52 protein-coding genes (2 of these 52 cut by a window edge) are annotated in these 57,671 nt (G+C 33.4%); 25 read left to right on the top strand and 27 right to left on the bottom strand.

Annotated features, from left to right (window positions below):
- The 14 genes from N4A45_12775 to N4A45_12710 all read right to left on the bottom strand — a co-directional run.
- Positions 1-564, bottom strand: partial view of a hypothetical protein gene (locus tag N4A45_12775; protein MCT4666095.1) — the 5' portion only. 24 nt of this gene lie to the left of the window's left edge; 564 of the gene's 588 nt are visible here — the first part of the coding sequence; the start codon lies at positions 562-564; its stop codon lies off the left edge, out of view.
- A 108-nt stretch (positions 565-672) separates the two neighbouring features.
- Positions 673-1,260 carry a hypothetical protein gene (locus N4A45_12770; GenBank protein MCT4666094.1) on the bottom strand — a complete coding sequence of 196 codons (588 nt, stop codon included), beginning with the start codon at positions 1,258-1,260 and terminating at the stop codon, positions 673-675.
- Between the two features lie 1,219 nt (positions 1,261-2,479).
- Entirely contained in the window at positions 2,480-2,683 is a 204-nt protein-coding gene (locus N4A45_12765) for a hypothetical protein (GenBank protein MCT4666093.1), read from the bottom strand.
- Between the two features lie 25 nt (positions 2,684-2,708).
- Entirely contained in the window at positions 2,709-3,272 is a 564-nt protein-coding gene (locus N4A45_12760; GenBank protein MCT4666092.1) for a hypothetical protein, read from the bottom strand.
- Between the two features lie 866 nt (positions 3,273-4,138).
- Positions 4,139-4,309, bottom strand: coding sequence for a hypothetical protein (locus N4A45_12755; GenBank protein MCT4666091.1), 171 nt, complete (start codon positions 4,307-4,309; stop codon positions 4,139-4,141).
- Positions 4,310-4,616: 307 nt separating this feature from the next.
- Positions 4,617-6,221, bottom strand: a complete 1,605-nt coding sequence (locus N4A45_12750; protein ID MCT4666090.1) for a hypothetical protein — start codon at positions 6,219-6,221, stop codon at positions 4,617-4,619.
- Positions 6,222-6,854: 633 nt separating this feature from the next.
- On the bottom strand, positions 6,855-7,385 hold the full coding sequence (locus N4A45_12745) for a hypothetical protein (protein MCT4666089.1): 531 nt from the start codon (positions 7,383-7,385) through the stop codon (positions 6,855-6,857).
- The gene (locus tag N4A45_12740) at positions 7,363-8,301 is read right to left on the bottom strand and encodes a hypothetical protein (protein MCT4666088.1); all 939 of its coding nucleotides are present in this window, start codon (positions 8,299-8,301) and stop codon (positions 7,363-7,365) included. The genes N4A45_12745 and N4A45_12740 overlap by 23 nt, the downstream gene beginning before the upstream one ends.
- A 200-nt stretch (positions 8,302-8,501) precedes the next feature.
- Positions 8,502-9,797, bottom strand: a complete 1,296-nt coding sequence (nqrF, locus tag N4A45_12735; GenBank protein ID MCT4666087.1) for an NADH:ubiquinone reductase (Na(+)-transporting) subunit F — start codon at positions 9,795-9,797, stop codon at positions 8,502-8,504.
- A gap of 19 nt (positions 9,798-9,816) precedes the next feature.
- Positions 9,817-10,437 carry an NADH:ubiquinone reductase (Na(+)-transporting) subunit E gene (gene nqrE / locus N4A45_12730; protein ID MCT4666086.1) on the bottom strand — a complete coding sequence of 207 codons (621 nt, stop codon included), beginning with the start codon at positions 10,435-10,437 and terminating at the stop codon, positions 9,817-9,819.
- A 5-nt stretch (positions 10,438-10,442) separates the two neighbouring features.
- Positions 10,443-11,075 carry an NADH:ubiquinone reductase (Na(+)-transporting) subunit D gene (locus N4A45_12725; protein MCT4666085.1) on the bottom strand — a complete coding sequence of 211 codons (633 nt, stop codon included), beginning with the start codon at positions 11,073-11,075 and terminating at the stop codon, positions 10,443-10,445.
- 10 nt (positions 11,076-11,085) lie between these two features.
- Positions 11,086-11,775: an NADH:ubiquinone reductase (Na(+)-transporting) subunit C gene (nqrC, locus tag N4A45_12720; GenBank protein ID MCT4666084.1), complete on the bottom strand. Its 690-nt coding sequence runs from the start codon at positions 11,773-11,775 to the stop codon at positions 11,086-11,088.
- A gap of 3 nt (positions 11,776-11,778) precedes the next feature.
- Entirely contained in the window at positions 11,779-12,942 is a 1,164-nt protein-coding gene (locus tag N4A45_12715; GenBank protein MCT4666083.1) for an NADH:ubiquinone reductase (Na(+)-transporting) subunit B, read from the bottom strand.
- A gap of 1 nt (position 12,943) precedes the next feature.
- On the bottom strand, positions 12,944-14,296 hold the full coding sequence (locus N4A45_12710; protein MCT4666082.1) for a Na(+)-translocating NADH-quinone reductase subunit A: 1,353 nt from the start codon (positions 14,294-14,296) through the stop codon (positions 12,944-12,946).
- A 190-nt stretch (positions 14,297-14,486) separates the two neighbouring features.
- Between N4A45_12710 and N4A45_12705 the strand changes: the two genes are divergently transcribed.
- Complete coding sequence (locus N4A45_12705; GenBank protein MCT4666081.1) at positions 14,487-15,869, top strand: T9SS type A sorting domain-containing protein; 1,383 nt, start codon at positions 14,487-14,489, stop codon at positions 15,867-15,869.
- Positions 15,870-15,946: 77 nt separating this feature from the next.
- On the opposite strand, the gene N4A45_12700 is transcribed toward N4A45_12705, so the two are convergent.
- On the bottom strand, positions 15,947-16,519 hold the full coding sequence (locus N4A45_12700; GenBank protein MCT4666080.1) for a hypothetical protein: 573 nt from the start codon (positions 16,517-16,519) through the stop codon (positions 15,947-15,949).
- A gap of 144 nt (positions 16,520-16,663) precedes the next feature.
- Positions 16,664-18,433: a helix-turn-helix domain-containing protein gene (locus N4A45_12695; GenBank protein ID MCT4666079.1), complete on the bottom strand. Its 1,770-nt coding sequence runs from the start codon at positions 18,431-18,433 to the stop codon at positions 16,664-16,666.
- Between the two features lie 193 nt (positions 18,434-18,626).
- On the opposite strand from N4A45_12695, the gene N4A45_12690 reads away from it, so the two are divergent.
- A complete protein-coding gene (locus tag N4A45_12690; protein ID MCT4666078.1) occupies positions 18,627-19,061 on the top strand; it encodes a hypothetical protein in 435 nt (144 codons plus the stop codon).
- A gap of 77 nt (positions 19,062-19,138) precedes the next feature.
- On the opposite strand, the gene N4A45_12685 is transcribed toward N4A45_12690, so the two are convergent.
- The 3 genes from N4A45_12685 to N4A45_12675 are packed head-to-tail and all read right to left on the bottom strand — an operon-like array spanning position 19,139 to position 21,377.
- A complete protein-coding gene (locus N4A45_12685; GenBank protein MCT4666077.1) occupies positions 19,139-19,837 on the bottom strand; it encodes a class I SAM-dependent methyltransferase in 699 nt (232 codons plus the stop codon).
- Positions 19,838-19,877: 40 nt separating this feature from the next.
- Positions 19,878-20,633: an ATP-binding cassette domain-containing protein gene (locus tag N4A45_12680; protein MCT4666076.1), complete on the bottom strand. Its 756-nt coding sequence runs from the start codon at positions 20,631-20,633 to the stop codon at positions 19,878-19,880.
- A 3-nt stretch (positions 20,634-20,636) separates the two neighbouring features.
- A complete protein-coding gene (locus N4A45_12675) occupies positions 20,637-21,377 on the bottom strand; it encodes an ABC transporter permease (GenBank protein ID MCT4666075.1) in 741 nt (246 codons plus the stop codon).
- A 199-nt stretch (positions 21,378-21,576) separates the two neighbouring features.
- Here N4A45_12675 and N4A45_12670 point away from each other — a divergent pair, with 199 nt between their 5' ends.
- Together N4A45_12670 and N4A45_12665 are read left to right on the top strand one after the other, a co-directional pair.
- Entirely contained in the window at positions 21,577-22,641 is a 1,065-nt protein-coding gene (locus N4A45_12670) for a mannose-1-phosphate guanylyltransferase (GenBank protein MCT4666074.1), read from the top strand.
- Positions 22,642-22,688: 47 nt separating this feature from the next.
- Positions 22,689-24,158 carry a DUF389 domain-containing protein gene (locus N4A45_12665; GenBank protein MCT4666073.1) on the top strand — a complete coding sequence of 490 codons (1,470 nt, stop codon included), beginning with the start codon at positions 22,689-22,691 and terminating at the stop codon, positions 24,156-24,158.
- Positions 24,159-24,234: 76 nt separating this feature from the next.
- Here the strand turns inward: N4A45_12665 and N4A45_12660 are convergent, their stop codons facing one another.
- The 7 genes from N4A45_12660 to N4A45_12630 all read right to left on the bottom strand — a co-directional run bounded on the left by N4A45_12660 (position 24,235) and on the right by N4A45_12630 (position 30,944).
- Positions 24,235-24,936, bottom strand: a complete 702-nt coding sequence (locus N4A45_12660; protein MCT4666072.1) for a hypothetical protein — start codon at positions 24,934-24,936, stop codon at positions 24,235-24,237.
- Positions 24,937-24,964: 28 nt separating this feature from the next.
- A complete protein-coding gene (locus tag N4A45_12655) occupies positions 24,965-26,335 on the bottom strand; it encodes a hypothetical protein (protein ID MCT4666071.1) in 1,371 nt (456 codons plus the stop codon).
- A gap of 212 nt (positions 26,336-26,547) precedes the next feature.
- A complete protein-coding gene (locus N4A45_12650) occupies positions 26,548-28,692 on the bottom strand; it encodes a S46 family peptidase (GenBank protein MCT4666070.1) in 2,145 nt (714 codons plus the stop codon).
- A 42-nt stretch (positions 28,693-28,734) separates the two neighbouring features.
- Positions 28,735-29,499: a DUF3050 domain-containing protein gene (locus tag N4A45_12645; protein MCT4666069.1), complete on the bottom strand. Its 765-nt coding sequence runs from the start codon at positions 29,497-29,499 to the stop codon at positions 28,735-28,737.
- 209 nt (positions 29,500-29,708) lie between these two features.
- Positions 29,709-30,188 (bottom strand): DUF2480 family protein, encoded by a 480-nt coding sequence (locus N4A45_12640; GenBank protein ID MCT4666068.1) that lies wholly within the window; start codon positions 30,186-30,188, stop codon positions 29,709-29,711.
- Between the two features lie 6 nt (positions 30,189-30,194).
- Positions 30,195-30,515 carry an SUF system Fe-S cluster assembly protein gene (locus tag N4A45_12635; protein ID MCT4666067.1) on the bottom strand — a complete coding sequence of 107 codons (321 nt, stop codon included), beginning with the start codon at positions 30,513-30,515 and terminating at the stop codon, positions 30,195-30,197.
- 18 nt (positions 30,516-30,533) lie between these two features.
- Positions 30,534-30,944 carry a SufE family protein gene (locus N4A45_12630; protein ID MCT4666066.1) on the bottom strand — a complete coding sequence of 137 codons (411 nt, stop codon included), beginning with the start codon at positions 30,942-30,944 and terminating at the stop codon, positions 30,534-30,536.
- A 148-nt stretch (positions 30,945-31,092) separates the two neighbouring features.
- Between N4A45_12630 and N4A45_12625 the strand changes: the two genes are divergently transcribed.
- From N4A45_12625 to N4A45_12525, 21 genes are all read left to right on the top strand, one after another.
- Positions 31,093-31,989: a DMT family transporter gene (locus N4A45_12625; protein MCT4666065.1), complete on the top strand. Its 897-nt coding sequence runs from the start codon at positions 31,093-31,095 to the stop codon at positions 31,987-31,989.
- 34 nt (positions 31,990-32,023) lie between these two features.
- Positions 32,024-32,662 carry a DUF4230 domain-containing protein gene (locus N4A45_12620; GenBank protein MCT4666064.1) on the top strand — a complete coding sequence of 213 codons (639 nt, stop codon included), beginning with the start codon at positions 32,024-32,026 and terminating at the stop codon, positions 32,660-32,662.
- Positions 32,652-33,179: a hypothetical protein gene (locus N4A45_12615; protein MCT4666063.1), complete on the top strand. Its 528-nt coding sequence runs from the start codon at positions 32,652-32,654 to the stop codon at positions 33,177-33,179. Before N4A45_12620 ends, N4A45_12615 begins: the two co-directional genes overlap by 11 nt.
- Positions 33,180-33,399: 220 nt before the next feature.
- Positions 33,400-35,871 carry a DUF5686 and carboxypeptidase regulatory-like domain-containing protein gene (locus N4A45_12610; GenBank protein ID MCT4666062.1) on the top strand — a complete coding sequence of 824 codons (2,472 nt, stop codon included), beginning with the start codon at positions 33,400-33,402 and terminating at the stop codon, positions 35,869-35,871.
- A gap of 12 nt (positions 35,872-35,883) precedes the next feature.
- Positions 35,884-37,689, top strand: a complete 1,806-nt coding sequence (locus tag N4A45_12605; protein MCT4666061.1) for an LTA synthase family protein — start codon at positions 35,884-35,886, stop codon at positions 37,687-37,689.
- Between the two features lie 2 nt (positions 37,690-37,691).
- On the top strand, positions 37,692-38,906 hold the full coding sequence (locus tag N4A45_12600) for an aminotransferase class I/II-fold pyridoxal phosphate-dependent enzyme (protein ID MCT4666060.1): 1,215 nt from the start codon (positions 37,692-37,694) through the stop codon (positions 38,904-38,906).
- 35 nt (positions 38,907-38,941) lie between these two features.
- Entirely contained in the window at positions 38,942-40,048 is a 1,107-nt protein-coding gene (locus N4A45_12595; protein ID MCT4666059.1) for a GNAT family N-acetyltransferase, read from the top strand.
- 4 nt (positions 40,049-40,052) lie between these two features.
- A complete protein-coding gene (locus N4A45_12590) occupies positions 40,053-41,024 on the top strand; it encodes an NAD-dependent epimerase/dehydratase family protein (GenBank protein MCT4666058.1) in 972 nt (323 codons plus the stop codon).
- Complete coding sequence (locus N4A45_12585; GenBank protein ID MCT4666057.1) at positions 40,963-42,066, top strand: histidine kinase; 1,104 nt, start codon at positions 40,963-40,965, stop codon at positions 42,064-42,066. The genes N4A45_12590 and N4A45_12585 overlap by 62 nt, the downstream gene beginning before the upstream one ends.
- 12 nt (positions 42,067-42,078) lie before the next feature.
- Complete coding sequence (locus N4A45_12580; GenBank protein MCT4666056.1) at positions 42,079-42,792, top strand: LytTR family DNA-binding domain-containing protein; 714 nt, start codon at positions 42,079-42,081, stop codon at positions 42,790-42,792.
- A 65-nt stretch (positions 42,793-42,857) separates the two neighbouring features.
- The gene (locus N4A45_12575; GenBank protein MCT4666055.1) at positions 42,858-43,685 is read left to right on the top strand and encodes a carbonic anhydrase family protein; all 828 of its coding nucleotides are present in this window, start codon (positions 42,858-42,860) and stop codon (positions 43,683-43,685) included.
- A 293-nt stretch (positions 43,686-43,978) separates the two neighbouring features.
- Complete coding sequence (locus tag N4A45_12570; GenBank protein ID MCT4666054.1) at positions 43,979-44,395, top strand: thioredoxin family protein; 417 nt, start codon at positions 43,979-43,981, stop codon at positions 44,393-44,395.
- A gap of 235 nt (positions 44,396-44,630) precedes the next feature.
- Complete coding sequence (locus N4A45_12565; protein MCT4666053.1) at positions 44,631-46,196, top strand: hypothetical protein; 1,566 nt, start codon at positions 44,631-44,633, stop codon at positions 46,194-46,196.
- A gap of 169 nt (positions 46,197-46,365) precedes the next feature.
- Positions 46,366-46,926, top strand: coding sequence for a type 1 periplasmic binding fold superfamily protein (locus N4A45_12560; GenBank protein ID MCT4666052.1), 561 nt, complete (start codon positions 46,366-46,368; stop codon positions 46,924-46,926).
- 16 nt (positions 46,927-46,942) lie between these two features.
- Positions 46,943-49,222, top strand: coding sequence for a TonB-dependent receptor (locus N4A45_12555; GenBank protein ID MCT4666051.1), 2,280 nt, complete (start codon positions 46,943-46,945; stop codon positions 49,220-49,222).
- Positions 49,223-49,352: 130 nt separating this feature from the next.
- Positions 49,353-50,558 carry an NAD(P)-dependent oxidoreductase gene (locus N4A45_12550; GenBank protein MCT4666050.1) on the top strand — a complete coding sequence of 402 codons (1,206 nt, stop codon included), beginning with the start codon at positions 49,353-49,355 and terminating at the stop codon, positions 50,556-50,558.
- Between the two features lie 11 nt (positions 50,559-50,569).
- Complete coding sequence (menD, locus tag N4A45_12545) at positions 50,570-52,234, top strand: 2-succinyl-5-enolpyruvyl-6-hydroxy-3-cyclohexene-1-carboxylic-acid synthase (GenBank protein MCT4666049.1); 1,665 nt, start codon at positions 50,570-50,572, stop codon at positions 52,232-52,234.
- A 2-nt stretch (positions 52,235-52,236) separates the two neighbouring features.
- Positions 52,237-53,076, top strand: a complete 840-nt coding sequence (locus tag N4A45_12540) for a 1,4-dihydroxy-2-naphthoyl-CoA synthase (protein ID MCT4666048.1) — start codon at positions 52,237-52,239, stop codon at positions 53,074-53,076.
- A 111-nt stretch (positions 53,077-53,187) separates the two neighbouring features.
- A complete protein-coding gene (locus N4A45_12535) occupies positions 53,188-53,649 on the top strand; it encodes a hypothetical protein (GenBank protein MCT4666047.1) in 462 nt (153 codons plus the stop codon).
- 283 nt (positions 53,650-53,932) lie between these two features.
- Complete coding sequence (locus tag N4A45_12530) at positions 53,933-55,870, top strand: hypothetical protein (GenBank protein ID MCT4666046.1); 1,938 nt, start codon at positions 53,933-53,935, stop codon at positions 55,868-55,870.
- A gap of 4 nt (positions 55,871-55,874) precedes the next feature.
- A complete protein-coding gene (locus N4A45_12525) occupies positions 55,875-56,492 on the top strand; it encodes a hypothetical protein (protein ID MCT4666045.1) in 618 nt (205 codons plus the stop codon).
- A 91-nt stretch (positions 56,493-56,583) separates the two neighbouring features.
- Here the strand turns inward: N4A45_12525 and N4A45_12520 are convergent, their stop codons facing one another.
- Positions 56,584-57,671: the final stretch of a TonB-dependent receptor gene (locus N4A45_12520; protein ID MCT4666044.1), read on the bottom strand. 1,318 nt of this gene lie beyond the right edge of the window; only the last 1,088 of its 2,406 coding nucleotides appear in the window; the start codon falls outside the window, past its right edge; it ends in the stop codon at positions 56,584-56,586.

Here is a 57,671-nt window from a genome sequence, read left to right as displayed (position 1 = left end):
TTTCGCTTCCTTTCGAATATCAGAAGATATACTTTGAAGCCTCTTGTTGGCATTGGCGCTTAAGTTAGTCTCTAATTTTAAATATCCACCTGCATCATTAAGCCTATTAATAGCTTCTGTTACTGCTTCTGGATTAGAATTGTATAAATTAAGATAAGCTTTTCTATCGATTACTAATATACCGTTATCTCTACCTAAATTCTTCATATTTCCAACTACTTGATCCACTCCTTTATTGAGTTTGTCTAGATATGAAGAACTAAACTTATCGATATTTTTAGGATCCCAAGACTTCACTTCAATTGTAAAAGAAGTACTCTCAAAAAAGAACTTTTGATTGTATGAACCATCTGCATCATGAAAAGCAAAAGCATGAAACAAAGGGAGTTCCCCCTTATCTTTTCCTGTTCTAAAATCATACCAAGCATCTAGATTAACAAACATCGCAATATCTTCAGTTCTAGTTAATCCATAATACAAATATGAATTATCATTATCTGCTTCTATTCCCCCGCTACCGCCAATTTCTAATTTCCCGCTACTCGGGACAAGGCGTGGACACACCGATAATCAAACCAAATTTACATGAATTATCGAAAATCCATATTTCTCTTTTTTGTCATTCATGCTAGCTACCAAGTACAACTTGACAGTAGCAACTTTTACTTTATTTTACTTAGCGGCAGCTGGGGCATGATAGTTTGCACCATTACCCTTAATTCTATAATAATTTGTTAGCTTACGTTTTTTAAACTCCTTATCTTTACGTAGTTGATTTGTTAATTCTACCAATTTTTTTAAACCGATATTGGTGTGTTTGAAATCTTTGATGCGAATTGCTCTATTTTTATTAAAATCGCTAATGGTAAAAATAGTCAATGGTGGGCTTGATGGTAATATCCCGTCTTTATCTATAATTATGGTATCTAAATTCATAAAATAATTATTTTCATTCAACAATTTCTGAATTTTATAAATCACACGATTATCTAATTTATTGTATTCAGTCATCATAAACTTTGGATTTTTGTCACTTGGTAAATAAGATGTTATGGATAGTCCATGAGAATTAAAAATCAAATGCTGAAAGCATAAATCTTGCTCAATCTGATATGAAAAAAGTATATCACTCGAAATAATAAATTCATCTGGCTTCATATCTATGTTATAAGTTTTAACATGACAAGAAGATAAGAATAAAAAGTAAAATAATGTAAAATATTTCATAGACTTATCTTTTAATACCCCCGCTACCGCCAATTTCTAATTTCCCGATACTCGGGACAAGGTGTGGACACACCGATAATCAAACCAAATTTACATGAATTATCGAAAAGTCATCTAACATATCATTTCGAGCACTAGAGTATTTCCAATGATAGGATTTTTCGACAAGTAATGATACTGATAGATTCTACTCATCGTTTTTCCAAATTAATCTTTTTCACTGAAAACTAGAAACTCACATTAGTTTTTTTTATTGATTGCCCGATGGTTTAGTGTTTTTAAATACATACCGGTGCTCATGATAGCTTGCACCACGAACCCCAAAACTAGTGAGTATAACTTAATTTGCTTATCCGCTTGTTTCCCCTAAAAGATTTCTTGCCCAAGTTTCGACGCTGTCGCTAGGACTTTCATTTCTTTTGCTTGCCCAAAAGAAACGAAAAGAGCAATGATTGATTATCATTGTGATTCGAAAAGGGCACTTTTTGGAAGGTATTTTTTGATTAAAAATCAAAAACCATATTTGATTTTCTAAATTTCCTCCAAGGCTTCGGAAATTCTTAACGAAAATCAAATATTATACTGACCAAAAAGACATCTGCTCATTTCGGAACTGTTTGGGGGAAACATACGGATAAGCAATTAACTTAATATATTCTTCAATAGAATAAATAAAAAAGGAAAAGCTATACATATATATGTTAAGTATCTTAAGTACAAATTAATTTTCATACGTTTTTGATACTTAACTGGAATATTTCCATTTTTCAAATCCATTTTAATTCTTTTAATAGGAATACCCATAGGAGTATTTATATTTTCATAAGGAAATATAATCATGTACAATTTTGTTGTATTCTCTGTCACTCTAAAAATACAAGCCAAAAGAAAAACTATAGGCAAGTATTTGATTAAAAAATCCATCTTAATAGCTATTTTTTACTGTAGAAATTGTATTTAATATTTCAGCTTTATCAAATGACACTCCACTTTCAGAATGAACTTTATTAATTAAATAATTTACTGCTTTTTCAACCCCCCGCAACCGCCAATTTCTAATTTCCCGATACTCGGGACAAGGCGTGGACACACTGATAATCAAACCAAATTTACATGAATTATCGAAAAGTCATCTAACGTATAGTTCTGAATGTTTTGTTGGTATTTTCACTTAATTCACAATCAAATTAAAACAAAAAAAGCAATGATTATCAAAACCATTGCTAATATTTACAGAAGCTAAACTATTGTTCTAAGAGTTTAGCTTAGCTAACATATCTTGAAAGTCTTTCACATTTCGAGGGTTAGAAAAGTATTCATTTATAGGACGAACCTTTTCTTTAGCAAATTTAACCCCAGCCTCTAAATCCTCTTTAGTAAGCCTAGGTTTACCTGCTAAGTCTTTAGTTGATTGAGCTATATGCTGTTTTACTATTTCTTTATAAATGTTACTCATAACAATACAAATTTACGAATATTTTCTAAACTGAGGTAATTAAAACAAATTGATAATCTTTACTTCTTTTGGAGTTAAAGAACTCTACATCTTTAACTACGCTTTCATCAAACACTCTATTGTCAATATCTTTCTCTTGTATATGTCTATCATTTGAATCGACTGTTTCAATTAATTCAATTTGTTTTTTTAATGTTCCTCCATATATCTTAAACAATTTTTGAAGCTCGTCAATATTTGCTGATATTTTTCTTAGATAGAGAATATGTTTATGCTTAGTATTTCCGAAAAACAAAACATGAGCGTTGTTATTAATACTCAAGAAGTTTATCAAGCACTTAAAAACCGTTGCAAGAACCTTGCTAAAGTCATTATTATTTACATCTGATTTATCATTAGTTCTCCTTGTTCCATCTATTTCAGTTTCAATATTTCCAAAGCCTAAATTATAGGTTTGGAGATTGTCAATTGGAGAAAAAGCTACTTGCTTAATAATCTCATGCTCTCCAGTACTGATAAACGAATAAAAATATATATCATCAACAATTCCATCAAAGGAGTATGTATAAGCGTCTTCTAAAAATTCCATATAAGCAAATATAACTCAAAGGGATCATATTTCTCTGCATTGTCACAACGAACAACACCCTATCTTCGGCATAAACTTCTCCCCTGCCAAAGCCAAGCTTTTTATATCATGAACCTTGTAATTACCTGCACTTTAAATGCATCTACACCCTGCTCTGTATTGGGCATTCTCAGGTTTTCTGTTTGTATCTATCTTGTAATTCGTGAAGCTCTGATTTGATTAAATCCCGTGAATTTTGGATTCTGTTTTTTTGAGTTGTTTACTGAGTTTGACAAATCACTACGTCGACAGTTGTCGCCCCAATTTATTTGCTCTCTTGCTAAGAAAATTTCCTAGAACCTTTTTTTACTCGAATAGGTTACCTGAGAAAAAACCTATTTTACTACATTTTATCTGTCAATGATTTACGAATTCAACACCTGTTTTTTTTGTCAATTTGACACATGATAGCTGGCATCAATAACTATATAGAATCCAAAAAGAAATTATAAAAAGTGTGATTAAATTTAACACAAGAAATCTATAATTATCCTTCAAACTATTTCGCTTTAGATAAATCATGAGAAGAATCCCTAAAACTATAATCATAAGATTAACTGGTGCCAATATATAAACATAATTTATCAATATTCCAGAGCGGATCCAGTTTATCATTTTAATAGTTTCTGGAATAATTACTAATACAATCATAAATATATTTACAATAGATAATATTTGGTTATACTTCCTCATTTCTGTTCATTATTTTGTATGTTCAATGGAAATTGAAACCTATTTACCCACCTAATGAAAGAGTACCACTACTTCATTCCTTATTTAAACACTAGATATTTACTGTTAATTTATTCCGATTTATTTTTATTCTTTTAGTAAATACTTTTAGCTTGATCTGTTTCCATTATTCTCTGAAAAACTTGGTTATCATCGACTGGTGCGCTATGTGCTTCTAATCCATTTTGTTCCCAATTCTGATAATCAGAGTTTGCATTTCTACTCCAAATACAGTACTTCCATCTATGGCCATTGGCTGCACCCATCTGCTATTGTCATTTACATATACTGACTTGTAGTTGCTTTCCCTCCTTATTTGCCTGTATCTAGAAATTTTTCCTAGCATCTTTGTATTCAAATAGGCGACCTGAGAAAAAAATTATTTAATTAAAAATCAACAATCTACATGTAAATTATTTGTTTTATCGTCAATTGGACTTATGAAAGTTTACAGCTAAAGTTCTGCAATAAAATTTACAGTTTTTTTTTACCCAATACTGAACCAATAAAAAAAGAGGCTGTCCTTAATGTCGGGACAGCCTCTTGTTAGGTTTTATTACTTACTGTTCTTTTTTAATTTTTAATGCATCTTACTGGAACTACTGAAAAATTAGGTGCAGAATTAACATTAGTATAAGTAGAGGAAACCAAACCGGCTGCCCCTGGTTTTCCTCGAAAAACTGCATTAGTATGAAAAGTTGGTGATGGGGTGATACCTACATTCGCAGTAACATGCAAATATAGAGCACCGAAATCTTCACTTCCAGCTGCAGGGAATGAAGGTAAAGTTCCTGAAGTTGTAGCCACATTTCCTGTTACGAATGGTATCTTTAAGAAAAATCTATTGGCATTACCTGGTATTGTATTATCCCATGCCCCTACATAATGCGCATTAACACTGTTGACCCCGACAACATCTATCGCAAGTTCAAATGCTCTAAGTTCATCATGCCATTCATCACGTGTTGGGATTCTATATCCTGTAGGGCAAGGATCCCCCCCCGAAGTATGAGAATTGTAAGACTGACCAGCAGCTAATGTTGCATGTGTTGTACTCCAAGTAATAGCAGGAGCTGAGTTTGCACCGTATCTAAATAAACAACCATAAGCCATATTGTCTGTACCTGATATCGCAGCTCTAGATGCACCAAGGTTTCTATCCATCCATACTTTTCCTGTGTATGGAGAGGTAACATCAACTATCGTTGTTGCTGAAGTACTTAGGCAGGATGCTACATTTGTAACAGGAGGCGAGACAACTCGAGTAAGAGTACAAGTTTGCCCTCCTAAAGTGATACTAAAGCTCGCAGTTCCAGAAGTAGCTGATGTACCTACTATTGAAGCTGTTACTGATCCATTTCCATTTGCAAGTGTGTTTGCTGCTATTGTTAACACTAAGCCTGTTACTCCTGTGGAGTTCGATGTAATGGTATTAAATGCTTGTCCATTTCCTCCAGTATAGCTTATTGACGAAGAAACATTTGCAGCTGCACCTTGTGTTATGCTACCTGAATGTGATGCAGTATTACAGCCTAAAGTTGTTACTGTAGCTGGTGGTGTTACATTTCTCTGTAAGGTACAAGTTTGCCCTCCTAGGGTGATATTAAAATTCGCAGTCCCTGAGGTTGCTGGAGTTCCTGATATTGTAGCAGTTACTGATCCATTTCCATTTGCAAGTGTGTTTGTTCCTATTGTTAACACTAAACCTGTTACTCCCGTTGAGTTAGCCGTGATTGCTGTGAAATTACCCCCATTTCCTCCAGTATAATTTATTGATGAGGAAACATTTGCGGCTGAACCTTGTGTCATATTACCAGAATGTGATGCTCCTGCACAATCTAAACTTGTAATAGATGGTCCTCCTAATTTACCTAAGCATGTCCAAATTGGAGCTTGGGGAGTCCCTGTATTTATTTGCAGACAATTCTCTGTAGTATTATACAACATTAGTCCTGAGGCAGGTGTAATAATTGTATTCCTCTGTGCTGTAGTCATTCTAGGAGGTAAAAAACCTCTGGTTGTTGATTCTAAATGTAATGCTGCTGAAGGATGCGTATTAGTTGTACCAATCCCTACTTGTGCGGTTGTACCTATTGTAAACAATAAAAATATCCAAGTAAATGTACAACAAAATACAGATAGCTTAAATGTTTGATTTTGAGCAATGTGTGTTTTCATAATTAATTTTTTTAAATACTAAAATGTATTTATTTTAAGAATATTAATAAAACCAAACGCAAATATAAGAATATTTTTTATATTATACCATTTACGGCTTGAATTTTTAAAACAACACCCCATTTTTCCTTCTTCAAATTGATAAGCATGCTTTAGTGTACTACTCCCCAAAAGACAGACCATTGTCTTATTTGATAAAAGTACGTAAATTAGGAGATATGAGTACAAGAAGACAAAGACGTAAATTCGATTCCAGTTTCAAAGCCAAGCTTTATACATCATGAACCTTGTAATTCTCTGTACTTGAAATATATTTATGCCCTGCTCTGTATTGAGCTATTCTCCGGTTTTCTGTTTGTATCCATCTTGTAATTCGTGAAGCTCTGATTTGATTAAATCCCGTGAATTTTGGATTCTGTTTTTTTTGAGTTGTTTACTGAGTTTGACAAATCACTACGTCGACAGTTGTCGCCCCCGTTTATTTGCTCTCTTGCTAAGAAAATTTCCTAGAATCTTTTTTTATTCGAATAGGTTACCTGAGAAAAAACCTATTTTATTACATCTTACTCTTCAGTAACTTACGGATTAAGTCGCCTGTTTTCTTGTCAATTGGGCTCATGATAGTTTGCACGATTACCTATTTTCGACACACTCACTCTCAAAGACAACCCGATCAAAATCTAAAATACCTACAATGTCATAAATCTTCACCTTACGTTTTTTGAATTTTCTTATTTTGCCATCTTTATTGAATATTGGAAAATAATGTTTTTCATAAGGATTATCATCTCGATATATAAAACGAATCTTAATTGGATAGTATGCAAGCCAACAGTCTTTACAATTACCTTCAAAATTTATTGAAATTTCGGATCCACCATCATAATTTCTGAGAAACGAATAACCTGACTCGGTAAATTTAATGAGTTCCTCATGAACACCATAATCCATTACTTTTGCAAGTTTAAACACACTACTAAATTTTGGATTTAAGATACCTTGACAACTGCGATCAGGTTTATAAATAAATTGATGTATTTGACCTTCTACTAAATTATACTCAGTAAAAAATAAACCTTCTATTGTATCTAACTGTAAATATTGCCTAAATATGTTATGACAAAAAAATAAAAAAAATAATCTAATTACTTTGTACATGTCCATCTAATGTATTTATTCTAATAATATCTTTTGTGTTTGAAGATGTTGCTTTTACCTTACCTGGTCGATTACTTTCTAAAGTTGTACCAGATGGGTAAACAGCATTACCGTTTTCATCTTTTTCATGTTCATGTCCTGCCATATTATGAGAGCCTACTTCATGAGTTATTATTTCAGTAAAATTTAGTGTGCGATCTGATATGATATTTTCCACATTAGGGTTTATTATCACACCTTTTCTTCCACCACCAAATTCACCTTCTGCTCCAGTTGTAGAATTGCTCCCATATCTACTACTAGGTGCAACAGTAGCTCTAGAATTTTCTCCGCTAAAGTATTTATCAAATCCTTCTTTAGAATTATCAAACTCGTCAACTACTTCTGCAGTAACATCATACGTAACATTGACTGCATACCCCTTACCTTCATTATATTGACTTTCAGAAATAAATTCAGGTTCTACACCATTTTGTAATGGTTCTTTAATATATATAATTCCATTACCTGTAGTAAAATTATCACTAAATTGTTGTGTGTCAAAATTTACATTTAAACTTCCATCTTTAGTTTGAAGGAATAACTCAACATGTTTTACAATAGATAGATCCATAGTCCTATTACTATGATCAAGATTATGAACAACTAGTTTTTCAAGCCCTTCTAATTCTATTGCATGAATAACCATATTTTCAGAAAACGCATATGGCGAATTGTGAGGATATTTAGGAGCTAAAGGATCAACAGCAAAGAACCTACCTAATCTAGGATCATGCATTCTATATTTAAAGCTAATTGAATTACCTTCTCCTTTAATTTCATCATCAACTTCCTGTCCCTGAAATCCGAATCTATAACCCTCTGGTTGTGTTTCATACCTCCCTGGCATTTGTTCACTTTTGTTTATTTTATTGGTGTTCACCTGTTCGCTATCGCTCGGGTGCATTCCAAAGGGGTAGTAATCTGACAATATAGGTAAATATGAATCCACACACTAAAGATAAAGAAAAATCCTAATAATCGCCATCCAAAAATAGAAAGCTCCAAAAATTGTTACAAAGAAAAAACCACTTCCAAAAAAAGATTTGAAAGTGGTTTATGATATTCTTGTTAAAACTTGGTTTATCCTCCAAAGTCGTCAAAACGAACATTTTCTGGTGGTACTCCGAAGTCGTCACACATTTTTACTACGGCATTGTTCATCATTGGTGGTCCACAGAAGTAGAATTCTATATCTTCTGGGGCATCATGATGGTTTAGGTAGTTGTCTATTAAGGCTTGGTGAACAAATCCTACGAATCCGTCTCCTTCGTCGTTGATGTCTTTTTTCACTTGCCAATTATCTTCTTCCAATGGTTCAGATAGTACTAGGTGAAGTTTGAAATTCGGGAATTTTGCCATCAAATCTTCGAAATAGTGAATATAGAAAAGTTCACGCTTAGAACGTCCTCCATACCAGTAAGAAACTTTACGTCCTGTTTTCATGGTGTGGAACAGTTCATAAAGGTGAGAACGCATTGGTGCCATACCTGCTCCTCCTCCTACATAGATCATTTCGGCATCCGAGTCTTCATTGATAAAGAATTCTCCGTAAGGCCCAGAGATCGTTACCTTATCTCCTACTTTTCTTGAGAACACATAAGATGATGCAACCCCTGGGTTTACATCCATCCAAGCGTTTTTATCACGATCCCATGGTGGTGTAGCGATACGAACGTTTAGCATAATCTCACGTCCTTCTGCAGGGTAAGAAGCCATTGAGTAGGCTCTTTCTACTGTTTCAGGGTTTTTCATAACCAATGGCCAAAGTCCGAATTTATCCCATTCTGTTTGGAATTTATTAGGCTCTCCTGGGTGATCCGTTGGATGTGCTTCTATATCCATATCCGAGAATTTTATTTCACATTCTGGAATTTCTATTTGGATATATCCACCTGCTTTATAGTTCATATCTTCAGGAATTTCTACAACAAATTCCTTGATAAATGAGGCAACATTGTAGTTTCTTACTACGGTAGCTTCCCATTTTTTTACTCCAAATACCTCTTCAGGTACTTCGATAACCATGTCGTTCTTTACTTTTACCTGACAACCCAAACGCCAGTGGTCTGCGGCTTCTTTACGTGAAAAGTGTGGTTTTTCTGTAGGAAGAAGTTCTCCTCCTCCTTCTATTACCTGACATTTACACTGGATACAAGTACCTCCACCTCCACAAGCTGATGGTAGGAAGATTCCGTTGTCTCCTAGTGTTCCTAGTAGTGTTGCTCCAGACTGAACTTCGATTTCTTTTTCTCCGTTAATTTTTAGTTTAACAGGTCCAGAAGGAGATAATTTTGATTTCGCAAAAAGTAGTATTCCAACTAAAGCCAAAACGACTATTAAGAATACGATTACGGTTGTAATTACTGTAGCTCCCATTTTGTTTTTCTGACTTTAATTATAGTTTAATACCCATAAACGCCATAAATGCAATACCCATCAATCCTGTGATGATAAAGGTAATTCCTAATCCACGAAGTGGTGCAGGTACATTTGAATAACGAATTTTTTCTCTAATAGCCGCAATAGATACAATGGCTAAGAACCATCCGATTCCTGAACCTAATGCAAATGTTGTTGCCTCTCCGATATTGGCATATTGTCTTGATTGCATAAAAAGTGCTGCTCCAAGAATCGCACAGTTTACGGCGATAAGTGGAAGGAAAATCCCCAACGAAGCATAAAGCGATGGAGAAACTTTTTCTACAATCATTTCAACGAGCTGTACGATAGAAGCAATTACGGCAATAAACATAATGAATGAAAGGAAAGATAGATCGATCGTTTCCATTCCTTCAATTCCTGTCCAAGCCAAAGCGCCTTCTTTCAATACATAGTTTTCTAGCAAATAGTTTACTGGAACGGTTACCAACAATACGAAGATAACGGCGGCTCCAAGTCCTACGGCTGTTTTTACAGATTTCGATACTGCCAGGTATGAACACATACCAAAGAAGTAGGCGAATATCATGTTGTCGATAAATATCGACCTAACGAAAATACTTAATAATTCTTCCATGGTTCTTAGTCTTCAATAAGGTTTTTGTTTCTCGAACGTTGGAACCAAATAATCAATCCTACCGTTACCAAAGCCATTGGAGGAAGAATCATCAGGTTGTTGTTCATATATCCCATAGCGTATAATCCTGTTTGCTCAGTAGCTGAACCGAAAATTTCCATTCCGTAGATTTTTCCTGAACCCAAAAGTTCACGGAAGAAAGCTACAATTACAAGGATAATTCCGTATCCCAAAGCATTTCCTACTGCATCTACTGCAGAAGATTTTACATCGTTACCCAATGCAAAGGCTTCAAGACGTCCCATGATAATACAGTTGGTAATAATCAGACCAACAAATACCGAAAGTTTTTCTGATACATCTGGTAAAAATGCTTTCAAAACTTCGTTTACAATAATTACCAATCCTGCTACTACTACTAGCTGAACGATAATTCTTATTCTCGATGGAATAATGTTTCTGAGTCCCGAGATAATCATGTTGGCAGCAATCAATACGAAAAGTACCGACATAGACATTACCACGGCTTGCTCCACTTGTACCGTAATGGCAAGTGCAGAACAGATTCCCAAAACTTGAACCGTAATCGGGTTATTATCGTTTAGGGGGTCTATAATTAGTTTTTTATAATCACTCATAATCTGCTTACTAGTTTAGTGATTGAAAATATTGATAGTATTTCTCAGCCGTTCTATTGAACATCTCTTCAACTCCTTTAGAAGTAATAGTACCACCTGTGATGGCATCTACTTCGTAGGCGTTTTGAGCTCCCAATCCTGTTTTTACAACAATCACTGGTTTGTCAATTTTCTCACCGATATACTGCTTAGTAAAGAGTGGAGTTTTGATCTCGGCTCCTAGTCCTGGAGTTTCTCCTTGGTGATCAAAACGTACTCCGAAGATGGTCTTTTTATCAGATTTGATAGACATATAACCCCAAACTGGACCCCAAAGTCCTTTTCCGATCATGGGAATTACATAAAATTTCTCACCTTCTTTTTCACAGATATACAAAGGCAAGTTTCTATCCGCCTCTTTGATATCTTTATCTCTATATTCTTTTCGAATATTTACTTTAAAAGCTTCTACTGTAGCTTTGTCTTTTCCAGAAATTACAAGAGCTTCTTTTACATGTTCTTTGTAAAGAGTTTCGGCATTTTCACGACTTGCTTCTACACCGATGGCTCCAAGGATATCCATACGTTTTTTATCGTCTTGGTTTTTCTTTTGCATATCTTTTAGTCCCATAGATAGCGATGCCAAAATGGCTCCTACTACTACTACAAGAACAAAAGCAAAAACGAAGGTAAACGTACTACTGTTTTTATCTACTGCCATAACTTATGCTTTTACTCGTTTTAGACGTTTTGTCACATTAGATTGTACCACATAATGATCAATCAATGGTGCCATGATATTCATAAATAAAATAGCCATCATCATTCCTTCTGGATAGGCTGGATTAAGCACACGGATAAGCATTGCAAGAAGTCCTACAAGGAATCCATATATCCATTTTCCAGTTTCTGTTTGTGAAGCTGTTACAGGATCTGTTGCCATAAATACAATTCCGAATAAGAATCCTCCAATTAACAAGTGTTCAAGTACTCCTGTCATCATCAAGGCATTATCTTCATTTCCTACGGCATTCATAAGAGCAATCATCAATGTTCCACCAATAAGGCTAGAAAGCATGATTTTCCATGAACCAATTCCTGTGTATATAAGTAGCATTGCTCCAAGGATAATTGCCAAAGCTGAAGTTTCTCCTACTGATCCTGGTATAAACCCAAAGAACATATCTGCAATAGATGTACTTTCGATGCTTCCATTGTTTGCCAATGTTCCTAATAATGTTTCTCCTGAAATAGCATCTACTCCATAAGCTGCTGGATTATCTCCTCCTGCTACCCAAATTTTGTCTCCAGACATTTTTGTTGGATAAGCAAAAAACAAGAAAGCACGAGCGGTAAGTGCTGGGTTTACAATATTCATTCCTGTACCACCAAATACTTCTTTACCGATCACTACGGCAAATACTACGGCTACCGCTAACATCCAAAGTGGAACATCAACAGGTACAATCAACGGAATAAGCATTCCCGATACTAAATATCCTTCATTTACAGAGTGTCCTCTTTGAATCGCAAAAGCAAATTCAATAAAAAGTCCTACTCCATAAGATACAATCAACAATGGAAGTACTTTCCAAAGTCCAAACATGAAGTTCTCCATTAAAGAAGCTTCTGTTCCCAAGGCTGCATGATGCTGTAATCCTACATTGTACATTCCAAACAAAAGTGCTGGAATCATAGCGAAGATTACGGTTACCATCGTACGTTTTAGATCAATACCATCACGGATATGCGACCCTTTGTGGGTTACATGATCTGGTACATAAAGTAGCGTTTCTATACCTTCAAAGGCGGGCATGAATTTTTCCCATTTTCCACCTTTTTCAAAATTAGGTTTTACGCTGTCGAGTTGTTTTCTAATAAATTTCATCCTAGCTTAACTCTTTTTTAACCAAATCTAATGCTTGACGAATAATTTCTTGCACTTCTATTTTTGAGGTACAAGCAAACTCGGCTAAGGCAAAATCTTCAGGGGTTACTTCATAGATTCCCAATCCTTCCATTACTTCGATATCTCTGGCAAGGGCAGCTTTTATCAATTGTACTGGATATACATCTATTGGGAAATATTTTTCGTATTCACCAGAGACCACAAAGGCTCTTTCTTCTCCTTGTAGATTCGTATGGAATGAGAATTTCTTTCCTGGCATTAACCAAGATAAATACGTTCTCGATAAACTATACTTTTTAGGATTTGGTGTCGTCCATCCCATGAATTCATGGTGATTTCCTTCTGGAATTACGGTGAGTTCATGACCATAGAAATTGATGGCGCTTTCTCCCTCAAGTTTTAGTCCTGTAAGAACGTCTCCAGAGATCAAACGAACGTTGTCTCCTTTTACTTGATTCCCCAAAATATCTTTTACCTGTGCTCCTTGAATAGCTCGGTAATACTTTGGTTCTTTTATTTCTTCACCACAAAGTGCCAAGATTTTAGTAGCATCGTATTTTCCATTCATCATGGTTTTCCCAATCGCTACAACACCTTGAGGATTCGTGTACCAAACAGTTTCTCCTTTGTTGATAGGATCAAGCTTATTGATTTGAACTCCATTATTCCCTGCAGGGTGCGGTCCACTAAAAGTGTTTTTTACCACTCCTTGAGCATTGGTAAACACTGTAGAATTGTTTCCTTTACCTTTTAGGTTTAAATGAACTTTTCCTGAAGTCAATTTCGCCAATACATTCAATCCCATTTGGAAAGCTTCGCTTTCACCTTCCACCATAAAGCTTTCGTCTGCTGCCAAAGGAGCCGAGTTGAATGCTGAAATATTGATGTTTTTAGGAACAAAAGCTGGGTCGGCAATTACAGCATAAGGTAGCTGTTTTATCATTGGCCAAACTCCAGATTTTAGAAGGTAGTTTAGAATGTCTTCGCGCGAGCTTGTTTCAATGTTGATAGTACCTAGATCTTCAAATTGATCCTCTGCGTCTGCTTTTATAACAATTTCCATGATCTTCCTTTTGGCACCACGTACAATTTCTTGGATTTCTCCCGAAACTGGTGATACAAAATTCACATCCGGTACATTTTTGTCATAAAAGATGGGTGTTCCGACATTCACTTTAGCACCTGCCTTTAAATGAAGTTTTGGTGTAACTCCATGAAAATCGTCAGGTCTGATAGAATAAACCGAAGAACGTGGAGCTTCCTCCATTTTCAGTTCAGCTTTTCCTATCATAGGAATATCAACACCTTTCTTAATACGAATCTCTCTGGACATAATCCTTGCGTTGATTTTATGTTTTTGTTTTAAATTGCAAATGTAAGGTTTCGTAAGTTCTTGTAAAAGGGATTTTGTTATTTAGATTCATTCTATATTACACCATCATTTACGCACCAAAACACTCTAAGCCACTTCTTTCCCGAAAAAAATAGCTAATTTTATATGCAACAGACAAATATCTATAATTATGCAATATCTTTTTATCCTACTTTCAATGCTTTTTCTGGCAGGGCCTCCAATGCAGCTATTAGCTCAAAACTGGGAACCTTTTCCACATGAGAGGACTATGTTTGAAATTCAGAATTCTGCAAAACATTTTTATTTACCTCTAAACAAAAATGGTTTAGATAGTTTTAAATCCATTTCTTATTCAAACTTTTACAATCATTTAAAGGATGATGTTATAAACAATTTTATTGATTCAGACCCTTTAACCGCAGAATGTGTTTCAAACGGTGAGTGGCAGAACTTTTTTTGGCTAGAAACTTATCATTGGCAGAACAAAAAACTAAACCTTACTTCAGGAAATAAGAGTATAATTATAGATTTTTACCAAAACTCTTCGTTTAATATATCAGGCACAAACTACTACTCATCATTAGATAGTCTTTATTCAAATGGAAATGACTCTTTAGCACTTTTTAGGATTTATCATTCGGCTTCCAACAATGTTATAATTAACTCTGAGGTAATCTTATCAAAATTAAAAGGCATCATAGAAATGCCTATTACTAAAGCATTTCCCATTATTTTAAAAGCACAGTGGAAGGGAAAATTGGAGGATATATATCCCTACAAATATGGTTTTCAATACTTAAACAATTTACATCATGCTGGTGATGAAATACATTATTATTATAAAGATAACGACGTAGAAGACGATTATTTCAGTACAAGCTATGTCAAAGTAATATACGATAACATAATTGTTGACACGATCAATCACAAGATAACAACCCAATATCAAGAATGGTCTTCACAACATCAATCATTTATCTATAATAATCAAAATTATGATACGGTTATTTATAATACTTTTCCAAATCCGAGCTATAAAATTACTCAATTAAGCCAAAATAAAGATTTTTTAGGAAAATATTATTTTTTGGATAGTAATTCTAGCTTTCACTTTTATTCAAGTTATAACACAACTCTTCAATCGGGAAAAGATATATACTTCTGGTATCAACCACATATTGGGTTTCAACAATATTTCACCAATGATTTTATGACAGATTCCGTTGATGCCGAAAAAAGGGTTGTTTATTCCAAAATAAATGGTGTTGAGAGCGGTATTCCTCTTCCTGACAGTATATTTATGGAATTATCTACCCAAGAACAATCCACACAACCCGAAATACGCATTATAAACAATCAAATTACCTTATTAAATCCAGAAAAATACCTCCGTGGAATTGTTTTGGACATTCAAGGAAAATATGTTGAAAATTTAGAGAAAAATGACCTAAATAAACCCATTGATTTTTCGGATAAAAGTAAAGGAGTTTACCTATTAAAACTAGAGGATATTGAGGGAAATATTGGGATCAAAAAGTTTATTATTCGTTAATCAAAATAATGTTTGATAAAAAAATTGAAGCCTCCATTTTTTCAACAAAAATGGAGGCTTTTTTTTAAGTTTCACAATTAAAACCAACTAAATCCAAAGCCAAAACCGAAAGTTATGGCATCTAGATGCGCTTCATTGGGCAAAAAAGCTCTTCCTAATAAAATTCTAGACTGCATACTTAAAGCAAAATTCTTTGTTTTGAAAAATTCACGCCCAGTACTTAAAGATACGGCACATCCGTAATGCCACTCATCACCCTTTTTGATATCATACAAGGCTGAACCATCTATTGACATTCCTATTCCCGCATGAATCCACCAAGAATCCATTAACCAATATTGAACTCCTGGCAAAAGCGCTCCAAAGTGCCGATCTCTTCCATTTTCATCGTAAATAACTCCTAATTTTGAGAGTGTTAATGCCGTATTTTCGTTTAGAAAATAACCCAATTTTAAGTCTGGAAAAGTGAATGAACCTTGAGATTTGTCAAAGCCTGTAGTTTTCTTACTATCAAAAAATCGGATATTTCCATATCCCAAAGAAAATTCCACAAGCATTCCTTTTCTTGTAGCTACTTTTACGGCAGTTTCTTGAGCTTGAGATTTAATTATGAACAAAGAAAACAATAAACCTATTAATACTTTTTTCATCTTTTTTTTCGTGTTTAATAATGATACGAGGCAAAGATGAAAATATCAAAAGAGTGAATCGTTCTGAATTATATTTTCGAACTTCTTTGATTTTTCGGGGAATCGTTTTTCTTTATAGGCATTATCGCCAAGCCATATTTTACTCTATTTATGAGACTTCACCCATTGGCTAGGTGACATATTTTCTTTTTTCTTAAAAAAAGTATTAAAAACACTTTTGGAATTATAACCGCTTTCAAAAGCTAAACCCAATAAGGTAATATGAGAATTTTCTGGTAAAATGGCTATCTTCTTAAAATATTCATGTCGGTAACCGTTTATAAATTCATTGAAATTCACCCCCAAAACTTCATTAATTAAATAGGATAACTTATTGGTGGTTGTTTCTAATGTTTCTGCAACCGTTGTCAAGTTTAAATCTGCATTTAGATAAGGTTCTTCTTTTTCAAAAAATGAAACCAAAGCTTGCTCTAATCGACCTTCTTCATGGGTATCAATAATCTTTTTAGTATACTTATCTTCCTTTCTAAACACCTTCACGCTTTCTTTTTGTAAAGAAGAGCTGTGAAGACTCTCGAAATCCTTGATTTTTTTCAATTTTTCGAACATTGGGTTTACTCGATAATTGATTACCTGTCCTCTCCTTTTCTCAATATATTTTTTTAGTAAAACAAAAGCTTCTTGATGATAATCACTATTGGCAAGAATGTATAAATGAAATGGTGTTATTTCAGAAATATTTTCATCTGCTTGCATCCATTCTGATAATTCATCTTGAGACAACTCAATACTTTCAATATGAATGCATTGATAAAGTTGTTGATATAAATCCCACTCTGGTGATTCTTGATAAGATTTCTTTAAAGTATCAAAGTCATTCATCAAAATAAGACAAAGAACCCTCAAATGATGTGCAATGGGAAAATGAGGATCTAGAACTAATGCTTCATTCAGAAAATGAATAGATTTTGAGTATTTTTTTTGATTATAAAAGGTATGGGCATGTGTATATAAGTTATTTTTTGAAATAGGATCAAGCTCCAAAAGACGCTTAGTATAGCTTTCTGTCTCCTCAAAATAACCATGTAAAAGATACAGTTCTGCCATTGCCTCAAGCCCATCAATATGATTAGGATTCACTTCCAATACTTTCAAGATATATTGATGAGCCAACTCATAGTTCCATTCTCCCCAAAAAAACCTCCCTACGATAGACAAAGGATATTCTGGAAGCGTAACATCAAGTGCTTGACCTTTTAGAAAATTTTCACCTGCTTTTTCCAATCCTTCTTGAACAGGAATATATCCCCACATTGCCAGCAAACCATAACATTGGAGATTTGCATAATAAGCTTTTGCGTATTGATCATCTAGCGAAATGGCACGATCATAATATTCAATAGCTTTTTTGAGTGATTCTGGCGACCATTTCAGTTGTTCAAATCTTCCTTTTAGGAAAAAATCATAGGCATCGATACTTTTTGTGGGCTCGGTTACCAAATTGTTTTGGATCTCAAAATATCCAAAATTATTCCTCACCTCCTCTGCAATCAGTAAACTCACCTCATCTTGAAGCTGAAAAACATCGAGAAGTTCTCTATCAAAATTTTTCGACCAATAATGTGTTCCATCTGAGACATCTATTAACTGAGCCGTAATTCTCACACGATTATTGGCTTTCCTTACACTTCCTTCAAGGATGGTTCCTACTTGCAATTCCTGTCCTATTTTACGGATATCGATATTTTTACCTTTATAATTAAAAGAAGAAGTTCGTGCAATTACTTTCATCCCTTCTATATAGGTAAGCGCATTGATAATCTCCTCGGTAATTCCGTCACTGAAATACTCATTTTCAGGATCTTTACTGAAATTCACAAAAGGTAAAACCGCAATTGAAATGTTTTCTCTCATAGCTTCACAAAAATAATGAGAAAGATGAGATTTTTTGTATCCAAATCATAAAAATTGACCTAATTAACTCTTTAAAATCAAAAAACATTTGAGATTCAAATCAAAATCGCTTTAAAGAAGTACTAAATTATAAATTCGATCGACTAAAAAAGCGCAACTACCTATGTTTGCATCAACAAAAAAAAGTAAAAAAATGATTAAAAATTTTCTTTCATATCCCACAGCTGTTTGTGTTATAAAAATGATGCTCTTGGTGTTAATTACGCTTCATTCCCTCAGCTTAGTTGCACTCCTATTTTTAAACCAAAATCCTTTTGATTTTCTTTGGGGTGGTTATATTGCTGATAAAAGTACTTTTATCAAACTAGAGTTTTTTGCATTGTTCTTTAGTGGAGCGATGTTCTCTATATTTCAATATTATATAAACACAAAAAAAGAGCAATGGAAGAGGGTTCTTTGGTGGTTCGTTCTTTTATTTGCTATTTATTTCTCTTTTAATATAATGGGAAATCTATTGGCTCGCACTTGGGTGGAAAAAATAATGGCAATACCCACTTTTGTACTCGCTGTGGCATTCTGGCGAATAGTAATCGAAAAGGAAACTTCAAAACAAAGGATTCAATTATAATTGTGTCAAACCATTTCCTGTTCTTAAACAGATAAGAAGTGTTTTACAGTTACAGTATTACATAATCTTAAAAATCATTAATGGGTGATCTTTGCTAAGTATTGCCCATTTTTTTGTTGGAATATTTTCTCGATCTTCAAATTTTCTTTCACAACTTCTTTTTCCAAATCTTCAAACGAAAGATATAACCAATAGAAATACAATCCTTCTATGTTTTTGTATTTCATCTGGTAAAGGATTTCTCCTGAATGACTTTGAGCTTCTTCGGGATTATCAAAAAGATAAGATAAAGAACATGATTCTATCAATATCTGCCCATTTTGAGATAACAAGCTCTTGAGTTTTTGCAAAAACTCAGGGAGTTTCTCTCTCTTTTCTGCAATTCCTAAACCATTCATCAACAAAAGAATGGTATCAAATGATTCCTGAGGTTGGTAATCAAAAATAGAAACAAGTTCTGCGGAAATATTCTGAGATAATAAATATTCTACGGAGTAAGGTGAAATGTCAATTGCACGAATTTCTTTCCCTTGATTTTTCAGAAATCTTGAATGAATTCCTGCTCCCGCCCCTATATCCAATATTTTTCCTTTGGCGATATTTAACGCATTTTTTTCATTGGGAGGAAAATCTGCATACGTTCTAAAAAGATAAGTTAGCGGAATTTCGTCTTCATCAAATTCTGGTGACAACACCCGTACTTGCGTAGGCACATCACTTTGAGCGTATTCCAAAATTGCTAAACCCATTGGGTCATTTGCTTTGTCTAAAATCATGTAATACCATTTACGGTGTTAAATTTACTGATAGGTATAACTATCGGCTTACGTCTCTTATTTTTTTGAAAAGATCAGAAGAAAACACAAAGTCTTCTAAGTCCTCGTTCATATCCTTTATGAGGTTATCTTTTGAGCCTTCCCAAGATTTTTTCCCTTGATTAATAAAGACAATTTGATCTCCAATTTGCATCACCGAGTTCATATCGTGTGTGTTTACAATGGTGGTCATATTATACTCTTGGGTAATTTCCATCAAAAGGTCATCTATCAAGATAGCTGTTTTAGGGTCTAATCCAGAATTCGGTTCATCACAAAAAAGGTATTTTGGATTTAAGGCAATGGCTCGGGCGATAGCAACTCTTTTCTGCATTCCTCCCGAAATTTCAGAAGGCATTTTTTTATTCACACCTTCGAGATTCACACGCTGCAGGCAAAAGTTCACTCGATCTATCTGTTCTTTTGGCGATTTTTTGGAAAACATCTTTAATGGAAACATAATATTATCTTCTACATTCATAGAATCAAACAAAGCTCCACCCTGAAAAACCATTCCTATTTCTTTTCGGATTTCTTTTTTTTCTATTTGATTGAGCTCTACAAAATCTCTATTATCAAAAAGAATTTGCCCAGATGTAGGTTCAAAAATCCCCAACATGGTTTTCAAGAAAACAGTTTTTCCAGCACCAGACTGACCAATAATAAGATTACATTTTCCAGGATGAAAAACGGTGGAAATTCCTTTGAGGACTTCTTTATCGTCAAAGGCTTTTTTTAAGTTTTTTACTTCTATCATAGTTTATCCCAAGAAAATATTAGTGATAATCAAATTAAACAAAATAATGACGATACTGGTATTGACTACTGCTTTAGTACTCGATTTTCCTATTCCTAAAGCACCACCAGAAGTATAGTATCCATAATAGGCAGGAATTGTAGCAATTAAGAAAGCAAAGAACACTGTTTTTATGAATGAATAATACACTTTCACCTCTTCGAACTGAAATGTAATCCCTTCTAAAAATGCAGCTTCAGGAACAATTCCTGTGGTAATTACTGCCAACCAGCCTCCTACCATCCCAAAGGTAATACTGAGGATGATAATAAAAGGATTAATCACAACCAATGCAATTATTTTAGGAAAAATAAGATATCCCGCAGAGTTGATCCCCATAATTTCTAGTGCATCTATCTGCTCGCTTATTCTCATAGTTCCTATTCCCGAAGCAATATTGGAGCCTATTTTCCCTGCAAGTAATAAACTAATTATCGTAGGTGAAAACTCCAAAATCATCGATTCTCTTGTTGCGAAACCTACCAAATACTTTGGTATCAAAGGATTATCGATATTCGATGCAGTTTGAAGCGCTAGTACAGCACCCACAAACAAAGAAATAAACAAAACAAATGGTAAGGAACGAATTCCAAGCTCATACATTTCATAAATAATCTGCTGATAATACACACGTTTTTTCTCGGCTGGTGCAAAAGCCCTTCTGATCAAGATACTATATCTTCCTATTTCCCCTAACAATTTCATAAAGCTAACTTTCGTATTCCTATGGTTGTTTTTGTTATATTTGTTTGCTAAATTTCAAAGTTATGAACAAAAAATCAATCGTAAGGTTTTTTTCGATATTCACACTAATGATTCTTCTAATGGCATCATGCAAAGTAAGTGATTGTGGGTGCCCTGGAACAGCAACTGAAGTAGAAAAAAATAATACGGAGAAAAATATATGCTAAAAAACAATTTGTACGGTTTAATCTTGGCAGGAGGAGTAGGATCTCGTCTGTGGCCAATAAGCACCAAAAATTGCCCAAAACAATTTGTAGATGTTTTAGGTGACAAGGAATCTTTGATTCAAAAAACCTACAACAGACTCGATAAATTTGTGGAAGCGGATCAGATCTGTTTTCTGACAAACGAAAATTATACTTCGCAAATTATCTCAAGCTTAAACCTCAACAATAAAAAGACCATTTTTGAGGAACCCACTATGCGAAATACTGCACCTGCTTTGGCCTTGGCATCTTATAAGATTTTCAAAAAAGATCCAAATGCTATTTTGCTCATTTGCCCTTCTGACCAGCTTATACTGAATGAAAAGGCGTTTGAAAATGCGGTAAATCTTGCAGTAAATCATCTTCAAAACAACGAGGATTTAGTTACTTTGGGGATTCAACCAGATCATCCAAATACGGGATATGGCTATATCAATTATAGCTCGGAAACCTTTGGGATTGCTGATGTAATAAAATTTACAGAAAAACCTAATGAGCAAAAAGCACAAGAATTTCTAGAATCTGGAAATTATCTTTGGAATGCGGGAATTTTCCTTTGGAAAGCCTCCTATTTTGTTTCTTTGGTGGAAGCTTATTTACCAGAAATAGCTCAATCTTTTCAAGAGAATATGGACAAGCTTAATACTGATGCCGAAAAAGACTATTTAGCAGAAGCTTATCCAAAATTTGAAAATATTTCTGTGGATTATGCCATTTTGGAAAAATGTGATAATGTGAAAGTCATTCCTGTTGATATGAATTGGGATGATTTAGGAACTTTTCGAGCGATTGAAGCACATGTAGCATCAAAAGACGGAAACAATACGGTAATTAACACCAAAAGATTCCAGAGCGAAAAAGCCGAAAATAATTTTGTATTTTTAGATCATCAAGAAGATGTTCTTTTAGTAGATGTAAAAGATTTGGCCATTTTAAAGGGGAACGGAAAACTCGTTATTACTTCCAAAGAAAAACTGGCTGATCTAAAAAATATCGCTAAAAAATACGATATGAATTAAACCTTCGTCTTTAATAAAAGATGAAAGATTAAAATAATAATACAAAGATGGAAAACCTTCCTGAAGAAGAAAAAAAATTAGAAAAAATATCAGACGAAAAACAAAAAGAATCTGCGGAAGCGGCAAAACAATCCTACCGCAGTTTTCTTACCAATATCGTGGAATATTTTCGAGAATTATTAAATCTTAATCTTGGAGCGGATAAAGTAGCCACTATTGAGCGGATTAAAAGTGATATTGATTTTAAAGGTGCCACAGTTTGGATTCTAATAACGTCTATCTTTGTTGCTTCTATTGGATTAAACTTAAATTCCACAGCAGTAGTTATTGGAGCCATGCTTATTTCTCCATTAATGGGGCCTATTTTGGGAATCGGACTCTCTGTAGGAATCAATGACTGGGGAACTTTAAAAAGATCGTTAAGAAACTTTGGTATTGCCACATTAGTTTCTATTATTACCGCTACGGTGTTTTTTACCATCACTCCTTTTAAGGAAGGAAGTTCTGAACTCTTAGGGAGAACCTCTCCTCATTTTTATGATGCTCTGATTGCCTTCTTTGGTGGTATTGCAGGGATTATTGGCGTAAGCCGAAAAGAAAAAACTAATGTGATACCTGGAGTAGCCATTGCTACCGCTTTAATGCCTCCTTTGTGTACCGCAGGTTTTGGTTTGGCTACTGGTGAATGGAGATACTTTCTAGGGGCATTTTATCTGTATTTTTTAAATGCTTTCTTTATTGCTCTTGCCACTTTTCTGATTGTAAGACTCTTACGAATCCCAATCACTACTTTTATTGATCCAAAAAAGGAAAAGCAATTTAAGCGTTATATTGCTATCTCTACTCTTTTGATTGTGCTACCAAGTAGTTACCTTTTTTATCAAGTAATGCAAGAATCCTTAATGGAATCTGCGGCAAATCAGTTTGTAGTTGAAGAAATAGAATATGAAGGTGCAGGAATTGCTAGTACGACCTTTAATTACGAAAGAGAAGGACAATCTGTTCTAGATGTTGTTTTGTTCGGAAATCCAGTACCTAGAGGAGTTATAAAAAAGTGGAAAAAAGATCTTGCAAAAGAATATTCTGAAGCTGAATTAAGACTCAATATCATTCAATCGAAAGATATTTCAGCAGATATCAAAGAGTTTAAAGGAAAGTTAGAGTCTGTAAAAGCAGATTTATATAAGGACCTACAAGAAGAAACTCTTGCGAAACTGAAAGCCAGAGAAAAAGAGATTGAAACCTTAAAGGAAAAACTTGCTAAATATGAAAGCGAAGAAGTACCTTTTAGTAATATCTCAAAAGAACTACAAGTAATAGAACCTCAAGTAATCTCTATTGCTTATGGTAAAATGATAAACGATTCTGATTTTGAAACAAAAATCCTCACGTTTGTTGTGAATACTTCTATTGAGGAGGTAGAAACGATTCCTAGTATAAAAGAGAAAATTGAGAAATGGTTGAAAGCTCGAGTTGGCTCAGATCATATTCAAGTTATTTTGCATAATAGTATTTAATTATCAATAAAGTCTCGTGTATTCAAAAACACGAGACTTTATTTTTATATCTACTCGATAGTCGTTTTTGTAATACCTAGTCTTCTTTTAAATAGAGTTCTAATTTTTTCATAATTATTAGAAATTCTCTATCAAAAAATTGAGCCGCATTTACTTTTTTACTCCCATACTTTGTGGTTATAGTATATTCGTATTCATTCGTTGAATCCCAAAGAATCCTAGGTGAATATGCTTTTATTTTCATCTCAAAAATCATCAATCTTTTAAGATCCATTTCACTTAGTGCTTTTTTCTTAACAAATTTATTATTCTTCAAAAACGACCCTATGATTCGGTCTTCTTTATAACTAATATTTAGTTGGTAATTCGTACTACCAAAACAGCCTATTTCATCGTATTCAAACTGAACATTTTCTTTGGCGTCTATACTTTCTTTCACCCATGAAGAATCTAAAGAATAAACAAAATCTGGACTCGAAAAAAACTTCATTATCGATCGCTCATTCATTTTATATGACAGCTTCTCACTTTGCTTAAAACTATTCCATATTCTAAAAGAAATAACAGAATCTGTTGTTGAAAATAAATAAATTGGATCTTCAAATCCATAAGGATGACGTATAACTTGCATTTCTCCATTATACACGGTATCTATATGAAAACTATGACCATCTAGCAAATAAGAACCTCTTCTGTCATATCTCATAGCTAAAACATCTTGAGCAATTAAGGGAAAAATCCCTGACAATGATAAAAGAAGAATAAAATACTTTTTCATATTCTAAAGAATTGTAGATCTACAAATTTTAAGCAAAAATCCATGAGTCGTTAATATAGGAGTTCAATAGAAAACTTGTCCATAACACATTTGCAAAAAGCAAAAGCAATAAGCTGAATTTGTACCAATTTTCATTTTTACGTTCTTGAAATATCCAAAACGCAAGAATAGCAACAATTTGAAAACCACCAAAATATGAATAATTCCATTCCTGAGCGTAGGGTAAATGATCCAATAAATATATTGAATAACCGACTAAAAAACCGAAAATCGATAACTGTATGAACTTAGGGATCTTTTTCCAATATCCAAAACCGATAAATAACCAAATAAAAGTAAAAGGAGAATTGAGTATAAATCGGTACAAACCTTGAAGCCCTCCACCTCTAAACAACATTACAAACAAAACGGTCCCAATGCTATAAACTATGGAAAGGAGTAATAGATAATCTTTTTTGCAATGATAGTTCAGGATTTTTATTTGCCCTTTCGAAAACTGATTCCATAACCAGAATATTACACTAGCAAAAAACGGAACAAATAACACAAATAATATTACAATATCCATAGCAAAACCTTCGTGAGACCAATCACTAATTTCTTCAGGAATTCTAAATTCATTTTTCCAATATGCCTGTACCTCTACAAATGAAAACCACTTGGGACTATCATACAAACGCTGAATAAGCATCACTAAAAAAGTTCCAAAAAACAATGGAATAATCTTCAGAAAAGTATTTTTGAAAAAGGTTTTAAGCTTTAGATGACTAATATAGAAGAAAAACTCTACGCAAATAAGTGCCAATACCAAAAATGTAAATGAAGGTCTTGCCATCGCAACACCTGTCATACCAAAAAAATACAACCAGTATTTATCTCTATACAAACCTATTATACCAATAGTTCCCATAAGCAGAAAGGTCGATTCTGTATAAGGAATTAAGAAATTAATCATACTTGGCAGCAGTACCGATAATACTAGATAAAACCAATGATCTTTTTCCGGCACTAATAAACGTATTAATAGGAAAATTGATATTGCAAATAAAAAGTAGTTTAGAAACACTACTCCAATACCTGTAAGACCCGAAGCTTTCCAAATAAGAGGGAATAAAGGGAAAAATGCGAAAATATAATCATCTTTATCACTGCGATCAAACGAATATTGATATCCATTTTCTTTTATTCTTTGATAATGAACGGCATCCCATTGAATAATATTCCTTTTCGTAATAGAAGAAAAGGGCTTATGAACTAATTTCCTATTCCCCTCTATGTTTTCATAGTTATCACTAATTTTTCCAAAGCTATTAGTATATATCTTTTCGTTTTGAAGGATTTTGAATACTCCAAAAAGAACTACGATAAACAACACAAAAAACAACACATACTTTTTCATTCAGTACAATTTTAGAATTAGTAAATATAATGCAATAGACTTCAATATTCAAATCTTAAATTCTAAACACCTGATAAACCTAAAATATTTCAAATAATAAACTAATCAAAACGAATAACGGCTGAATATCTGAACTTGAAAATTTACCAAAATAAAAATACCTCTTTAGCAAATTGCCGAAGAGGTATTTCAAAAAGTTATTCTAATCTGACTTATTTTACTAATGTCATTTCATCTACGATATGTCCTGCACCCGAGAATTTGTCGATTACCCAAAGTACATAACGAATATCTACTGATATCGTTCTTTGAAGGTTTGTTTCAAAAGCGATATCTCCACTCATGGCTTCCCAGTTTCCATCAAAAGCACAACCGATAAGCTCTCCGTTTCCGTTGATTACTGGTGACCCCGAGTTTCCTCCTGTTATATCGTTATTGGAAGTAAAACAGATATGTAGTTTACCATCAGCATCGGCATACTGTCCATAGTCTTTTGCTTTGTGTAAATCTACCATTTTCTGTGGCACCACAAACTCAGGATTGCTGTTATCCATTTTCTCAATCAATCCTTCCATAGTCGTAAAGTAGTTATAGTGAACTGCATCTTGTGGGTAATAGTCTTGAACAGTTCCATAAGTACATCTCATGGTAAAATTAGCATTAGGATAATAGTTCTTCTTTGCATCCATTTTTCTTAATCCGTCTACAAAAAGACGTGTGGCTCTTTCACTTTTTTCTAGTGCTTTTGCTTCTTTTTCACTCAAGTTTTGGTACACAGTAAAAACAGAATTTTGAATTTTATAGAAAGGATCTTTTTTAAGTTTTTTCAAACTTGGATCTTTTACAAAGTCTTTCAACTTGGCAGCATCTGCAAACATGGTTTTTTTATAGGCTTTTTTAGCATATTTTTCAAAACCTCCACATTTTACTTTCTGGAAAAAGTCTGGTTTCATAGCTGAATCTGCAATGTCATTGTCATACTTTTTCATCAAGGTAATAAATAATTCCTTGTCTGTTGCTGGGTCATAATCTTTGAAGAAATCGTCAATTTGCTTATCCATTGAAGCCAACACCATCGGTTTAGCTTTTTCGTTTCCTTCTTTTAGAGCATATTCTAGAGTTTTACTCATTCTTAAAGCAAACAATACCATGTCTGAACCTGTAAGTGCTGCCTCACGTGCATATACGCTAGGTTTTACAAATGGCTCGTTGTTTTCGTAAGCATTTTTAATATCATGCAAAATGGCATTATAGCGAGATCTTTCATGCTGTTTTGCCATTCTCCATTCTCTAAAATTATTCTCGATTTCTTGTTTTTTCTCAAAAACGTTTAGTCTTTTCAGTCCCTTTGTTTGCCCAATAAAGTATTTCCAGTAATTGGCAACATTGGCATATTTAGAGGAATACTGAATTCTTACTTTATCTGAAGCTGCCATATGCTTGTCTAGCACATCAAGTTTTGTTCTTCTAATATCTACAATAGTAGGATTATGAACTTCTATAGCTTGTTTTACTCCATAAGATGTTAAGTAACGATCTGTAGATCCTGGATATCCCCATATCATAGAAAAATCACCTTTCTTTACTCCTTTCATAGAAATAGGAAGATGATGTTTAGGTTCTAATGGAATATTTTCCGTTGAATAATGTGCTGGCGAACCATCTGGTGCTGCATATACACGAAACAATGAGAAATCTCCTGTTTGTCTTGGCCACATCCAGTTGTCTGTATCTCCTCCATACTTTCCGATAGATTGTGGAGGGGTTCCTACAAGTCTTACATCATTATATCTTTGGTAAGTAAACATATAGTATTCATTTCCATCAAAAAATGATTTGATTTTTACGATATATTTTCCTCCTTCACTTTTTGCTTGTTGTTTAGATTGGATTCTCTCAGAAATTTTCTTCGCTCTTTCTTCTTCGCTGGTATTGTCATTGATTCCTGATAGGATATCTTTAGTGACATCATCCATTCTTACTAAGAAATCTACAAAAAGTCCTTCATTTGGCTTTTCTTCTCCGTGATTTTGAGCCCAAAAACCATTATCCAAAATATTTTTTTCTGGTGCTCCTTCCTCTACTACAGAATGTGTTTGAATAGCATCATATCCACAGTGGTGATTTGTAAGAACAAGACCTTGACTTGAGATAATTTCTCCTGTACAAAATCCTCCAAAGCTTACGATAGCATCTTTAAGGCTAGAATTATTAATGTCATACAATTGTTCTGGGGTTAATTGAAGTCCCAAACGTTGCATTTCTTCCATGTTTTTGTTTAAAAACATTGGCAACCACATTCCTTCATCTGCTTTTGCAGAAGATGGAATCAAACTCAAGGCTACTACCGCAGCCATAATCCATTTTTTTATCATAGGTATTTTTAGATGTTTTCTGTTTTAAACCAAATTTATCATTTTTTCCTCAATAGCCGTCCAAAGTTTCGCTCTTTGAATCAGACATTCTTTCGCAACCACCTCAGCCTCTTGCCATTTTATCTTTTTATTTTCACAAACCATTTCAAGCATTTGCTCTGAAAGTGGCCCATGATGATCTCCGTCTAATTCGATATGTCTATCTAAATAATATTTTAATGCATCAAACTTATCTGGAAACCTGTCTGCCAATTGATTCACAATCTCATGAAACATATCTGGTATCAAATCTTCTCGCCCGATGGCAAATGCTGAAACTATTTTGTGTGGATCATTGCTTTCCACAATATCAAAAGTAGTAGATAAAAAGTCTTGTACTACTTTGTTTTCTAAATGCGAGATGGCATCTCTAACTCCATTTTCTCTTACTTGTTCAATAAATTGATGCATGAAAGACGTTTCAATCCCTAAAGTTTCCATGGCCTCTAAATACATCTCAAAATGAGACTTGTAGTTTCCATGTCGGTCTTGATCACTTTCTTCTTCCAAAACTATTTCATTGATAAACCTACGCATTTCTGCATTCTTGGTGGGTAACCATGGGGTATCTACACAAGTGAATTGTTTTTGTAAAGATTTCAAGAGCGACATAAAATCCCATACGGCAAACACATGAAGCTTCATTAATTCTTGAACCTGTTCCACGCTAGAAATTGCGCCATAAACAGGATGATTAATTATCGCTTCTCGCTCTGAAAAAATATTTTGTTTTAATTCTGAAATAGACATACTTTTAGTTGTTGGTAGTTGGTAGTTGGTAGTTGGTAGTTGGTTAATAATACCGTCTATGGAGTTAATGTACCTTTTTTTGCTCAAAAAAATAAAGTTGATTAAACCTTAGATTTTCATCTTCGCTTGATCAACTTATTTTATAAATTATTCAGACAATTTTCTTATACTTACTGCTAATTAACTCCACAAAAAGGTATGGAATGGTGTTATAAAGGCACTTGAGAACAAAGCTCGCCATAGCTCAGTTTTTTGGCAATTTTGGAGAGTTTTAGTGTAACCAAAACATAGGATTCTTGTGGTATTTCTTTATCACTACACCCTCTTAATAACACACGTTTATTTTCAAACTTTTCCCATTCAATTTGAGACAGTTCATGAGCAATATATTGCTGAGCAAAATCTAAATTTGATTCTGCAATGGCTACAAAATTGGCTTTTTTAGCAATTAAATTGGCTACAAATGGAAATACCCATGCAGGAATAATGGCATCAACACTGCAAAATAATCTCACATTTTTTCCTTCTAAAATAGAGCAGTCAAAGTCCTTAAGCGTCTTCCTAAATTCTTTTTCTTTCACCGCAATACCTTTGTAGAGAAATGAAGCGATATCGAATTCTTGAATATTCTTTGGATAGTAATCTGAAAGATCAAATTCAATAATTCTTCTGTCCTGTGGTTCTTCCATAATAGCTTACATAAAACCGAGTTCCAGTTGAGCCTCTTCACTCATCATTGATTTATCCCAAGGCGGATCAAATACAATTTCTACACGGCAATTCTCAACTTCTGGCAATTCTTTTACTTTATCTTGCACTTCCACGGGCAAGGTTTCGGCAACTGGACAATTTGGTGAAGTAAGTGTCATTTCTATTTCTATATCTCCTTCATCAGAAACTTTTACATCATAAATAAGTCCCAGTTCATAAATATCCACAGGGATTTCGGGGTCATAAATTGTGTGTAATACTTCTATCACTCGCTCCCCTATTCTTTGCATTTCTTCTTCGGTCATAATCTTTTTTTGGTTGGTTTAAGCGTATTTTTTGGCAATCTCAGAGATTTTGTTGATCATAGAAACCAGTCCGTTTGCTCGAGTCATAGAAAGGTGTTCTTTTAATCCTATTTTCTCAACAAAATACAGTGGTGATTCAGCAATTTCCTTTGCAGATTTCCCATTTACAGATCTCAAAAGTACCGCTATAATTCCTTTGGTTATAATGGCGTCACTATCGGCAGAAAAGTGAATATTACCTTCATTTTCCTCGGCATGAAGCCACACTTGGGATTGGCATCCTTTTATTAAGTTCTCTTCTGTTTGATTTTCTTTTTCCATTGCTGGAAGTTCTTTTCCAAGATCAATGATGTACTCATACTTTTCCATCCAATCTTCAAAAAAAGAAAACTCATCGATCAACTCATCTTGTATTTGATTGATAGTCATTTTCTCATGGTTTTTTGGTGCTCACAAATTTACTCAAAATAGCACAAAAGATACCATTTAGAAACCTTTTTATCTACCCGAGTTTTTGTAGAATGAAAAGAATCACAAAATATTCTTCTATTTTTGTTTTTCAACTCAGAATTTTGGAATGAAAAACTTGATTAAAAAGTATCGATTTTTTCTACTATTACATCTTACAGTTCTCATCTGGGGGTTTACAGGTGTTTTAGGAAAATTGATCTCCGTAGGTGCCATTCAAACCACTGCCTTTAGAACGGGTATTGCGTTTTTGAGTCTATTGCTGTTTCAGCTTTATTCAAAAAAGAGGCAGTTTCCTGAAACAAAAAAAATGATCCAATATCTTGGTATTGGGTGTTTGATAGGTTTGCATTGGTATGCTTTTTTTGAATCTATAGAAGTTTCCAATGTTTCTATAGCGCTCACCTGCTTGGCATCTGCAAGTTTATTTGTCTCCATTTTAGATCCGCTGATCAATAAAACATCTATTAAGCTCTATGAACTTATTTTAGGAATCGTAGTAATCATCGGTATTTCCATCATTTTTAGTTTTGAAAGCGAGTTTGCTTGGGGAATTATTTTAGGTTTAATCACGGCTTTTCTTGGAGCATTATTTACCATCATCAACGGAAGACTAATTGCAAGAGGTGACAACTCTGTAACCATCACATTATATGAAATGTTGGGTGCTTTGGGCGTAGTTATTTTCTTTAGTTTCTTTAGAGATGGGCATTCTTGGCAATGGGATTTACCTATTAACGACTGGGTTTATTTATTGATTTTGGGAACTGTTTGTACTGCATTTGCATTTATGTTGGGTATTTATGTAATGAAGGAAATTTCGCCTTTCACACTCACTATTAGCGTGAATTTAGAACCCATTTACGCCATTATTTTGGCCTTAATTCTTTTTGGAGAAGAGGAAGTAATGACTAAGGAATTCTATTTCGGAGGAATCATCATCTTAGGCTCAATTTTTGCCAATGCTCTCATAAAATCAAAAATTAACAAGAAGAAAAAAGTCTAAATTTTCTCTTTTCTTCATCTGAATAAAAAATCTTATGATTACCACTATTTTCCTCATATTGCTCTCCATCCTTTTTGGTTCGTTTATGGTTTATTTTTGGTTCTACAAAAAGAATAAAATACGTGTAGAACAAGAAGCGTCTGTATTGCTAGAGCAAACCAAAAGAGTTTGTAAAATGATTTTGGTGGAAGGTGAATTTCAAGAAATTATAGACACAAGAGAAGAGCAAAAAGCAATGTTCAACTTTCTTACCCAAAGCAGAAAAGCACTTTTAATTGTAAAAGGGAAAGCTTTTGTAGGTATCGATTTAGCCAAGGCAAAAATTGAGGTAAACAAAGAGCATAAAACTATTTCTATAAGCACCATACCCGAACCTGAAATTATCTCCTTAGAAACTGATGTAAACTACTACGATATTCAAGATAGTATATTCTTAAAATACTCAGAACAAGACCTCAACGAACTTCAAGCTAAAGCTAAAATAATTCTGAAAGAAAAAGTTACAGAATCTCACCTTCCTACTCTAGCAATAGATCAAACAAAAGAAATGTTTCTTCTGCTTCAAGAAAGTTCTAAAATATTGGGATGGAAAATAGCGTATCAAAATAAAGATTTAAAGATGATTGAGAAAATAGAAAACACCGAAAATAATTTGGGAAAATATGAAAAATAATCTTTTGTTGTTTTTTTCCATATTTTTCATTTCTTTTTCACATGGACAAGACAAAAGATATGACTTTATTAATCAAAAACTTGAATCAGACTCGTTATTAGAATCCATACTACAATTAAAACCTATTAACCTAGACACCTCAGAAGTACTTGAGCATCTTCTTTTTGAACTATTTATGTCTATAAAAGAAAAAAATAACGATAAATGGATCGATTTACACAAACAATTACATAAATCAAATATAAAAAATCAAGTAATACACAACAACTCCATAAAACGCTTTAAGAGAAGACATCTTCATAAAAATCAGATAAAAAATAATCTTTTTCGAAAAAGCAAATTCGGAACATTATACCTTTCCTTCCCTATTTTATTTAAGATTAAAAATCAAGAATATGCCTATATAGAAATTTCAATAATTAATGCACCATTATTTGGTCAAGGCTATTATGAAATTTATAAAAAAACACAAGGGAAATGGAAAATGATTACTCAAAGAATGACCTGGATGAGTTGATTGCTTAAATCACCAATATTTTCAACCTTCAGGCAAAAATGTTACAATCCATATAAATACCAAAATCACCACTTACACGATAAAATTGCATTTCACACAAAATTTAAGACTACTTATCATATTAATTTAAAGTTAACAAATTGTTGTCTTAATTTAGCACCGTGAATAGTCACATTCAATTCAGAAGTTTAATAGTTATAGCCTTCGAAAGAACATATAAATGGTGAAGAGTAATTTGATTAGTAAAAATTGGTTGTTAATTCTAAGTTTTATCTTGTTGTTAACTCCTATGTATGGGCAAAAAAAGCATCTATCAGGTAAGATTGTAGACTCTCAAACAGGTGAAGAACTCATTGGGGTAAATGTTGTGGTAAAAAACTCAACCAAAGGTACTTCAACTGATCTTGATGGAAAATTTGAACTTTCTCTAAAAAAAGTAAAAAAAAGAGACACACTTGAAGTTTCTTATATAGGGTACGAAACAAAGCAATACCTAATAAAAACCCTTCCAAAATTTCTTTTAGTTAAGCTCAAAGAAGAAGAAAACACACTCACCGAAATTATTCTCACTCCTGATTTTAGTCAAGAAGAACTCTTAATGGATCAAGTGATTGAAAATAAAAAGAAAAATAACCCAGAAAATACCCAAAACATCAAACTATTAGAAACCGAAAAAACTTCTGTTTTACTCTCTAATATTGATGAAGAAACAAAAAAACATAAGCGCTATAAAAATAGCCAAGGTGCTTTTATTAAAAACAAAAAAAAGGGTACCTATATGTTGCCCATCATGTTTACGGAAGAACTGTATGATTACCAAAAAACAGATGGCGACGAAACTCGTAAACTCATAAAAAAAGACAAAAAGACTGTTTTAGAAAATACCGACGGATTCATTAGTGATGTTGTAGGAAATAAAGTTGCAGACAACCTAAACTTTTACCATAACCTTGTCTATATTTTTGACAAAGCCTTTCCGAGTCCTGTTTCTTCTTCTTGGAAACTGCACTATGAAATGTATATAACTGATAGTACAAAAAATGATGATTCCTCCACCTCTTATAAAATGGAATATTATCCAAAAAACAGAATGAATCCTGTTTTTGAAGGAGAGTTTTGGATCAATAATAAAACTTACGCCATAGAGAACATCACGGCTGTTATTCCTGTATCGGCAAATGTAAACTTCATTCACGATTATTCTGTGGCTTATTCTTATGCTCAGAATAAAGCAAAAAAATGGTTTTTATCCAATATCAATACTTACGCAACACTCTCTATTAGCAAAGATCAAGAAAGTAGAAAATTTCAAATGCAAAAAGAAGTTTCTTTTCAAGAACCAAGAGAAAAAGGAGCACCATTGAATATTCTGAGTACGAATAATAAAAAACTCGAGCATCTACTTTCTCGAGATACTTTAATCTCTGCTGCAAACCAAGACCAAGTATTAGCTGGAATTACCTCACTGAAAGACAATCAATATTTCAAAACAATTGACAGACTGGCTGGAATGACTATTTCTGGTTATTATGAAGCAAATAAAATAGATATCGGACCCTATTTTGATATGTTCTACAGAAATGCCATAGAAGACGTAAGAATAAACGTTCCCATAAGAACCTCGAAAAATTTTAGTGAAAACTTCAGTATTGGTGGGTATTTGGGATATGGAACAAGAGATAAAGAATTTAAATGGGGAGGTAATTTTGCCTTGCTTCTCTCAAAAGAAAAAAGATCTGTACTAAAAATAAAGTATAAAGATGATTACACAGATTTAGCCAGAAACCCTTTTTTAGAATTTATTCAAGAAAACCCCTATTCTCAAGGTGGAGGAAATGTACTCTCTATGCTTCAGTTTAATAATTTCAACGAATATCTTCTTCGAGAAAAATATTTAGGAATCGACCTTTCTAGAGAATTCAATCCATATTTCAAAATCCTGATGAGAACAAAACTCAGAAGATTTTCGGGGAATCCGTTTAATCCTATTAGAAAAGCAGGGAAAAACCTCGACTATTTAGATAACCGAAGTGTGATGTTTGACTTTAGATACTCTAAAGACACCGATTTTGACCAACAGTTCTTTAATAGACTCTATTTTGGAGGAGTAAAGCCTGTTTATCATTTTATATCAGAAATAGGAAACACAAAACTCCCTGATGGAAGCACTGCAAACTATGCCCACCTCAACGCCAGTTTTAAAAAAGTGTTTTACTTAGAAACCATCAAGTTTCAAACTTATTTTGATGTGGGTAAAATCTTCGGAAAAGTTCCTTATAATTTAATGTATAACCCACAGTCTCTACAAGGTTTTGCTGCAGGAAGATATGTTTATAATTTATTAGATAATTATTCACTCTCTGCTACTACATACAGTAATTTACATATCAATATGAATGGTGGAGGTGTGTTATTCAATAAAATCCCTTTACTAAGAAAACTCAAAATTAGAGAAGCGGCTTCATTTAAAATGTTCTATGGACAGTTAGACCAAAATGCAAATGCGGTAATTGATGCACATCCGAACCTAAACAAGCCACAAAACGAACCTTATATGGAAATAGGTATTGGTGTGAGTAATATCTTCAAAGTATTGAGATTAGAATATGTTACAAGACTCAATAAAGGTCCTTTCTATAAGCAATTAGGAAGAAGATCCGCCTTAAAATTAAGAATAGAAGTGAGTTTTTAAGCATTGAAGAACATGAAACAAAAATTATCTAAAATACCGATTATTCTCCTTTTACCCACATTGCTGATGATGTTGGTAAGATTCGTATTCTTTTTTGAAAACTATGAGTATTTTGAACTCTTATCTTTTGCAACCAAAGTCCACACATTTTGGTTAGGTTTTAGGTTCGATCTATTTATGGTCCTATTTGTCAATAGCCTATTTCTACTCATTTTTTGGCTACTGCCCTATCGTATTAGTTTTACAAATCCAATGAGATTTGTATTAAAAACATGGTATGTGATTACAAATAGCCTCATGATTTTCATCAATTTTATTGATGTCTTCTATTATCCTTACACATTCAAAAGACTCAATACTTCCTTTTTTGACTATCTGGAGACCCAAAAAAATATGGATTCTCTAAATGTTCAATTCATTGAAGAATATTGGTATGGATTTATTATTTTTATTTTCTCTATATATTTTCTAATCAAATTTTTCCCTGATTTTAGAGCTTATGTTATTTCCAAAACACCTTTAAAATCTGCACTCTCGCAAATTTTTGTTTGGACTTTAGTTATTTTAACCTTTACCTCAAACAGGTATAATGTTTTTAACGGATTCTTAAAACCCTCTGAAGCAGTTGTAGATGGCATTGAGAACCCTCACCAAGTTGCCTTAGCGATAAACACACCCTATAATTTCTTGTGGGACTACAAGCAACCAGTTGAAAATCCAACATTAGCCATTCACTACCCAGAGCCTAAACGCACTGTGGACTCTTCTTCCACAAATAAAAATGTATTATTGATCGTTCTTGAAAGTTTTGCAAGTGAGGCAACTCAAAAGCTCAATCCATATACAGAAAAAAGCTATACACCCTTTTTGGATTCTTTATTTCAAAAAGGCTTTCTATTTGAAAATGCTTTTTCTAATGGAAGACAAAGTATGGATGCGATTCCTGCCATCTGGAATTCTATTCCCGCTCTAGAAGTCCCCTTTATATTAGCAAGTAAAAAATTTGAAAAAATTAGTGGACTACCTTCTGTGATGAAAGCCAATGGATATCATACTTCCTATTTTCATGCTGCCCAAAATGGCTCAATGGATTTTGATCGCTATGCAAAACAAAACAGTATTGATGCATACTACGGAATGAAGGAATACCCTACACCAAAAAAAGATTTTGATGGAACTTGGGGTATTTGGGATGAACCATACCTTCAATTTGTCGCAAAAGAATTAGAAACGCTAAACAAACCATTTTTCTCAACGGTTTTCACGCTTTCTAGTCACAATCCTTGTAAAATTCCAAATAAGTATGAAAGCTCTTTTGAAGGTGGAGAATTAGCTATATACAAAGCTATAGAGTACAGCGATATGGCATTGAGAAAGTTTTTTGAAACAGCTAAAAAGCAATCTTGGTATCAGAATACGCTATTTGTTATTGTTGCAGATCACTCTATTCATCCACTAAGAAAAGAATTCAAGACAGCTGAAAGAGGGTTTTCTATTCCTATTTTCTTCTATGAACCAGGAAATGAATCTTTAAAAGGAAACTCAAAAAGACTCGCACAACAACTCGATATTTTCCCTACTATTTTGGGAGAATTGGGCATTCCAAAACCCAAAAACATACTAGGAAATGATTTATTTGATAGTCAATCTAAAGAAATGGTTATCAATTATTATAATGGTGTTTACCAAATACAAAATAATAACACCACCCGATACTATACGGTACAGAGCATAGACGGAAAAGAATCAACCAAAATTCCGTTTGACCAAGAAGTATCAAAAATTTTAGGCATGAACCTTAAACCAATTATGAATTAGTTATGGAAAAAAAAGTTGTAAACACACAGAAAGAATATCAATTTCTTACCGACGATGCTACCTGTCAAAGAGTAAAAAGACTAAAATCAAATAATATTTATCCGTTCTTTAGAGAAGTTTACTCAGCACAAAGAGACACAGCAAAGTTTGGCGATCAAGAAGTGTTAATGTTTGGATCCAATAACTACCTTGGTCTCAACAATCACCCAGAAGTAAAAGCAGCTGCACAAAAAGCCATCGATAAATATGGAACGTCGTGTACTGGTAGTCCTTTTATGAATGGTACTTTGGATCTTCATAGAGAATTGGAAACCGAATTGGCAGATTTTCTTGGAAAAGAAGCCGTAATTGTTTTTCCCACAGGATTTCAAGTAAACTCTGGCGTAATACCCTCAGTAGCACAAAGAGGTGATGCTATCTTAATGGATGAACTCAATCATGCCTCCATTATTGATGGATGTCAAATGAGTCTTGCAAAAAGGTTTAAATACAAGCATAATTCAGCAGAAGATTTAGACAAAAAACTTAAAAATATTACTTCAACGGGAGATTACAAGAAAAAACTCATTGTAATGGATGGAATCTTCTCCATGGATGGAGACATTGCAAAACTTGATGAAATAATTCCCGTAGCTAAAAAACATGATGCCCTTGTAATGGTAGATTGTGCACATGCATTAGGAGTTATTGGAAAAAATGGTGCAGGGACTTCTTCTCATTTTGGACTAACGGATGAGGTTGATCTTATTGGGGGAACGTTTAGTAAATCATTAGCTTCTGTAGGTGGATATATAGCTGGAAGCCAACAAATGATTGATTATTTATCCCATGTTGCCAGAACATATATGTTTTCAGCGAGTCTTCCACCAGCATCTACTGCAAGTGCAATTGCTGCTTTAAAAATCATGAAAAGAGATGATTCGTTACAGCAAAAGCTTTGGGAAAACACATATTTTGCCATGAAACTCTTTAAAGAAAAAGACTTAGATATTGGTGCAGCAGAAACACCGATAATCCCTATTTATATTAGAAATAGTGCAAAAACATTTTTAGTAGCAAAAGCACTTTTTGACAAAGGAATCTATGTAAACCCTGTAGTAGCTCCTGGAGTAAAAGAAACCGATGCATTATTGAGGTTCTCACTTACCGCAGCACATACGCAGGAACAAATTAAATACGCTATTGAAGAGATTTCAAAAATTGTAAAACCTTCATAAATTTATCCTCATTTCTTAACTCTAAAGCATTACCCATGATTGAAATAAAAAAAGTACAAAATAAAAAAGCACTCAAAAGCTTCATAAAATTCTACACAGATCTTTATAAAGAAAATAAACAATGTGCCCTTCCTATAGACTTTGATGAAATCAAAACTCTAACAGAGAAGAACCCCGCATTTGAATTTTGTGAATTTCAAGCATGGTTAGCTTACAAAAATGGGCAAATAGTTGGTCGTATTGCAGCGATAATTAATCAAAAAGAACCCGAACCCGAATTTGGAAGAATTGGATGGGTTGACTTTATCGATGATTATGAAATCTCTAAAAGTCTTTTTGATACAGCGACTGCTTGGTTAAAAGAAAAAGGAAAGAGCCATGTTCATGGACCACTAGGATTCACAGATATGGACAGACAAGGACTTCTTTACAAAGGATTTGACAAAGAATCTACCATGGCTACACTTTATAATTTCCCATATTATGTGGAACATTTTGAAGCCTATGGATTTGAAAAAAGCATTGACTGGATAGAATACAGCATGGATTTAACTCAACAGTTTCCAGAACGAATAAGAAAACTGGCAAAATTTGTGAAAAATCACTACGGCGTACGTTCTATTGAGTTCAAAAATAAAAAAGAAATTAAACCATATATTCCGAAAATATTTGACCTTATCAATAGATCCTACGCACACCTTTATGGATTTACGGAGTTAACAGAAGGTCAAAAACAATATTATGCAGAAAACTATTTCTCTTTTATCAACTTGAATCTTATTCGTCTAATTGAGGATGAAGATAAAAACCTTGTAGGCTTTGGGATTACCATGCCTTCATTTACGCAAGCCTTACAAAAAGCAAAAGGAAAGCTCCTTCCTTTTGGATGGTACCATATGTTGAGTGCCTTGAAGAAAAATGATGTTTTAGATCTTTACCTTGTAGCCATTGAACCAGAATGGCGTAAAAAAGGGATCAATGCCATTATGATGCAAGAAATATGGGATAATGCCCGTGATTTTGGGATCAAAAGAATTGAAACAAATATTCAACTTGAAACGAATCTTGAAGTTCAAGGAATGTTTAAACATTTATCGCCTGAACTCCACAAAAAAAGACGCTGTTATAAAAAGGAACTATAAGTAAATGACAAAAAGAATACTCATAACAGGAGGTACTGGATTTATAGGAAAGTATTTCATAGAAGAAGCTCTAGAAAGGAATTATGAAGTGTACCTTGCTATTCGTAAAAGTAGCAAAACAGCGCATCTTTCTACCTATAATATCCAGTTCATCACGATAGATTATAGATCTACAAGCTCCATTCGAGAAAGCTTTGAAAAAGCCAATATTCAAGCAGGTTTTTTTGATCATATTATTCATAATGCAGGAGTAAAAGATGCGGTAAAATCTGAAACATTCTACAAATACAACGCTACCCTTACAAGAGACCTTGCTATGGTTCTCAAGGAAGAAAAAATTCTAAAGGGTCGCTTTGTATTTATCAGTAGTTTGGCGGCTTTGGGACCAGGAAATCCAATTAGTAGAGAAAATATTACAGAGAAAAAAACTGTTCAGCCTATTTCGCCCTATGGAAGAAGTAAAGCTTTAGCAGAAAAACACCTCAAGAATACAGGAATAGAATACCTGATTCTAAGACCTACAGCTGTTTATGGAAAAGGCAGTAATGATTATGATATACTCGTATCGGCAATAAAAAAAGGAGTCGTATTTTATTTAGGCGAAAAGAACCAATCACTATCGTTTATTCATGCCGATGATGTTTCCAAAATTACTTTTGAGTTATTGGACACTTCAATTATTAATGAGTCTTTTTTACTCTCTGATGGAAACGAGTACAATACAACAGCTTTTTTTAATACAATTGCCCAAGAATTGCAAAAGAAAATTAGATTAAGAATTGTAATCCCTAAGTTTCTTTTATTTACAATTGCATATATTCAACAAAAATTAGGAATCATCAGTCCTATGAATTCTGTAGAAAAATATCGAGAAGTCACCTCTAAAAATTGGAAGTGTACAAGCAAAAAATTATATGGAACCATCTCATACAGACCGATTCACAAAGTATCTGAAGTGGCGGATATCGCAAATTAAAGGTTTAGAAATACTTATCTGGGTTCTGGTTTGGGGATTTTTTAAAATGCTCTTTCCAGAGAACTATTTTGAGCTCAAAATCATTAATCATATTCAAGTTACTATGCTTACTTTTTTTAGCTCCGTGGTCTATTATGGAACACAATATTTACAAGTAAAGTATTTACCTAATAAAATCAAATTACTCAAAAAATATATTCAGTATGGAATTCCAATTCTTTTAGTCTCCTCATTTGTCCAAATATATCTTTTTGAATACGTATCTATTCTAAGCTCACTAAACTTTCAAGACCTTAGGAATTCTGGAATTCTGGAAGTTGTTAGGGATGATTGGTTTATGTATTTTGCATTTACAATGATGTATATGAGTATCGCCACCTTGGCTGCTCAGCTAAAATACAGTCAAGAAAAAAACAAAAGCACTCAAAAGGATTTAAGTACCCTTAAAAGTCTTCAAACAGAATCTGAATTACAAATACTAAAAAATCAGATAAACCCACACTTTCTTTTCAATGCACTTAGTAGCATATACAGTATCAGTTATTTAAAAGATGAACGAGCTCCCGAAAAGATTATGCAGTTATCAAAAATGTTAAGGTATGTACTCTATGATTGTAATCAGAATTATGTTTCGCTCCAAAAAGAAATTGAATATCTAGAAAGTTATATAGATTTTCAAAAACTGAAAGTTTCTAGAGAAATGAATGTAGATTTTGATTATATAATTAATCATCAAAATAATATTGCGCCTATGATCCTTCAACCTCTTGTGGAAAATGCCTTCAAGCACAGTGCGATCCAAAGGGTACCTTCTGCCTATATTTCTATTAAAATAGAAGCTGATAGTCAAAAAATTCAATTAGAAATCACAAATTCAATTGCAGAATACAATAAAGAAACCCTTGTTCAAAATGTAGGAGGAATTGGAATGGAAAATTTAACAAAAAGATTAAAACTACTCTATCCAAATCAATACAATTTAGAAATAACCGAAGATAGTGAAGTGTTTAAAATATGCTTAATTTTGAAAAATAAAGACTAAGCAATTCTCTCTATGTCAGAAAAAATTAAGTGTGTAATTCTAGAAGATGAAATACTTTCAAGTCAACTTATGGAAGAATATATTACCAAACATGAGAACTTAGAGCTTATCGGCTCTTATATTTCACCTGTTGACTTTATTGGAACAAAAGCTTATACTGATGCTCAAATTATTTTTCTGGATATTCATATGCCTGAAATGTCTGGTATCGATTTTTTAAAGGAACTCAAGCCTCAGTCTGAAATTATCATGACAACTGCTAATCCTGAATATGCTCTTGAAGGTTTTAACTTAAATGTTGTGGACTACCTATTAAAGCCTATTGAATATATCAAATTTATTCAGGCAACAGATAAGGCTTTAAATCGGCTAAATAAAGCATCATTTATTCCTGAAAACAAAGAAAAAAAAGACTATCTCTTTCTTAAAGTGGAAAAAAAACAAATAAAAATTTTCACAAAAGATATTGTATATATTGAGGGAGCTTGGAACTATATTATTATTCACACCACTCAAGAGCAATTTATTGTTTTAGAAAAAATGAAAGATCTAGAAGATCGATTACCAAAAAATAATTTTTTCAGAATCCACAAAAGTTATATTGGCAATACAGACTTCTTAGAATTTATTGAAGGAAATGAAGGATTTTTCAACGGAAAAAGACTCCCAATATCCCGTGGGATAAAAGCACAGCTAATTGATAAAATAAAAGAAGAAGGCTTGTAATTAAAATCACCTCATTTTTTATTTTGGATGCTTTATTTTGCACAAAACATCCAAAATAAAAGACCATGAAACCAATCGGGATATTATTAAGTACAACACTCATTTTTGCACTATCATCTTGCCAACCAAGTGGAGAAAATCAATCCCACACAACCACCGTAGAGCAAAAGAAACATACAAAAATAGAATCAAAGACTCATCAAGATCACTGGACCTATCAAGGGGAAACAGGACCTGAACATTGGTCTGAAATAGAAAAAAACAGTGATTGTGATGGAAAAAAGCAATCTCCAATTAATATTATAGAAGTAAATAGTCAAGAAAGCACAAGTTTTGGAAAAAAAATAACAACCTATTACGCACCAGAAACAAAAATCCATGATGTAACCAATAACGGACATTCAATCCAATATAATTTCGAAAAAGGTGATAAACTTAGTTTTGAAGGTTCTGAGTATTTACTGAAACAAATTCATTTTCATGAACCCTCAGAACATACAATAGATGGAATTCGGTATCCTATGGAAATTCACCTTGTGCATCAAAACAAACAAAAAGAATTTGTTGTTTTAGGAATTCTCGTAAAAGAAGGACTCGCCAGTGAACCTTTCAATTTTCTTGAAAGCTATCTCCCAGTAAAAGCAGGAGAAACGAAAATAGTTAATCAATCTTTTGACTTAAACAAGAACCTACCCGAAAACAAAACATTCTTTCACTATGAAGGCTCCCTCACTACTCCACCATGTACTGAAACGGTAGATTGGGTAGTATTCCAAAACCCAATAAGTATTTCTGTAGAGCAAGTAAAAATCCTACAAATGCTTATGCCTCATAATAATTATAGAAACGAACAGCCTATAAATTCTAGAGTAATTACAAAAAGTTCATTCTAAAATAGTATCTATAATTGCTACTTTATATCAATCAAGCCGAACAATTAATACCGATTACTTGTTGAATCCTTACTTATTTCACTAAGTTCATAACTGGTTTTTAACAATGTATCGGTATTATACAGTAAGTAAATTATCATCATAAATAGTATAATTTACTCGGCTTTTTATGTCATTGAGCTTCTCAATTGACCAATTAAAATAGCCATTTATCGAAAAAACAATAAGAAAATATAATTCAAAAAGAAATAATTCCTAGCTTCGCCCTTTATTACAACGACAACTATTTTATAATGATGAAAAAATTAGGCTTATTCTTTCTTCTTTCAACAACTTTAGCATTTGCTCAAACAAACAAATCTATAAATGAGCTAACACGCTTAGCTCAAAATCAAAACAAAAATATTGTACTTTATTTCACAGGTTCAGATTGGTGCAAACCCTGTATGGATCTTGATAAAAAAATACTTCAAACACCCGAATTCTCTAACTTCATCACAAAGAAAGTGATTTTTCAGAAAGTGGACTACAGACGAGTAAATTTCTCACAAACAGATAAAAATTATTTTGAAGAATTAGCAAAACTATTCAACCCTAAAAAGAGCTTTCCTAAATTTATCGTTATTAACAAAAATCGTAAAACTCTGAAAACCATTGGTTATAATTTTATGTGGACCAATAAGGAATATATTCAAGCGCTAAATCTTTAATTAAACATAAGTAATTAATATAATAACACCACAACTGATATTAGTCCATTCAAATAAACAAAAACACAAACATCTAACAATCAATACTTAACAGCACGTATTCCTGATTAAATTCTAAAAAACAAGTAATTATAATACCTCAACTATTAGTCTCCGTTGGTCGTCGAAATATTGATTTTTGCGTAAAAAAAAGCTAGACTTTTGTTTCTTGATTATAACTTTTTCTTTTTAAATCATGAAACTAATATATAGTCTTATCTATTTGACAATATCCGCAAGCTTATACGCTCAAGTGGGAATTGGAACCATTACTCCAGATCCATCTGCGATATTACATGTTGAAAGCTCCACTAAAGGTTTTTTACCTCCGAGATTGGCAAGTCCTTCTATTATCCAGAACCCAGCTGAAGGTCTTTTGATATACAACACCACATTAAAATGTCTTCAAGTTAATATCGGAACACCCGCTGTTCCAAACTGGTGGAATTTATGTGATGGTCAAACCTCTCAACCCACTCCTATTTTTAATCTTTCAGAGCTTACGAGTAGTCAATTAACAACGGTTAATGCCAATACGGAAGTCAATATTCCTAGCTTGAGTCAAACCGTTAATGTACCTGCTGGATCTACAAAATATCTAATTGTTAGTTGTCATATACCCATAGTGGGTGGTGGTGTCTCAACAGGAATTTTAAAAGTAAATGGAAATCCTGTTGAATCCAAAACTGGTGAGCCCAGCACTGAGAACGCAGATATGATGGTTATAGACTTTGTGAGATATATTGAACTTTCTCCCGGAAATCACACCATTAGCATGGCTGTACTTGCAGGAAACAGCAACCTAACAATTAATTCTCCAGACAATAATACAGACGTTTCTACTGTTTTACCACAAGGTGCCACAAATATCGGTCGTTCAAAAATGGTGCTTCTTGAATCTAATTTAGGATTTGGAGCCTATACGGAAACCACTGGTAGCAATGCATTAACAATCAATGCCAATACAGAAGCCCAGATTCCAGGAATGCAACAAACGATAAATGTGGGGGCTGGAGAAACAAGATATTTAACAATCAACCTAGATATCCCACTTGTAAATACGGGTGTTTCCACAGGGATTTTAAAACTCAACGGAACCGTTATAGAAAGCAGAACAGGTGAAGCAAGTACTGATAATGGAGATATGAAATCAATCCGATTTGAAAAACAAGTTCAATTAAGCCCGGGTAATCATACTTTATCACTTCACTTACTAGCAGGTGATAATAGTACTCTTGTAAACGCTGCAAATAATCATGCTGAAATAAACCCTGTTCTTCCAAGTGGAGAAACAGAAATGGGGAAAGCTAAAATGTTTGTTTTATCAAGTGCTGCACCTTGGTCAAATTTTACCGAAAAGACAGGAACAACAGCCACAACAGTAAATGCAGGAACAGAAATAGCCATTCCTGGTTTAAGCCACACCATTACTGTACCCGCCGGTCAAACAAAGCAAGTACTTTTAATAGCCGATGTTCCAATTACCTCACAATCACCCTCTACCGCCACAATTAGAGTAAACAATATTCCTGTTCAGGTAGCTACGGGAGAAGCTAGTAGTGCCAACACTCAGATGCAATCAATTAATTTGAGAAGAACTTTCGCCCTTCCGGCAGGTACACATACCGTTACCGTAACAGCATTAGCTGGAGACAATAATCTTTTATTAAACCCTGCAGACAATCACGTATCTGTAGCTCCTGTTAAACCTGCTGGTGAAACAAATTTTGGAAAAGCGAAATTATTCATCAGAGAAAACTAAATAGCATTCTCTTCATCATATTACTACACCTTTTGATCATATTTCAAAAGGTGTTTTTTTTGTAAGTAATCTTAGCTAATGCAACAAAATTGCATTTATTTATAAAATAATGCAACAGGGTTTCATTTAATTCATATATTTGCCTCATAGAAAACAAAAAACGAGTAAAATGAGAAAGATATTTTTATCCATTCTACCTATTACAATTCTTGCATTTACAAGTTGTGAAAAAGAAACTGTAGAACCTACAGTACCAAATGAAGAAGAAGTAATTACCACACTTATTTTAGATTTAGAAAATCAAAAGAATCAAAAGAAACATCGATTCATTTTCCAAGATCTCGATGGTGATGGAGGAAACGCCCCACAAATCACATTAGACACATTAGCAACAAATGCAACTTATCATGCTAATATTATCCTTTTGAATGAAACAGAAACTCCTGCTGATTCTATTTCAAATGAAGTATTGGATGAAGGAGATCATCATCAATTTTTCTTTAAATCTACCGACAACAAGATTACTGTAGAATACGCAGATAAAGATGAAGACAATTTCCCTATTGGGCTAAAAAACATTTTGAAAACCACTGAGACAGGTAAATTCAATCTAAATATAAGCCTAAAACATAAGCCGATAAAAACAGCAACAGGGGTGAAAGACGGTGACCCAACAAATGCCGGCGGAGAAACAGATATTGAAGTAAATTTTGAAATACCTGTCCTTTAGACATCTTTTATTTTTTTTGACGATTTTCAGTGTCCAAATAATCTGGGCACAACACTGTAATCATGAGTATCAAATCGTTATACTAGATAAAGAAAACAACCAACCAGTTAGTTCTGTACACATCAAAATCCGAGGGGATTTTGATGTGTACGTTTCTGATGATAATGGTTTAGTAACTATTGATCATCAATGCGAATCGGAAATTCAAATTCAAATAAGTCATTTACTCTATCAGAACAAAAACCTTAGGCTCTCTCCTACTCAAAATGATACCATTCTACTAACACCTAAAAGTGAATTCCTTGAGAGCATTACTTTATCTGAAAAACAAGCTCATCATTTTGAAGAACAAAAAACACTTTCTAAACTAGAGATTACTGAAAATAGTAGTAAATCTTTAGCTGATCAATTGAGTAAAATTAATGGAGTAAGAAATCAAAAGAATGGTTCGAGCGTGGGTAAACCTGTTGTTTCTGGTCTTAGAGCGAACCGCCTGTCACTAATCCAACAAGGTATTCCACACCAAGGACAAAGGTGGGGAAGCGACCATAGCCCAGCCATAGAAACCGCCCAAATAGACGAGCTAAAAGTGGTCTCAGGAATAGAAAGCGTTCAATATTTCGGCTCTCATTTAGGAGATGTGCTCATTGCAGGAAACAAAGCCATTACCGACACTTCTACACGCCTAAAGACCGTTTTTCAGCCATATATAGAATCCAATGGAAGACATTGGGGAAGTCTATTATCATTTGAAAAAAAATCTAAAGGGCTGTTTTGGAAAATTTATGGAGGTGTTAAGCAAAATGGTGATTTTTCTTCGGCTAATTATTTCCTTAAAAATACTGGACAAAAAACAAAATCTTTTGGTTTTCAAATCAACAACTCCATTTCAAAAAAATGGCATTTTCAATGGAATAATAGTTATTATGAAACAGAATTAGGCGTTTTAAGAGGTGCTCATATTGATAATCTTACGGATCTTCAACTAGCCTATTCAAGGGAAATCCCTTTTTATACTGAAGAAGATTTTTCTACTAAAATTGACCATCCGAAACAATGGGTTCGACATTTACTCAGTAGTTTGAAATCAAAATATCATATAACAGAAAACCTGCATCTAGATTTTCAGTTAGGTATTCAATCCAACAAACGAAAAGAATTTGATATCAGAAGAAGTAATTTTCATGATAGAGCTTCATTAAGTTTACTTCAAGAAACCCGTTTTCTTCAGGCGAAAATAGATTATTTATCAAAAAACTCTTGGAAACACAAAGGAGGAATTAGCTTAGAACAAATTGGAAATCAAAATATTCCAGAAACAGATATCCTTCCATTGATTCCGAATTATTCAAGCAATAATTTTGGACTATTCTATTTAATTTCTAAAAACTACAAAAACCATAAATGGACAGGAGGCTTTCAAACGAATTACTCAAAACAACATGTATTGAGTATCAGCCAAACATTACCTCGCGAAATACTGGAATTCAATACCAAAGATATTTCCTCAAAAATTGGACTTGATTGGGAGTATTTTTTCAATGAAAATATACATCAGAACATACAAACACTCTATTCCGAGAGAGCTCCAGCCATAAATGAACGCTACAGCAACGGACTACATCAAGGAATTAGCGGGATTGAAGAAGGAAACCCAGATCTAAAAAATGAAAAATCTTGGTTAGCTAATTATCAATTATTCTTTGAGTTTGATGAAAGATGGCAGTGGAATAATGAATTAAAATACCGCCATATTCAAGATTATATTTTCTTACAACCTACTCATGAAAATCGATTGACAATAAGGGGGTCTTTTCCTGTCTTTAAGTATCAACAGATACCTGCGAGAATTTTTAGTTTTAACTCTGAAATACAGTTCTTGCTCAACAAAAAAAATAGATTTAACCTGCGTTATAATTACCTAAGAGGTGATGACCTAAGAGATCACTCAGCACTTAACCAAATGCCCGCTAACCAAATAGAAATCGGGTATCAATGGCAAACAAAAGAACATTGGTGGATTTTTCATAGTTTAAGATTAGATTATCGCATATCTCACACTTTCAAACAAAATCATTTTGATCTAACAAAAGAGCTAATATCTCCCCCAGAAGCATATACTTTACATCGTTTGAAACTAAAAACTCATATTCCATTTCAAAAAATGAAAATTGAAGCTCTATTAGGAATAGAAAACATTTGGAATACTCAATATAGAGATTATCTCAACAAACACCGATACTTTGCCGATGATCTTGGGCGTAATATATCTTTGCAACTTCGCTTTGTTTTTTAACGATTTTTCTCGTATTTAGAATCTCTTTTCTATTTATGACTCTATTAAATTCAAGAATCCTCAGAAGATAATTTTTTCTTTTGTCTGCTAAACGGATTATCGTATTTTTGAGGTGCAAAAAATAGTTTATATGAAAATAGGAATTCTTAGAGAAGGAAAAACTCCACCAGACGAGCGAGTGCCATTAAGCCCAGCACATTGTGAAGAATTAATAGCAAGATATCCAGAACTCGAAATTGTCGTTCAACCTAGTGAAATAAGATGTTTTACAGATAATGATTATGTAGATCTTGGTATTCCATTGCAGAAAAACCTCGAAGACTGTGATGTAATTATGGGTGTTAAAGAAGTTCCAATTAACTATTTAATTCCAAACAAAAAGTTCTTTTTCTTTTCGCATACCATTAAAGAACAACCCTATAACAAAAAACTCATTAAAGCCGTTCTAAAAAACAAGATTCAACTTGTGGATTACGAAACCATCAGAAATAGTAACAATCAACGTTTAATTGGCTTTGGTCGTTTTGCTGGGATTGTAGGTGCTTATAATGGGATTCTTACCCTCGGAAAAAGAGCAAAATCTTTTGAACTAAAACCTGCCCATCTCTGCGAAGACAAAAAAGAATTAGACCAAGAATTGGCTAAAGTGGTTTTCCCAAAAGGTTATAAAATTGTCCTCACAGGAAGAGGACGTGTAGCTCATGGTTCTTTAGAAATCTTAGAACAACTTCCTTTGAAAAAATTATCGGTAGAGGAATATTTAAACTATGCTGGAGACGAGGCTGTTTATTGCCATATTGATATTGCAGATTATGTAAAACACCGAGAAAAAACTAGTTTCGAATCAAGAGATTTCTTCAACAATCCTCAAGATTTTGAGAACAATTTCTTGCGTTTTGCTCATACATCAGATATGTTTATCGCAGGACATTTTTATGGAAATGATGCACCCTTTTTCTTCACTAGAGATGATGCCAAAGACCCTAATTTCAGACTTAGAGTTGTCGCTGATATTTCTTGTGATATTGATGGTCCTGTAGCATGTACTATTCAACCTTCCACTATTTCTGATCCTATTTATGGATATAATCCAACAACAGAATCAATAGATACTTTTGATAAGGAAAATGTTATTTCTGTAATGGCTGTAGATAACCTACCCTGTGAATTACCAAAAGATGCTTCAAACCATTTTGGTAGTGTTCTAATGGAAAAAGTGATCCCTGCTCTTCTTGGTAATGATGAAGAAAACATCATTGAAAGAGCCAGTATCACCACCAATGATGGAACACTTGGTGACGATTATCAATATTTACATGATTATGCTTTCAATTAAGAGAATAAAGTGTGAAATATAGCTCCAAAATCTTAGTAGAAATACTTGCAGAAGCTTTTAAACGAAAAGGAATACAGGATTTAGTCATAAGTCCTGGTTCTCGTAATGCGCCATTCATTGAGTCCTTTACCTCAAAATCTTTTTTCAATTGTCATTCAATAATTGATGAAAGATCTGCAGGTTTTGTTGGATTAGGAATGGCTATACGCACAAAAAAACCTGTTGTACTCATCTGTACTTCAGGATCGGCAGTACTCAATTATTACCCAGCCATAGCCGAAGCCTTTTATCAAGAAATTCCCTTAATTGTTCTTTCGGCTGATAGACCTCTTTGGGCAATTGATAACGGACAAGGACAAACGATTCGACAACAAGGAGTATTGGATTTACATTGCCAAAAATCTCTTAATTTCGACGGAGAAAACAAAACAAAAAGTCTATTAAACCTCTATCAAAAACAAATTACCCAATCGCTTGATGAAGCTTTTAGACCCATACATTTCAATGTACATTTTGATGAACCTCTTTATGAAACAAATTTTCAAAAACCTGATTTATCAGATTACTTTTCGGAATCCAATTCTCATGAAAGTATTCCAAATTACTCAGATTTTGAACACTTCTCAGAGGATTGGAAAAAGGCTTCTAAAAAATTAATCATCATTGGGCAAAAATCGCCAAATAAAGCATTTTCTCAAGCTATCGAGCATTTATCTAAACGTTCTGATTGTCTAATTCTAACAGAAACTATTTCTAATATTTCTATTAAGAACAAAGTTGAATGTATTGATGTGTTTTTAGAAGGCATAAAAAACACTTCCGATTTTAAACCCGATTTACTCATTCAAACTGGTGGAGCCATTGTTTCGAAAAAAATTAAATTTTTATTGCAAAAACTGAATATTAAAAAATATTGGTCTTTTAATAAAAATGGAATTCATCCGAATATTTATGGAACAATTTCAAACTCATCAAACCTTTGTTTTTCTGAAACATTCAAAAACATTGAACATACAGAAAACCTAAGCAATTTTGGAGATCTTCACCTAAAGGAATATCACAATACTTTGAAAAAAAGAGGGCAGTATCTCCTGAATCAAAAAGCCTTTTGTGACTTAAAAGTATATGAGTTTTTATTCCAAAACTTTCCTAAAAGTAGCCAGATTCATTTGAGCAATAGTAGCGTTATTCGTTATGCTCAATTATTTTCACATTCTGCAGATTATGACTTTTATGGCAATAGAGGAACTAGTGGAATTGATGGATCGACCTCCACTGCTGTAGGACATGCCATAAAAGATCTGGGTGCGCATTTTATGATCACAGGAGACATTAGTTTCTTCTATGATTCCAATGCTTTATGGAACACTCAATTTCCTAGGAATCTAAAGATTATTTTGATCAACAATCAAGGAGGTGACATATTTAGAATCATACCTGGTCCGAAAAAATCTGACGTAAGAGAGGATTTCTTTGCAACGAAACACCAGACACAAGCGAAAGGTCTTTGTGATTCTTTCGGTTTTGATTATTATTTTTGTGATAATCATATAGAATTAAAAAAACAGTGGGAATGTTTTCTAAACAACCCAAATAAGACTTTGTTTGAGATAAAAATCTCAGAAAAAATAGGTCCCGAAACGCTTTCGGAACTTTTTGAACACTTAAAAAAATAACTATGAGCGAAATAAACTGGACAACCGTAAAAGAATACGAAGATATTACTTACAAAAAATGCAATGGCGTTGCCAGAATTGCTTTTAACAGACCTGATGTAAGAAATGCTTTTAGACCCAAGACAACAAGCGAACTTTATGACGCATTTTATGATGCCAATGAAGACACCAGCATTGGAGTCGTTTTATTGAGTGCCGAAGGTCCATCATCAAAAGATGGAGTATTTTCTTTTTGTAGTGGTGGTGATCAAAAAGCAAGAGGAAAAGAAGGATATGTTGGTGATGATGGATATCACCGCCTAAATATCCTAGAAGTTCAACGTTTAATACGCTTTATGCCCAAAGTTGTTATCGCAGTAGTACCCGGTTGGGCTGTAGGTGGAGGACATAGTTTACACGTAGTTTGTGATATGACTATAGCCAGTAAAGAACATGCAATTTTTAAACAAACCGATGCTGATGTTACCAGCTTTGATGGTGGATACGGGTCAGCTTATCTTGCCAAAATGGTAGGGCAGAAAAAAGCTCGTGAAATCTTTTTCTTAGGAAGAAATTACTCAGCCCAAGAAGCCTATGAAATGGGAATGGTAAATGCGGTGGTTCCACATGAAGAACTAGAAACTACGGCTTACCAATGGGCTCAAGAAGTTTTAGGAAAATCGCCAATTTCTATCAAAATGCTCAAATTTGCCATGAACCTTACCGACGACGGAATGGTAGGACAACAGGTTTTTGCAGGGGAAGCCACACGCCTAGCCTATATGACCGATGAAGCAAAAGAAGGTAGAAATGCCTTCTTGGAAAAAAGAAAACCCAATTTTGATAAAAAATGGATTCCGTAGTAATCAAACAACAACCGCAAAGCTCATTAATCACTTTGCGGTTTTTTTAGCCTTTGTAAAACAAAGACACCTTTTAATATATTTCTTTAAAAAATTAATTATAACGATATAATGAACAAAACTTTTTTATTAATCCTCTTTTCATGGGTATCTCTAGGAATCAGTAAAGCACAAGTGTCAGCAACAGGATCCATAATCCCTCGAGATAATGAAGACCTAATTGGTTTTAGATTGGATGTACAAGTTGAAAATCTACAATTTGGAGGAGGTTTACTTGCCGAAAACAATAAGAAAACACATTATCACCTTAATATAGGTTTTAAATCTTCTAAAGGGAATAAAATCCATTTTGGAGCTGATTTTTCAGTCCTTTTTCATAAAAAATACGCTTATCTGTTTTCAGACGAAATAGAAACTAGAACGAAATTGGGAATTTGGCCTTATATTGATTTTTACATTGCACCTGTTTTATACTTTAAATTAAGTTCTGGTTTTTTTAATGACCAGAATGGTATGCTCATTTATCCTCAAATAGGCTTAGGAATAAATTTTGGAAGAGCTACCAAAAAATAGTTTTGTGTTTTTTTTGAATAATAAGCTTACTTTTCGACCTTAAAAAAGGTAATCCTAATCAAAAGGATAAAGATTTGTTTTTTATACCGTTTATGGTATAAATTTATCCTCCACATCATACCAAAGAATTCTGAAAACTCATTTATAAATGAAGAAAAGCAAGTGAGAGTATAATAAGTAATCTATATTATTACCCATAGAAATAATCAATTCATCTAATGATAACGGCTTAATCCTATATTTTTCAATAATTTCAATGTCAAAAATTTAATATTTCTAAATAATGACAGAAGCAAAACTATTCCTTCTTGGGCAAGAAATAGAGCTCCTTTGGACAGATATGGACTATCTAAGAGACACCAGAAGACGTGGTAATCCCAGTTCTGAAACTTATGGTGGATGCATCTCAATGGCATTTGAAACCACCGAAAGAACCGACCAAATCCTAGACTGGATGACCAAATATAGCAAAGACAAAACTTGGGAAGAAATAGATAAAATGGAAGCAGGAAAAATCTGTTTCTATGCCGAAGGTTTTGATTATCCACCCACCAAAACATGGAAATTTAGAGATGCTCACTTAATCTTTTTCGAAGAAATATTTGTGGCAGAAGGTCCCATAGGTATGCAAACCATTATAAAAATATCTCCTGCCGTACAAAACTATGGTTGCGAATATGTAAAACCTTGGAATGTGAGCTGGAAACCAGAGCGGGAGAAGTTGCCTTTTAAGAAGCGTGTGATGGAAATCCCTACTATTTTATCGTTGGATTGGATTGATGTAGATCAAAACGTCATTAGCGAAGCAAAATATTGTAATAATGTCGGGTTAAAATTATGTTTTTCTAACTCCCAAGAAAAAGAGGTAATCATAAAAATCACCAAAAAAGATGGAACTGAATTTGAGAAAAACAAAAAGGAGCTCTTTTACAAAGAAGCAGTAAAAGAAAATTCCTTAATCATTACAGGTATTGAAATAAAATCTAAATGGGAGGAGTTTAAAACAGCAATTTTTGATGAACTACAAGTTACGGCGGAATATTTTTCTTCGAAAATTACAGGGAGAACATTACAAATCCTTCCCTCTTCCAAAGTTCTAGTAGAGTTTAGACCTGGTACAAAATATCAAGGTGATTTCGGTTTTGATTGGATACGAAATGGCGATACCAAAAAGGCAGGAGATATTGATTATAAAAATATCATAGGAGAATATACTAATCGTGTCTTCAAAAAAGACCCAAAGGAATACGATAAACTCATGAAAACCTTTGGAACAGAAAACAATCCTTTAGATAAAACAAAAAATTATATAAGCCCTTTTTTATCCATTTACCCTAACAAAAAAGCTACCTTATCCTTGCATCTAGAAATAAAAGATGCTGACGCTCAAAAGATAGAATACACCTATGATAAAACCTTCTTTAAGCTCAATAAAACAGAAATTTCTCATAAAACGGTTGGAAAAACTGTTTTACCTGATGAATTGACTATAGAATGTATTAAAGAATTTTCTAAAAAACAAGAAATATCCATTTCTGCCGATGGAAAATTTGCCGGTAAAATAGAACTTATTCCAAATGCAAAACCATATAGATACAAAGCTGAAATTGTCTTTGTTCATGTTAAAACTGATATAGGAAATGGAATAAAGAAAGGTAGCTCCATAAAAGAATCAAATCTTTTAACAAAGTATTTAAACCAAGGTATTATTAAACCTATGATACATTCAGAAGATTTAGACTTGACCAAAGATAAAATACTAAACAGTACTTATAGATTAGACAGGGGAAAAGGAAAGAGCAAACAATTCGTAATCAACGATATTCCAAGTATTCACAATCATCTTTTGACTGAATTCGAAAAAGTATTTAAACAATATAAAGGTGCTTTTAAGGTATTTTTCTTTGATGAAAACGGTGGAGAGATGATAAAAGACAAAACGGGTAAACTAAAATATCAAGGTTATAACGGTGCTGCTCAAAGCACTAATTCACTTTCTGTTGTCCTTTACAATACACACAATACCTCTACTACCACCCATGAGATTCTTCATGCCATGGGCTTATACCATAGCTTTAGCAACAATGGACAATTCACCTTAGAAAAAGCCAAAACCGAAAATATTATGGATTATTCTCACCATAAGGGAATAAACCGTATCAGTACTTGGAAATGGCAATGGGAAAAAATATGGAAAAACTCCCATATCACAAAAGAATAATATTATGAAAAAAACTATCTTTTTGCTAATCATGATACTCGTATCCTGTCAAGCTCAAAACACGAAACAAAAAAGCAACCATCAAAAAAAAGAAATGACTACAGAAAAATTTGATATCAAAAAATTTGAGAAAAACCAAGTGAATGGTAACTATAGCTTTGTATTAGAAAATGGATACTCTGTTAAACAATTTTATTCGGGGCTTAATAGTTCTAAAATATATTTAGAATATTATTTTACACCAGAAAAAAAGCACTTTTACCTCTATAAAGAGTTCTATTTTAATGGTATATTAAAAACAGTTGGCTTTAGAAATAAAATTAGTTCATTTCAGATTGGTATTTGGAAAACCTATAATAAAAAAGGAGAACTCATAGAAGAAATAAATTATGACGAACCTTTTGATTTTAGCTTCGAGCAAGTCCTAGAACTTCTCAAAAAAGAAAAAGACCTGATTGATCCCTATAACAAAAATACCAATATTTCTAGAGGAATTGACGGTGATAAGCCTATCTGGGAAGTATCATATAGAAAAGAATACGGCAGAAGAGAAACCATCATTATTGATGGGAAAACAGGTGAAATAATCGAAAGAGATTTCTACTTACATGAGGATAATTGATTTTCTGAAGATATCTTAGACACTTTTAAATACATTGAATTGGAAATAGCAAAATTCTATATCACAAAAAAATTGCTAAACTGTTTTCTCTTTACAGCTCAAAGTTCAATTTCAGGTTTAGCAAACGCCCTGTTAAATAGTTCGGAACAGCAAATTCTTGTTGTTTAGCGTCCTTTATCCAAAGATAACTTTGGGTATTATTTATTGCCAAAAGGTTAAAAACCTCTACAGTAAACCAAACTTGATCAAAGTGTTTTAAAAAACTGGTCTTTATTTCGTCTTGTTTTTTCAAGGCGTAAGAAAATCCAATATCTACTCTTTTGTATGATGGAATCCTCAAAATTTGTTCCTTTCGTTCAGATTCATTGGGTCCAAAGGGTAAACCTGTTGCATAAGAAGCGGCAAGACTAAATCTAATATCTTCATTTTTATTCAAATGGTCTTGATAAAACATACTCACACTTAAAGCACGATCTGTAGGTTTGGGAATAAAACCAAAATTATCGCCCTCTACATCTTCCATATTTCTCATGAGTGCTAAACTCACAAAAGATTCAGAGCCTTTTACAATTTCGCCATTGAGCCTCCATTCTAAACCAGTACTATAACCTACTGCATTGTTGTGCGCATAGTATTTAATCAGTAAATTCTCCATTTGGTAAGGAATTACATCCCAGAGATATTTAAAATACAACTCAGTTGTCATCTTAAAAGGTCTTCCAAAAAGGGTAAGCTCATAATCATTTGCCAAGGTAGATTGTACCGATTTTTGAGAACGAATATCAGGATTCAATTGCCCTTTTAAATCTCTAAGTTCCCTATAAAAAGGACTTTGATTATAGGAACCTAAGCTCCATTTAAAAATCATATCCCTTTTCATTTTTGGTTTATAACTCATATGCAACCTTGGGGAAACAAAAAATTCTTGATTATAATCCCAATAATTTGCTCGTATTCCTGCATTTAGTGTCCAATGTTCTTTTTTTGCATTTTCCCATTGGGTTTTATAGCTTGCAAAACCAAAAAATCTGTTAGAATTCAAGGTGTTTTTTGCAAATACTTTTCTATCCAACTCAAGTGCATCATTTTCTCCATTGGTACTAAAACCTAGCGAATCAATATATCGCCATTCATCCAATCGATCATTAATGGCATCATTTTGAAACGAAAGCCCTGCTT

It is taken from the genome of Flavobacteriales bacterium, assembly GCA_025210805.1.
In the GTDB taxonomy this organism is placed as follows: domain Bacteria; phylum Bacteroidota; class Bacteroidia; order Flavobacteriales; family CAJXXR01; genus JAOAQX01.
The sequence above is the reverse complement of the archived record's forward strand: the minus strand, read 5'-3'. Positions and strand labels throughout refer to the sequence as shown.

Excerpts from the sequence above, each read along its gene's own strand:
- N4A45_12535 (MCT4666047.1), top strand. The coding sequence starts at position 53,188 with ATGAACAAAACTTTTTTATTAATCCTCTTTTCATGGGTATCTCTAGGA.
- N4A45_12645 (MCT4666069.1), bottom strand. The coding sequence starts at position 29,499 with ATGTCTATTTCAGAATTAAAACAAAATATTTTTTCAGAGCGAGAAGCG.
- N4A45_12750 (MCT4666090.1), bottom strand. The coding sequence starts at position 6,221 with ATGAAAACACACATTGCTCAAAATCAAACATTTAAGCTATCTGTATTT.
- N4A45_12715 (MCT4666083.1), bottom strand. The coding sequence starts at position 12,942 with ATGAAATTTATTAGAAAACAACTCGACAGCGTAAAACCTAATTTTGAA.
- N4A45_12690 (MCT4666078.1), top strand. The coding sequence starts at position 18,627 with ATGATTAAAAATTTTCTTTCATATCCCACAGCTGTTTGTGTTATAAAA.
- N4A45_12630 (MCT4666066.1), bottom strand. The coding sequence starts at position 30,944 with ATGACTATCAATCAAATACAAGATGAGTTGATCGATGAGTTTTCTTTT.
- N4A45_12680 (MCT4666076.1), bottom strand. The coding sequence starts at position 20,633 with ATGATAGAAGTAAAAAACTTAAAAAAAGCCTTTGACGATAAAGAAGTC.
- N4A45_12570 (MCT4666054.1), top strand. The coding sequence starts at position 43,979 with ATGATGAAAAAATTAGGCTTATTCTTTCTTCTTTCAACAACTTTAGCA.
- N4A45_12615 (MCT4666063.1), top strand. The coding sequence starts at position 32,652 with ATGAAAAATAATCTTTTGTTGTTTTTTTCCATATTTTTCATTTCTTTT.
- N4A45_12575 (MCT4666055.1), top strand. The coding sequence starts at position 42,858 with ATGAAACCAATCGGGATATTATTAAGTACAACACTCATTTTTGCACTA.
- N4A45_12525 (MCT4666045.1), top strand. The coding sequence starts at position 55,875 with ATGAAAAAAACTATCTTTTTGCTAATCATGATACTCGTATCCTGTCAA.
- N4A45_12585 (MCT4666057.1), top strand. The coding sequence starts at position 40,963 with ATGGAACCATCTCATACAGACCGATTCACAAAGTATCTGAAGTGGCGG.
- N4A45_12710 (MCT4666082.1), bottom strand. The coding sequence starts at position 14,296 with ATGTCCAGAGAGATTCGTATTAAGAAAGGTGTTGATATTCCTATGATA.
- N4A45_12600 (MCT4666060.1), top strand. The coding sequence starts at position 37,692 with ATGGAAAAAAAAGTTGTAAACACACAGAAAGAATATCAATTTCTTACC.
- N4A45_12605 (MCT4666061.1), top strand. The coding sequence starts at position 35,884 with ATGAAACAAAAATTATCTAAAATACCGATTATTCTCCTTTTACCCACA.
- N4A45_12610 (MCT4666062.1), top strand. The coding sequence starts at position 33,400 with ATGGTGAAGAGTAATTTGATTAGTAAAAATTGGTTGTTAATTCTAAGT.
- N4A45_12635 (MCT4666067.1), bottom strand. The coding sequence starts at position 30,515 with ATGACCGAAGAAGAAATGCAAAGAATAGGGGAGCGAGTGATAGAAGTA.
- N4A45_12675 (MCT4666075.1), bottom strand. The coding sequence starts at position 21,377 with ATGAAATTGTTAGGGGAAATAGGAAGATATAGTATCTTGATCAGAAGG.
- N4A45_12685 (MCT4666077.1), bottom strand. The coding sequence starts at position 19,837 with ATGATTTTAGACAAAGCAAATGACCCAATGGGTTTAGCAATTTTGGAA.
- N4A45_12580 (MCT4666056.1), top strand. The coding sequence starts at position 42,079 with ATGTCAGAAAAAATTAAGTGTGTAATTCTAGAAGATGAAATACTTTCA.
- N4A45_12725 (MCT4666085.1), bottom strand. The coding sequence starts at position 11,075 with ATGAGTGATTATAAAAAACTAATTATAGACCCCCTAAACGATAATAAC.
- N4A45_12650 (MCT4666070.1), bottom strand. The coding sequence starts at position 28,692 with ATGGCTGCGGTAGTAGCCTTGAGTTTGATTCCATCTTCTGCAAAAGCA.
- N4A45_12550 (MCT4666050.1), top strand. The coding sequence starts at position 49,353 with ATGAAAATAGGAATTCTTAGAGAAGGAAAAACTCCACCAGACGAGCGA.
- N4A45_12640 (MCT4666068.1), bottom strand. The coding sequence starts at position 30,188 with ATGGAAGAACCACAGGACAGAAGAATTATTGAATTTGATCTTTCAGAT.
- N4A45_12620 (MCT4666064.1), top strand. The coding sequence starts at position 32,024 with ATGATTACCACTATTTTCCTCATATTGCTCTCCATCCTTTTTGGTTCG.
- N4A45_12670 (MCT4666074.1), top strand. The coding sequence starts at position 21,577 with ATGCTAAAAAACAATTTGTACGGTTTAATCTTGGCAGGAGGAGTAGGA.
- nqrC (MCT4666084.1), bottom strand. The coding sequence starts at position 11,775 with ATGGCAGTAGATAAAAACAGTAGTACGTTTACCTTCGTTTTTGCTTTT.
- N4A45_12590 (MCT4666058.1), top strand. The coding sequence starts at position 40,053 with ATGACAAAAAGAATACTCATAACAGGAGGTACTGGATTTATAGGAAAG.
- nqrE (MCT4666086.1), bottom strand. The coding sequence starts at position 10,437 with ATGGAAGAATTATTAAGTATTTTCGTTAGGTCGATATTTATCGACAAC.
- N4A45_12595 (MCT4666059.1), top strand. The coding sequence starts at position 38,942 with ATGATTGAAATAAAAAAAGTACAAAATAAAAAAGCACTCAAAAGCTTC.
- N4A45_12530 (MCT4666046.1), top strand. The coding sequence starts at position 53,933 with ATGACAGAAGCAAAACTATTCCTTCTTGGGCAAGAAATAGAGCTCCTT.
- N4A45_12765 (MCT4666093.1), bottom strand. The coding sequence starts at position 2,683 with ATGAGTAACATTTATAAAGAAATAGTAAAACAGCATATAGCTCAATCA.
- N4A45_12695 (MCT4666079.1), bottom strand. The coding sequence starts at position 18,433 with ATGAGAGAAAACATTTCAATTGCGGTTTTACCTTTTGTGAATTTCAGT.
- N4A45_12625 (MCT4666065.1), top strand. The coding sequence starts at position 31,093 with ATGAAAAACTTGATTAAAAAGTATCGATTTTTTCTACTATTACATCTT.
- N4A45_12700 (MCT4666080.1), bottom strand. The coding sequence starts at position 16,519 with ATGAAAAAAGTATTAATAGGTTTATTGTTTTCTTTGTTCATAATTAAA.
- N4A45_12760 (MCT4666092.1), bottom strand. The coding sequence starts at position 3,272 with ATGGAATTTTTAGAAGACGCTTATACATACTCCTTTGATGGAATTGTT.
- N4A45_12560 (MCT4666052.1), top strand. The coding sequence starts at position 46,366 with ATGAGAAAGATATTTTTATCCATTCTACCTATTACAATTCTTGCATTT.
- N4A45_12540 (MCT4666048.1), top strand. The coding sequence starts at position 52,237 with ATGAGCGAAATAAACTGGACAACCGTAAAAGAATACGAAGATATTACT.
- nqrF (MCT4666087.1), bottom strand. The coding sequence starts at position 9,797 with ATGGGAGCTACAGTAATTACAACCGTAATCGTATTCTTAATAGTCGTT.
- N4A45_12660 (MCT4666072.1), bottom strand. The coding sequence starts at position 24,936 with ATGAAAAAGTATTTTATTCTTCTTTTATCATTGTCAGGGATTTTTCCC.
- N4A45_12755 (MCT4666091.1), bottom strand. The coding sequence starts at position 4,309 with ATGGGTGCAGCCAATGGCCATAGATGGAAGTACTGTATTTGGAGTAGA.
- N4A45_12745 (MCT4666089.1), bottom strand. The coding sequence starts at position 7,385 with ATGGACATGTACAAAGTAATTAGATTATTTTTTTTATTTTTTTGTCAT.
- N4A45_12655 (MCT4666071.1), bottom strand. The coding sequence starts at position 26,335 with ATGAAAAAGTATGTGTTGTTTTTTGTGTTGTTTATCGTAGTTCTTTTT.
- N4A45_12705 (MCT4666081.1), top strand. The coding sequence starts at position 14,487 with ATGCAATATCTTTTTATCCTACTTTCAATGCTTTTTCTGGCAGGGCCT.
- N4A45_12565 (MCT4666053.1), top strand. The coding sequence starts at position 44,631 with ATGAAACTAATATATAGTCTTATCTATTTGACAATATCCGCAAGCTTA.
- N4A45_12665 (MCT4666073.1), top strand. The coding sequence starts at position 22,689 with ATGGAAAACCTTCCTGAAGAAGAAAAAAAATTAGAAAAAATATCAGAC.